General features: G+C 68.2%; 53 protein-coding genes (2 of these 53 running past the window's edge). 20 read left to right on the plus strand and 33 right to left on the minus strand.

Annotated features, from left to right (window positions below):
* Positions 1-2, minus strand: partial view of a gentisate 1,2-dioxygenase gene (gtdA, locus tag ACSQ86_RS27600; protein WP_436305914.1) — a 2-nt sliver only. The gene continues 1,069 nt to the left of window position 1, outside the view; a 2-nt sliver of its 1,071-nt coding sequence is all that appears in the window; only part of the start codon is in view: it crosses the left edge, with 2 bases visible at positions 1-2; its stop codon lies beyond the left edge, outside the window.
* Positions 3-123: 121 nt separating this feature from the next.
* Here gtdA and ACSQ86_RS27605 point away from each other — a divergent pair, with 121 nt between their 5' ends.
* The 4 genes from ACSQ86_RS27605 (at position 124) to ACSQ86_RS27620 (ending at position 8,857) form a co-directional block, all read left to right on the plus strand.
* Positions 124-1,038: a LysR family transcriptional regulator gene (locus ACSQ86_RS27605; RefSeq protein WP_436305915.1), complete on the plus strand. Its 915-nt coding sequence runs from the start codon at positions 124-126 to the stop codon at positions 1,036-1,038.
* A gap of 45 nt (positions 1,039-1,083) precedes the next feature.
* Complete coding sequence (locus ACSQ86_RS27610; RefSeq protein ID WP_093109911.1) at positions 1,084-1,533, plus strand: acyl-CoA thioesterase; 450 nt, start codon at positions 1,084-1,086, stop codon at positions 1,531-1,533.
* A 116-nt stretch (positions 1,534-1,649) separates the two neighbouring features.
* Positions 1,650-6,614, plus strand: a complete 4,965-nt coding sequence (locus tag ACSQ86_RS27615) for a HAMP domain-containing protein (protein ID WP_436310025.1) — start codon at positions 1,650-1,652, stop codon at positions 6,612-6,614.
* Complete coding sequence (locus ACSQ86_RS27620; RefSeq protein ID WP_436310026.1) at positions 6,605-8,857, plus strand: response regulator; 2,253 nt, start codon at positions 6,605-6,607, stop codon at positions 8,855-8,857. Before ACSQ86_RS27615 ends, ACSQ86_RS27620 begins: the two co-directional genes overlap by 10 nt.
* On the opposite strand, the gene ACSQ86_RS27625 is transcribed toward ACSQ86_RS27620, so the two are convergent.
* From ACSQ86_RS27625 to ACSQ86_RS27660, 8 genes are all read right to left on the minus strand, one after another.
* The gene (locus tag ACSQ86_RS27625; RefSeq protein WP_436310027.1) at positions 8,794-9,447 is read right to left on the minus strand and encodes a hypothetical protein; all 654 of its coding nucleotides are present in this window, start codon (positions 9,445-9,447) and stop codon (positions 8,794-8,796) included. The genes ACSQ86_RS27620 and ACSQ86_RS27625 overlap by 64 nt on opposite strands.
* A gap of 26 nt (positions 9,448-9,473) precedes the next feature.
* On the minus strand, positions 9,474-9,836 hold the full coding sequence (locus ACSQ86_RS27630) for a response regulator (protein ID WP_093109907.1): 363 nt from the start codon (positions 9,834-9,836) through the stop codon (positions 9,474-9,476).
* A gap of 93 nt (positions 9,837-9,929) precedes the next feature.
* The gene (fahA, locus tag ACSQ86_RS27635; protein ID WP_436305919.1) at positions 9,930-11,210 is read right to left on the minus strand and encodes a fumarylacetoacetase; all 1,281 of its coding nucleotides are present in this window, start codon (positions 11,208-11,210) and stop codon (positions 9,930-9,932) included.
* The gene (gene hmgA / locus ACSQ86_RS27640; RefSeq protein ID WP_436310028.1) at positions 11,207-12,511 is read right to left on the minus strand and encodes a homogentisate 1,2-dioxygenase; all 1,305 of its coding nucleotides are present in this window, start codon (positions 12,509-12,511) and stop codon (positions 11,207-11,209) included. The genes fahA and hmgA overlap by 4 nt, the downstream gene beginning before the upstream one ends.
* A 10-nt stretch (positions 12,512-12,521) precedes the next feature.
* Positions 12,522-13,478 carry a Bug family tripartite tricarboxylate transporter substrate binding protein gene (locus ACSQ86_RS27645; RefSeq protein ID WP_436310029.1) on the minus strand — a complete coding sequence of 319 codons (957 nt, stop codon included), beginning with the start codon at positions 13,476-13,478 and terminating at the stop codon, positions 12,522-12,524.
* A 49-nt stretch (positions 13,479-13,527) separates the two neighbouring features.
* A complete protein-coding gene (locus ACSQ86_RS27650) occupies positions 13,528-13,722 on the minus strand; it encodes a DUF2783 domain-containing protein (protein WP_214695168.1) in 195 nt (64 codons plus the stop codon).
* Between the two features lie 20 nt (positions 13,723-13,742).
* Positions 13,743-15,410, minus strand: a complete 1,668-nt coding sequence (locus ACSQ86_RS27655; RefSeq protein WP_436310030.1) for an FAD-dependent oxidoreductase — start codon at positions 15,408-15,410, stop codon at positions 13,743-13,745.
* A gap of 37 nt (positions 15,411-15,447) precedes the next feature.
* A complete protein-coding gene (locus ACSQ86_RS27660) occupies positions 15,448-16,407 on the minus strand; it encodes an MBL fold metallo-hydrolase (protein ID WP_093108692.1) in 960 nt (319 codons plus the stop codon).
* 120 nt (positions 16,408-16,527) lie between these two features.
* Here ACSQ86_RS27660 and ACSQ86_RS27665 point away from each other — a divergent pair, with 120 nt between their 5' ends.
* Positions 16,528-17,352 carry an IclR family transcriptional regulator gene (locus ACSQ86_RS27665; protein WP_436305923.1) on the plus strand — a complete coding sequence of 275 codons (825 nt, stop codon included), beginning with the start codon at positions 16,528-16,530 and terminating at the stop codon, positions 17,350-17,352.
* Between the two features lie 347 nt (positions 17,353-17,699).
* On the opposite strand, the gene ACSQ86_RS27670 is transcribed toward ACSQ86_RS27665, so the two are convergent.
* The 12 genes from ACSQ86_RS27670 to ACSQ86_RS27725 form a co-directional block, all read right to left on the minus strand.
* Positions 17,700-18,830 (minus strand): IS110 family transposase, encoded by a 1,131-nt coding sequence (locus ACSQ86_RS27670; protein WP_436305038.1) that lies wholly within the window; start codon positions 18,828-18,830, stop codon positions 17,700-17,702.
* A 129-nt stretch (positions 18,831-18,959) separates the two neighbouring features.
* Positions 18,960-19,205: a GlsB/YeaQ/YmgE family stress response membrane protein gene (locus ACSQ86_RS27675; protein ID WP_093108690.1), complete on the minus strand. Its 246-nt coding sequence runs from the start codon at positions 19,203-19,205 to the stop codon at positions 18,960-18,962.
* Between the two features lie 78 nt (positions 19,206-19,283).
* Positions 19,284-19,799, minus strand: coding sequence for a GFA family protein (locus ACSQ86_RS27680; RefSeq protein WP_436292206.1), 516 nt, complete (start codon positions 19,797-19,799; stop codon positions 19,284-19,286).
* 60 nt (positions 19,800-19,859) lie between these two features.
* On the minus strand, positions 19,860-20,312 hold the full coding sequence (locus ACSQ86_RS27685; protein ID WP_436305924.1) for a thioesterase domain-containing protein: 453 nt from the start codon (positions 20,310-20,312) through the stop codon (positions 19,860-19,862).
* Positions 20,309-20,656 carry a GFA family protein gene (locus tag ACSQ86_RS27690; RefSeq protein WP_093108687.1) on the minus strand — a complete coding sequence of 116 codons (348 nt, stop codon included), beginning with the start codon at positions 20,654-20,656 and terminating at the stop codon, positions 20,309-20,311. Before ACSQ86_RS27690 ends, ACSQ86_RS27685 begins: the two co-directional genes overlap by 4 nt.
* A 76-nt stretch (positions 20,657-20,732) precedes the next feature.
* A complete protein-coding gene (locus ACSQ86_RS27695; RefSeq protein WP_436305925.1) occupies positions 20,733-22,199 on the minus strand; it encodes a DUF1501 domain-containing protein in 1,467 nt (488 codons plus the stop codon).
* An 11-nt stretch (positions 22,200-22,210) separates the two neighbouring features.
* Entirely contained in the window at positions 22,211-24,049 is a 1,839-nt protein-coding gene (locus tag ACSQ86_RS27700; protein ID WP_436310031.1) for a DUF1800 domain-containing protein, read from the minus strand.
* A gap of 186 nt (positions 24,050-24,235) precedes the next feature.
* Positions 24,236-25,060 (minus strand): orotidine-5'-phosphate decarboxylase, encoded by an 825-nt coding sequence (gene pyrF, locus ACSQ86_RS27705; protein ID WP_093108684.1) that lies wholly within the window; start codon positions 25,058-25,060, stop codon positions 24,236-24,238.
* Between the two features lie 32 nt (positions 25,061-25,092).
* On the minus strand, positions 25,093-25,836 hold the full coding sequence (locus ACSQ86_RS27710) for a uracil-DNA glycosylase family protein (protein WP_436310032.1): 744 nt from the start codon (positions 25,834-25,836) through the stop codon (positions 25,093-25,095).
* On the minus strand, positions 25,833-26,420 hold the full coding sequence (gene rimI / locus ACSQ86_RS27715) for a ribosomal protein S18-alanine N-acetyltransferase (RefSeq protein ID WP_436305928.1): 588 nt from the start codon (positions 26,418-26,420) through the stop codon (positions 25,833-25,835). Before rimI ends, ACSQ86_RS27710 begins: the two co-directional genes overlap by 4 nt.
* Positions 26,417-27,127 carry a tRNA (adenosine(37)-N6)-threonylcarbamoyltransferase complex dimerization subunit type 1 TsaB gene (gene tsaB, locus ACSQ86_RS27720; protein WP_436305929.1) on the minus strand — a complete coding sequence of 237 codons (711 nt, stop codon included), beginning with the start codon at positions 27,125-27,127 and terminating at the stop codon, positions 26,417-26,419. Before tsaB ends, rimI begins: the two co-directional genes overlap by 4 nt.
* Before the next feature lie 5 nt (positions 27,128-27,132).
* On the minus strand, positions 27,133-28,128 hold the full coding sequence (locus ACSQ86_RS27725; protein ID WP_436305930.1) for a DMT family transporter: 996 nt from the start codon (positions 28,126-28,128) through the stop codon (positions 27,133-27,135).
* Between the two features lie 117 nt (positions 28,129-28,245).
* On the opposite strand from ACSQ86_RS27725, the gene dacB reads away from it, so the two are divergent.
* Positions 28,246-29,643: a D-alanyl-D-alanine carboxypeptidase/D-alanyl-D-alanine endopeptidase gene (gene dacB / locus ACSQ86_RS27730; protein ID WP_436310033.1), complete on the plus strand. Its 1,398-nt coding sequence runs from the start codon at positions 28,246-28,248 to the stop codon at positions 29,641-29,643.
* A 118-nt stretch (positions 29,644-29,761) separates the two neighbouring features.
* A complete protein-coding gene (locus tag ACSQ86_RS27735; protein ID WP_436310034.1) occupies positions 29,762-31,102 on the plus strand; it encodes a lipase family protein in 1,341 nt (446 codons plus the stop codon).
* A 9-nt stretch (positions 31,103-31,111) separates the two neighbouring features.
* Here the strand turns inward: ACSQ86_RS27735 and ACSQ86_RS27740 are convergent, their stop codons facing one another.
* From ACSQ86_RS27740 to purE, 3 genes are read right to left on the minus strand one after another with little or no spacing between them, the layout of a single operon-like run.
* Positions 31,112-32,113: an L-threonylcarbamoyladenylate synthase gene (locus ACSQ86_RS27740; protein ID WP_436310035.1), complete on the minus strand. Its 1,002-nt coding sequence runs from the start codon at positions 32,111-32,113 to the stop codon at positions 31,112-31,114.
* Between the two features lie 5 nt (positions 32,114-32,118).
* Entirely contained in the window at positions 32,119-33,309 is a 1,191-nt protein-coding gene (locus ACSQ86_RS27745) for a 5-(carboxyamino)imidazole ribonucleotide synthase (protein WP_436310036.1), read from the minus strand.
* Positions 33,306-33,848: a 5-(carboxyamino)imidazole ribonucleotide mutase gene (gene purE, locus ACSQ86_RS27750; protein WP_093108677.1), complete on the minus strand. Its 543-nt coding sequence runs from the start codon at positions 33,846-33,848 to the stop codon at positions 33,306-33,308. Before purE ends, ACSQ86_RS27745 begins: the two co-directional genes overlap by 4 nt.
* A 36-nt stretch (positions 33,849-33,884) precedes the next feature.
* Between purE and ACSQ86_RS27755 the strand changes: the two genes are divergently transcribed.
* The 7 genes from ACSQ86_RS27755 (at position 33,885) to ACSQ86_RS27785 (ending at position 42,180) form a co-directional block, all read left to right on the plus strand.
* Positions 33,885-34,805, plus strand: a complete 921-nt coding sequence (locus ACSQ86_RS27755) for a tetratricopeptide repeat protein (RefSeq protein ID WP_436310037.1) — start codon at positions 33,885-33,887, stop codon at positions 34,803-34,805.
* A 133-nt stretch (positions 34,806-34,938) separates the two neighbouring features.
* Entirely contained in the window at positions 34,939-35,235 is a 297-nt protein-coding gene (locus ACSQ86_RS27760; RefSeq protein WP_436305937.1) for a helix-turn-helix domain-containing protein, read from the plus strand.
* Between the two features lie 41 nt (positions 35,236-35,276).
* Complete coding sequence (locus tag ACSQ86_RS27765; protein WP_436310313.1) at positions 35,277-36,551, plus strand: type II toxin-antitoxin system HipA family toxin; 1,275 nt, start codon at positions 35,277-35,279, stop codon at positions 36,549-36,551.
* Between the two features lie 57 nt (positions 36,552-36,608).
* On the plus strand, positions 36,609-37,052 hold the full coding sequence (locus tag ACSQ86_RS27770) for an META domain-containing protein (protein ID WP_436305938.1): 444 nt from the start codon (positions 36,609-36,611) through the stop codon (positions 37,050-37,052).
* Positions 37,053-37,204: 152 nt separating this feature from the next.
* Entirely contained in the window at positions 37,205-39,007 is a 1,803-nt protein-coding gene (locus ACSQ86_RS27775; RefSeq protein WP_436305939.1) for an adenylate/guanylate cyclase domain-containing protein, read from the plus strand.
* Between the two features lie 95 nt (positions 39,008-39,102).
* The gene (locus tag ACSQ86_RS27780) at positions 39,103-40,224 is read left to right on the plus strand and encodes a phosphatase PAP2 family protein (RefSeq protein ID WP_436305940.1); all 1,122 of its coding nucleotides are present in this window, start codon (positions 39,103-39,105) and stop codon (positions 40,222-40,224) included.
* A gap of 66 nt (positions 40,225-40,290) precedes the next feature.
* Positions 40,291-42,180, plus strand: a complete 1,890-nt coding sequence (locus ACSQ86_RS27785; RefSeq protein WP_436305941.1) for a hypothetical protein — start codon at positions 40,291-40,293, stop codon at positions 42,178-42,180.
* Between the two features lie 9 nt (positions 42,181-42,189).
* On the opposite strand, the gene ACSQ86_RS27790 is transcribed toward ACSQ86_RS27785, so the two are convergent.
* The 7 genes from ACSQ86_RS27790 to ACSQ86_RS27820 form a co-directional block, all read right to left on the minus strand.
* Positions 42,190-42,852 (minus strand): Crp/Fnr family transcriptional regulator, encoded by a 663-nt coding sequence (locus ACSQ86_RS27790; protein WP_436305942.1) that lies wholly within the window; start codon positions 42,850-42,852, stop codon positions 42,190-42,192.
* Positions 42,853-42,893: 41 nt separating this feature from the next.
* Positions 42,894-43,559, minus strand: coding sequence for a helix-turn-helix transcriptional regulator (locus ACSQ86_RS27795; RefSeq protein ID WP_436305943.1), 666 nt, complete (start codon positions 43,557-43,559; stop codon positions 42,894-42,896).
* 110 nt (positions 43,560-43,669) lie between these two features.
* Entirely contained in the window at positions 43,670-44,575 is a 906-nt protein-coding gene (locus ACSQ86_RS27800) for a phosphoribosylaminoimidazolesuccinocarboxamide synthase (protein ID WP_436305944.1), read from the minus strand.
* 96 nt (positions 44,576-44,671) lie between these two features.
* Positions 44,672-45,736 (minus strand): class II fructose-bisphosphate aldolase, encoded by a 1,065-nt coding sequence (gene fba / locus ACSQ86_RS27805; RefSeq protein WP_436292082.1) that lies wholly within the window; start codon positions 45,734-45,736, stop codon positions 44,672-44,674.
* Positions 45,737-45,846: 110 nt separating this feature from the next.
* Positions 45,847-47,295, minus strand: coding sequence for a pyruvate kinase (gene pyk / locus ACSQ86_RS27810; RefSeq protein ID WP_436305945.1), 1,449 nt, complete (start codon positions 47,293-47,295; stop codon positions 45,847-45,849).
* Between the two features lie 61 nt (positions 47,296-47,356).
* Entirely contained in the window at positions 47,357-48,550 is a 1,194-nt protein-coding gene (locus ACSQ86_RS27815) for a phosphoglycerate kinase (RefSeq protein ID WP_436305946.1), read from the minus strand.
* Between the two features lie 96 nt (positions 48,551-48,646).
* Positions 48,647-49,558 (minus strand): LysR family transcriptional regulator, encoded by a 912-nt coding sequence (locus tag ACSQ86_RS27820; protein ID WP_436310038.1) that lies wholly within the window; start codon positions 49,556-49,558, stop codon positions 48,647-48,649.
* A 93-nt stretch (positions 49,559-49,651) separates the two neighbouring features.
* Here ACSQ86_RS27820 and ACSQ86_RS27825 point away from each other — a divergent pair, with 93 nt between their 5' ends.
* From ACSQ86_RS27825 to ACSQ86_RS27850, 6 genes are read left to right on the plus strand one after another with little or no spacing between them, the layout of a single operon-like run.
* Positions 49,652-50,185, plus strand: a complete 534-nt coding sequence (locus ACSQ86_RS27825) for a VOC family protein (RefSeq protein WP_436305948.1) — start codon at positions 49,652-49,654, stop codon at positions 50,183-50,185.
* Positions 50,178-51,299: an alpha/beta hydrolase family protein gene (locus ACSQ86_RS27830; RefSeq protein WP_436310039.1), complete on the plus strand. Its 1,122-nt coding sequence runs from the start codon at positions 50,178-50,180 to the stop codon at positions 51,297-51,299. The genes ACSQ86_RS27825 and ACSQ86_RS27830 overlap by 8 nt, the downstream gene beginning before the upstream one ends.
* 8 nt (positions 51,300-51,307) lie before the next feature.
* The gene (locus tag ACSQ86_RS27835) at positions 51,308-52,951 is read left to right on the plus strand and encodes an FAD-dependent oxidoreductase (RefSeq protein WP_436310040.1); all 1,644 of its coding nucleotides are present in this window, start codon (positions 51,308-51,310) and stop codon (positions 52,949-52,951) included.
* The gene (locus ACSQ86_RS27840) at positions 52,948-53,127 is read left to right on the plus strand and encodes a DUF2783 domain-containing protein (RefSeq protein ID WP_093108660.1); all 180 of its coding nucleotides are present in this window, start codon (positions 52,948-52,950) and stop codon (positions 53,125-53,127) included. Before ACSQ86_RS27835 ends, ACSQ86_RS27840 begins: the two co-directional genes overlap by 4 nt.
* Positions 53,124-54,083, plus strand: coding sequence for an MBL fold metallo-hydrolase (locus tag ACSQ86_RS27845; protein ID WP_436310041.1), 960 nt, complete (start codon positions 53,124-53,126; stop codon positions 54,081-54,083). The genes ACSQ86_RS27840 and ACSQ86_RS27845 overlap by 4 nt, the downstream gene beginning before the upstream one ends.
* 28 nt (positions 54,084-54,111) lie before the next feature.
* On the plus strand, positions 54,112-55,086 hold the full coding sequence (locus ACSQ86_RS27850) for a Bug family tripartite tricarboxylate transporter substrate binding protein (protein ID WP_436310042.1): 975 nt from the start codon (positions 54,112-54,114) through the stop codon (positions 55,084-55,086).
* On the opposite strand, the gene ACSQ86_RS27855 is transcribed toward ACSQ86_RS27850, so the two are convergent.
* Both ACSQ86_RS27855 and ACSQ86_RS27860 read right to left on the minus strand, forming a co-directional pair.
* Positions 55,087-55,437, minus strand: a complete 351-nt coding sequence (locus ACSQ86_RS27855) for an AzlD domain-containing protein (protein WP_436305951.1) — start codon at positions 55,435-55,437, stop codon at positions 55,087-55,089. It lies immediately after the preceding gene.
* A protein-coding gene (locus tag ACSQ86_RS27860; protein ID WP_436310043.1) for an AzlC family ABC transporter permease crosses the window boundary here: on the minus strand, positions 55,434-55,959 show its 3' portion. The gene runs 215 nt beyond the window's last position; the window shows 526 of its 741 coding nt (coding positions 216-741); its start codon lies beyond the right edge, outside the window — the gene reads right to left on this strand; its stop codon occupies positions 55,434-55,436. The genes ACSQ86_RS27855 and ACSQ86_RS27860 overlap by 4 nt, the downstream gene beginning before the upstream one ends.

The following is a 55,959-nucleotide window of genomic DNA, read 5'->3' on the forward strand; positions in this document are numbered from 1 at the left end:
ATCTGGGCATGTCTCCGAGGGGTGACTGCATTGTTTGTCCGCACCACTATTTGTTCAAGACGTGCACTCAATACTCGGAATCTCGATTTTCGATAATGGTGGCTGCATTGCGAAGGAAATTCCATGTCCAAGCTCGATCTCGAATGGCTCGCGGTCTTCGACGAGGTCTACAAGACCGGCAGCGTCTCGAAGGCGGCCGAGCGCCTCGACATGGCGCAGGCCGCGGCCAGCACCATGCTCAACAAGCTGCGCGCGCATTTCGACGACCGGCTGTTCGCGCGCACCGCGCAAGGCATGCAGCCCACGCCCTATGCCCAGCGCATCTACACCCACGTGCGGGAGGCGCTCGCGCAGATCGAGCAGGCGCGCGGCAGCCGCAGCAGCTTCGACCCCGGCGCGGCGAGTCGCAACTTCCGCATCTGCATGACCGACATCAGCGAGGTGGTGATCCTGCCCGGGCTGCTCGACCACCTGCGCCGCACGGCGCCCGGCGTGCACATCGAGACCGAAATCATCTCGACCGAGAGCGGCCGCCGGCTGGAAGACGGCGAGGTCGACCTGGCGGTGGGCTTCATGCCGCAGCTCGATGCCGGCTTCTACCAGCAGACGCTCTTCATGCAGAACTTCGTCTGCCTGGTGGCGCGGAACCATCCGCGCATCGGCGAGCGGCTCACGAAGAAGCGCTTCGAGGCCGAGGCGCATGCGGTGATCTCGTCCTCGGGCACCGGCCATGCGATCGTCGACAAGACCATCGCCCGCCTCGGCCTGGCGCGCAACGTGGTCGTGCGCCTGTCGAGCTTTCTCAGCGTGGCGCGCATCGTCGCCCACACCGAGCTGGTCGTGATCGTGCCGCGCATCCTCGGCGAGGTACTGGCCACGCAGGAGCCGGTGAAGCTGCTGGAGCCGCCTTTCGCGCTGCCGTCCTATGCCGTCAAGCAGCACTGGCACGAGCGCTTCCACGCCGATCCGGGCAATGCGTGGCTCAGGCGCACGGTGGCTCAACTTTTCGGCGCCCAAACCGCTTCGCCGCTCACATAATCGCCGCGGGCGCTCCACGACATCAACTCATCGCCCAGGCACTCCATGAGCTCGATCACCCTGCGTTTCCTGGCCGAACCCAGCACCGTCAACTTCGGCGGCAAGGTCCACGGCGGCACCGTCATGAAATGGATCGACGAGGCCGGTTACGCCTGCGCGACCAGCTGGTCCAAGCGCTACTGCGTGACGGTGTTCATCGGCAGCATCCGCTTCCATCGGCCGATCATGATCGGCGACCTGGTCGAGGTCGAGGCGCGGCTCGCCTACACCGGCAGCAGCAGCATGAACATCTCGGTCGAGGTGCGCAGCGGCGACATGAAGGGCGGCGAGATGCAGAAGACCACCGAGTGCCTGGTCGTCTTCGTCTCGGTCGACTCGCACGGCCGGCCGCTGCCGGTCGACAGCTTCACGCCGGGAACCCCGGGCGAGATGGCGCTGGCGGAGCGGGCACGCACACACCTCGAGGCTTCGCGCGCCGCTTCGGGCGGCGGCTAGCCGCAAACGCTCCGGCTGCCTATGCCGCAGCGGGCGCTCCCTGGCTACACTGCGGCGTGCCGAGGCACGCCGCTTTCGTCTAAGGCACTTTTTCCTCACTCCGAGAGGGGCAAGAGATGAACGTTCTGGACAAATCCGTGGCGACCAGCTCACTGGAGGAGATGGCAACGCTTCTGGATGCGCTGACCCGGTTCCGCAAAGGCGATGCCAAGGTCCGGCTGCCCGTGCACTGGACCGGGCTTTCGGGCAAGGTGGCCGACGTCTTCAATGACCTGGTCGAGCAGAACGCCACGCTGGCCGCCGAGCTGGTGCGCCTGCGCCAGGTGGTCGGCAAGGAAGGCAAGCTCAAGCAGCGTGCGGTGCTTTCCGAAACGCGCGGCTTCTGGGGCGAATCGGTCGAATGCGTGAATGCGCTCATCGACGATCTCGTTCACCCGACCACCGAAGTGGCTCGCGTGATCGGCGCCGTGGCCCAGGGCGACCTGTCGAAGAGCATGGCGCTGGAGGTCGACGGGTGCAAGCTCGAAGGCGAGTTTCTTCGCACGGCCAAGACCATCAACAAGATGGTCGAGCAGCTCGGCAACTTCTCGGCCGAGGTCACGCGCGTGGCGCGCGAGGTCGGCACCGAGGGCAAGCTCGGTGGCCAGGCCAAGGTGAAAGGCGTGGCCGGCACCTGGAAAGACCTGACCGATTCCGTCAACTCCATGGCCGGAAACCTGACCGACCAGGTGCGCAACATCGCCGACGTGACAACCGCGGTGGCCAAGGGCGACCTGTCGAAGAAGATCGATGTCGACGTCAAGGGCGAATTCCTGACCCTGAAGAACACGATCAACACCATGGTCGACCAGTTGCGCTCCTTCGCATCGGAGGTGACGCGGGTGGCGCGCGAGGTCGGAACGGAAGGATCCCTGGGCGGGCAGGCGCGGGTCGAAGGCGTCTCGGGCACTTGGAAGGACCTGACCGATTCGGTGAACTCGATGGCCGGCAACCTGACCAGCCAGGTGCGCAACATCGCCGACGTGACCAAGGCGGTGGCGGCCGGCGACCTCTCCAAGAAGATCACCGTCGACGTGAAGGGCGAGATCCTCGAGCTGAAGAACACGGTCAACACCATGGTCGACCAGCTGCGCTCCTTCGCGGCCGAAGTCACGCGCGTGGCGCGCGAGGTCGGAACGGAAGGGATCCTGGGCGGACAGGCCGACGTGCAGGGCGTGGCCGGCACCTGGAAGGACCTGACCGAGTCGGTCAACTTCATGGCCGGCAACCTGACTTCCCAGGTGCGCAACATCGCCGAGGTGACCACGGCCGTGGCCGCCGGCGACCTGTCCAAGAAGATCACGGTGGACGTGAAGGGCGAAATCTCCGAACTGAAGAACACGGTCAACACGATGGTCGACCAACTGCGCTCCTTCGCCGCCGAGGTGACGCGGGTGGCGCTCGAGGTCGGCACCGAGGGCATCCTGGGCGGGCAGGCCGATGTGCAAGGCGTGGCCGGCACGTGGAAGGACTTGACCGACTCGGTCAACCTGATGGCATCGAACCTCACATCGCAGGTGCGCAACATCGCCGACGTGACCAAGGCAGTGGCGACCGGCGACCTCTCCAAGAAGATCACGGTCGACGTGAAGGGCGAGATCCTGGAGCTGAAGGCCACCATCAATACGATGGTGGACCAGCTCTCGTCCTTCGCCGCCGAAGTGACGCGGGTGGCGCGCGAGGTCGGCACCGAGGGCCGGCTCGGCGGCCAGGCCCAGGTGCGCGATGTCTCGGGGACCTGGAAGGACCTCACGGACAACGTCAACTCCATGGCCGGCAACCTGACCGGCCAGGTGCGCGGCATCGCGAAGGTGGTGACCGCGGTGGCCAACGGCGATCTGCAACAGAAGCTCACGGTCGAGGCCAAGGGCGAGATCGCGGCGCTCGCCGAGACCATCAACAGCATGACCGAGACGCTTGCCACCTTTGCCGACCAGGTGACGACCGTCGCGCGCGAGGTCGGCGTCGAAGGCAAGCTGGGCGGCCAGGCGAAGGTGCCCGGCGCCGCCGGCACCTGGAAGGGCCTGACCGAGAACGTGAACCAGCTGGCGGCCAACCTGACGACCCAGGTGCGCGCCATCGCGGAGGTGGCCACCGCCGTGACGCAGGGCGACCTGACCCGCTCCATCACCGTGAAGGCTCAGGGCGAGGTCGCGGCGCTGAAGGACACGATCAACGAGATGATCCGCAACCTGAAGGACACGACGCAGAAGAACACGGAGCAGGACTGGCTCAAGACCAACCTCGCCAAGTTCAGCCGCATGCTTCAGGGCCAGAAGGATCTGCTCACGGTGGGGCAGCTGATCCTGTCCGAACTGGCGCCGGTGGTGGGTGCGCAGCAGGCGGAGTTCTACGTGCTGAACACCGCCACGGCCACGCCGAAGCTGAAGCTCTTCGCCAGCTACGCCTCCGGCGGCCAGACTTCGCACGGCAAGGAGATCGAGCTGGGCCAGGGCCTTGTCGGCCAGTGCGCGGTCGAGAAGTCCAAGATCCTTCTGACCAACGTGCCGAGCACGGCCTTCCGGATCGTCACGGGCCTCTCCGAAGGCGCGGCCATGGACGTGATCGTGCTCCCGGTGATCTTCGAGGGCGAGGTGCGGGGCGTGCTGGAGCTGGCCTCGCTGGAGCGCTTCAACCCCGCGCACCAGGCCCTCCTGGACCAATTGACCGAATCCATCGGCATCGTGATCAACACCATCGCCGCCAACATGCGCACCGAGGACCTGCTGACCCAGTCGCAGTCGCTGGCCGAGGAGCTGCAGAACCGCCAGCTCGAGCTTCAGCAGACCAACGAGGCGCTGCAGGAGAAGGCCCGGCTGCTGGTGCACCAGAACCAGGAGGTGGAGCGCAAGAACCAGGAGGTGGAGCAGGCGCGCCAGGCGCTGGAGGAAAAGGCGGAGCAGCTCGCGCTCACCTCCAAGTACAAGTCCGAGTTCCTGGCCAACATGTCGCACGAACTGCGCACGCCGCTCAACAGCCTGCTGATCCTGTCGGACCAGCTGTGCAAGAACAGTGAGGGCAACCTGACGGCCAAGCAGGTGGAGTTCGCGAAGACCATTCACCTCTCGGGCAACGATCTGCTGATGCTGATCAACGACATCCTGGACCTGTCGAAGATCGAATCCGGAACGGTCGCGGTGGAGGTCAGCGAACTGCGGCTGGACGACCTGCAGCGCTCGGTCGAGCGCAGCTTCCGCCACGTCGCCGAGGCCAAGCACGTCGGCTTCGACATCCACGCGTCGGGGCCGCTGCCCGAGACGATCGTGACCGACGTCAAACGCCTGCAGCAGGTCATCAAGAACCTGCTGTCGAATGCGTTCAAGTTCACGCACCAGGGTTCGGTCGCGTTGACGGTCGAGGCCGTGGACAGCGGCTGGTCGCGCGACAACGAAGAGCTCAACCGGGCCGGCCAGGTCATGGCCTTCGCCGTGTCCGATACCGGCATCGGGATTTCCGCCGACAAGCAGCAGATCGTGTTCGAGGCCTTCCAGCAGGCGGACGGCTCGACCTCTAGAAAATACGGCGGCACCGGCCTCGGCCTCGCGATCAGCCGTGAACTGGCGCGCCTTCTGGGCGGCGAGATCCGCCTGGTGAGCACGCCCGCGCAGGGCAGCACGTTCACGCTGTACCTGCCGCAAAGCTACAGCTCGCCGCGCAGTGCACGGCTGGGCCGCACGGCGGCGGCGCGGGCGGAAGTTCCTCGCCGCGCCGAACGCAACCGGGTCGCGGAACTGCGGCCCGGTCCCGGTCCGCAGAAGCCGGCCCGGCGCATCGTTGCCGCAGGGGCCAAGGCCGCCGAACGCGGCGATGCAGCCGACATGCTCCCGTCGCTCAACATCGCCGACGACGACCGCGACAGCATTCTTTCCGGGGACAAGGTGCTCCTGATCGTCGAGAACGACCTCGCCTTCGCCAAGATGCTGTTGCATGCCGGGCGCAAGAGCGGCTTCAAGGGCCTGGTCAGCCCCAGCGGCGCCGGCGCATTGGCGCTCGCGCGCGACTACCGCCCGGCACTCATCACGCTCGACATCTTCCTGCCCGACATGGAAGGCTGGCGCATCCTCGAGCGCCTGAAGGCCGACCTTGCCACGCGGCACATTCCGGTCTGCGTGGTCTCGACGGACGACTCGCGGGAGCGGGCCCTGAACTCCGGCGCCGTCGGCTTTCTGGCCAAGCCGCTGCAATCGATCGACGAAATCGATGCGGGGCTCGGGCATCTTTACGGCTTCGTTCAGGCGGACGCCAGGAAGCTGGTGGTCGCCATGCGCCCCTCGTCGCTGCGCGATCGCTATGTCGCGGCCCTGGCCGGCAGCGAGATCGACAGCGTGGTCGTGGAAACCGCCGAGGCGGCCAGGGACGCGCTGGCGCGCAACGACGTGCACTGCCTCGTGACCGACGGCATGGTGGCCGGCTTCGGCCGCGCGGATGCCGCCGAGTTTGTCGAGGCCCGCCCGGCGACGCGGCAACTGCCGGTCGTCCTGTACAGCGCGGTTCCGGGCGGCCGCGTGCCGGGGTGGGAGCACGGCCACGGCGGCTCGGCGATGCGCGTCGCGGATTCGCTGGAGCGGCTGATCGACGCAACGGCCTTCTTCCTGCATCGGGGCCTGGCTTCGATGTCCGAGCAGGAACGGAGAGCGGTCGAAGCGGTCAACGCCGGCGCCGGCACGCTGGCCGGCAGGAAGGTGCTGATCGTCGACGACGACATGCGCAACATCTTTGCGCTGGCGACCATCCTCGACGCACAGGGAATGCTCATCGTGTCGGCGGAGAACGGCCGCGATGCGATCCGGCTGGTGCAGGAGGATGCCGGCATCGACATCGTCCTCATGGACATCATGATGCCGGAGATGGACGGCATGCAGACGATGCGCGAGCTGCGCCGCCTGCCGCGCGGCAAGCAGCTGCCGCTGGTGGCGGTGACGGCGAAGGCCATGAAGGGCGACCGCGAGAAATGCATCGAAGCGGGGGCCTGGGACTACCTGTCGAAGCCGGTGGACACGACCTATCTGCTCGCCGTTCTGCGGGGGTGGCTGTGCAAGTAGAAGAGCCTCCTGCACTGCCCGAGGAACGGGGCCCCGACGGGGGGCCGTTCGACGAGAAGGCCGACATCCTGGTCGTCGACGATCTGCCCGAGAAGCTGCTGGTCTTCCGGACCGTGCTCGAGGACCTCGGCCAGAACCTGGTGCTGGTGCGCTCGGGCACCGATGCGCTGCGGGAGATCCTGCAGCGCGAGTTCGCGGTCATCCTGCTGGACGTCAACATGCCCAGCATGGACGGGTTCGAGACGGCGACGCTGATCCGCCAGCATCGGCGAAGCGCCCATACGCCGATCATCTTCATCACCTCCTACGCCGACGAGATGCAGACCGCGCGCGGCTACTCGCTCGGCGCGGTGGACTACATCCTCTCCCCCGTGGTGCCGGAGGTCCTGCGCAGCAAGGTGAGCGTCTTCGTCTCGCTGTACCTGATGCGGCGCCAGGTCCGGCGCCAGGCCGATGCGCGGGCCGCAATGATGGCGGCGCATGCGGCTCGCCGCGTCGCGGAGGAGAACGACAGGCGCTCCGCATTTCTCGCCCATGCGAGTCGCGCGCTCAGTAGCTCGCTGGAGATCACGGTCGCGATGAACCAGCTGGTCGAACTGCTGGTGCCCAGCCTGGCCCCGCTCGCCGTGCTGCTCCTGATCGACCCCGAGCTCGGCGCGGGCGAGATGCTTGCCGCGGCGGTGCGGCCGGGCCACGCGAGGCTTCAATGGTTCGCAGGCCCCGAAACGGCGCTCGCCCCGGGCATCCGCGCCGCGCTGCACGCCGCGGCGAACCGCGGGCGGCGAACCACCGTGGCGGAAGAAGCGCTGAAGCCGCTCACGGCGGCATCGTTCGGCCTCGCTCCGGCGGACGCCGAGTTCCCGCTGCTGCGCTCGGCCGCGGCCGTGCCGATGGTCTTCGGGGAACGTGTTCTGGGCGCGGTTCTGGTCGCATCCGGCAATCCGGACGACGCGAGCGCCGGCGCCCAAGCCGGGATGGTCGGCGAGTTGGCGGCCCGGGCCGCGACGGCGTTCGAGAACGCGCGCCTCTACCGCATCCTGCAGCGCGAAATCCTCGAGCGGCAGGCGGCGCAGGAAGAGCTGCAGCAGTCCAACCAGCGCAAGGACGAGTTCCTCGCGATGATGTCGCACGAGCTGCGCAATCCGCTGGCGCCCATTCATACCGCCGTCGAGGTGATCCGCCGCGTCGCCGCGCCGCACCCCAGGGTCACGTGGGCGCTCGACATTGCCGATCGGCAACTGCGGCAGATGACGCGTCTGATCGAAGAGCTGCTTGACGTGGCCCGCATCAGCCAGGGCAAGATCGCGCTCAAGCGCGAGACGATGGATCTCAACACGGTGATCGTTCAAGGCGTGGAAACGGTGCAGCCCTTCATCGACAGCCGTCGCCAGGTGTTGAGCGTCGCGCTACCCGAAGAGCCGGCATGGCTTCTGGGCGACGTGGCCAGGCTCACGCAGGTGATCGCCAACCTGCTGCACAACGCTGCCAAGTACAGCCCGGAGGGAACCGACATTGCGCTCGCCTCCTGGTTCGAGGACGACGACATCGTCGTCTCGGTGCGCGACCAGGGCATCGGCATCGACGAGGAACTGTTGACGCGCATCTTCGACCTCTTCGCGCAAGGGCAGCGCGGCCTCGACCGCGCCCAGGGCGGGCTGGGCGTCGGGCTGACGCTGGCACGGCGCCTGACGGAGATGCACGGCGGCCAGATCGAGGTCTTCAGCGAGGGGCGGGACCGGGGCTCCGAGTTCAAGATCCGCTTGCCGCGCGTTGCGGCGGTGCCCGAAGCCGGGCAGATCGCGTCCGCGCTCCCGTCAGCGCCGCGCCTCGAGCCCCAGCGCATCCTGATCGTCGACGACAACCGGGACGCGGCCGCAGGCGTCGCGGCGGTCCTCGAGCTCGAAGGACACCAGGTTCGCACGGCGGGCGATGGCGAGGAGGCGCTCGCGATCGTCGCGGCGTACCGGCCCAGCGTCGTCGTGCTGGACATCGGACTGCCGCTGCTCGACGGCTACGAGGTCGCGCGCCGGATGCGCAAGATGCCCGAGACCGAAGACGCGCTGCTGATCGCGCTGACCGGCTATGGCCAGAACGAAGACCGCCAGGCCGCGCTCGGCGCCGGCTTCGATCACCACTTCGTCAAGCCCGCGGAGCCGAATGCGCTCCTGGCCTGCATCCATCACTGGTTCGAGCGGCGCACCAGCGAGAGGCGCACCGTATCACCGTCCAGCGCCACGAAGTAGCCCAGGTCTTCGGCCAGCAACTGCAGCGCGACGGCATCGATCGCCAGCTTGCGTGGCGCCCGGTGCGGATCCGCCAGCTCCGCGAGCTCGGCTGCCCCGCGTGTCGCGCTGAAGCGCACGATGTCGCGGCCTTCGGGTTCGATGTGCACCGCGCCGAGCTGCGGTGCGCCGTCCTGCAGATAGCTCAGGACGCCGAGACACATGTAGCGCAGCGCGGCGCCGGCCGGAAAGCGCTGCTCGCCCTCTCCGGGCGCCAGCCCCTCGCCGACATGCAGCCGGATGCCGTTCAGTTCGAAGGCGGCGCGCATCAGCCCGGTGCACTGGGCCACCAGCGCGCTGCGGGTCACGCCCTCGTCGCTGACGGCCAGCTCCCAGTCGCGCAGGGAACGCACGCCGGTCGCCAGCGCACCGACCTGGCCTTCCACCAGCGCCACTCTCTCCTGCCAGGCCGCGGTGTCGACGGGCTTCACCGTCGCCTGGCGCTTGAACATCAGCATGGCCATCCGGATCACCGACACCGGAGAAGCCAGGTCGTGGCGCAGCGCCGGGAAGACGCGCGTGAGCAGTTCGTGGCGCACGCCGGCAGCCATCCAACTGCGGGCTCCGGGGGTTGCCTTCATCGTGCGGCAGGTGGCGCCAGGATGCGATCCAGATCTTCGAAGTCGATCGGCTTCTGCAGATGATGGTCGAACAGGCCCGGCGTGGTCGTGCCGCCGGCCTCGTCGGCGCCGAAGCCCGAGATCGCGATCAGCAACAGCGGCTTGTTCCCGGCGCTTGCACGCATGCGCCGCGCAAGCTCGGCGCCGGGGAGATCCGGCAGCACCAGATCGACCAGCGCCGCATCGAAGGCTTTCTCGGCGGCGGCGGCGATCGCCTGTTGCGCGGTGTAGGTGCAATGCGCCTCATGGTCCTGCAGCGCCAGCAGTTCCCGCAGCAGATCGGCCGCGGCCTTGTTGTCGTCGACGATCAGCACGTTCACGGCAATACCCCTGAAACAAGGGTTTGCAGTATCGGGGCCGGTCGCGGAACGCCGCGTAGGAGCGTGCCTCGTCCGAACCGAGGCAGTGAGCGCTCAGGCGCCGGCCGCTTCGACCGTCGCGCTGACTTCGCCCAGCCCGATGCGCACCGCGCCTTCGCGCTCGCAGAAGCCCCGCAGGCTGAGCGTATCGCCGTCTTCGAGAAAGCTGCGGCGCTCGCCGTTGGGAAGCAGGATCGGCTGCTTGCCGCCCAGCGTGAGCTCGAGCAGCGAGCCGGCCTCATCGGGCTTCGGGCCCGAGAGCGTGCCCGAACCGAGCAGGTCGCCCGGCTGCAGATTGCAGCCGTTCACCGTGTGGTGCGTGACGAGCTGCGCGGCCGTCCAGTAGGCGGCGTCGCGGGCGTTGCCGCGCGTGAGGCGCACGGCGCCCTCGCCGGCTTCGCGCATCTTCGCCGTCTGCAACCACACCTCGAGCGTGATGTCGAGCGCGCCGCTTTCGCGGTTGGCGGGTGCATCGAGGTAGGGCAGCGGCTGCGGATCGCCGGCCGGGCGCTCGAAGGCGGCGCGGAAGGGCGCGAGCGCCTCCATCGTCACGATCCAGGGCGAGAGCGTGCTGGCGAAGTTCTTCGACAAGAAGGGCCCGAGCGGCTGGTACTCCCAGGCCTGAATGTCGCGGGCCGACCAGTCGTTGAGCAGGGTGACGCCGAACAGGTGCGCTTCCGCTTCGGCGATGGCGACCGGCTCGCCGAGCGCATTGCCCTGGGCGACCAGGAAGCCGAGTTCGAGCTCGTAGTCGAGCCGCTTCGAAGGGCCGAAGGAAGGCGTTGCGGCATCGGGTGCCTTGGTCTGGCCTTGCGGGCGCTTGAAGCGCTGGCCGCTGACGCCGATCGACGAGGCGCGCCCGTGGTAGCCGATGGGCACCCACTGGTAGTTGGGCAGGAGCGGCTGGTCGGGACGGAACAGGCTGCCGACCGTGCGGGCGTGATGGATGCCGGTGTAGAAGTCGGTGTAGTCGCCGATGCGGCAGGGCACCGTCATCTCGGCGGCCGACTGGGCCAGCAGGGCCTTGGCCCACTCGGGGGCCTGCTCGCTCCCTTCGGCCAGGCCGGCGGAGATCGCGGCACGCAGGGTTTGGCGCTCCGTCGGGCTCTTCGCCATCAACACGTTCATGTCGTCCGTATGGACGAGGCCGGTCGCCTTCAAGTCGAGCACCTGATCGCCGATCGCAACCCCGATGCGAAAGGCCTCGCCGCTGCCGGCAGGCCGGAAGCGGCCGAAAGGAAGGTTCTGGATCGGAAAATCGCAGCCAGCCTCGTTGGCCGAAGCGACCCAGCTGCGCAGCTTCGGATCGTGGGTGGCGTTCAGTTCGTTGTTCATGGCTTGAATTGGTCCTTGAGGCCGGCCCAGCAGTCGGCATAGTCGGTGTCCAGCGCCGGGCTCTGCAGCGCCCAGGCCGTGGGAATGAAGCGGAAGCGGCTCTCGAACATGAAGGCCAGCGTGTTGTCCAGCTTCTGCGGCTTGAGATCGGCACGGCTCGCCTTCTCGAAGGCCTCCTCGTCGGGGCCGTGCGGCACCATCGCGTTGTGCAGGCTGGCGCCGCCGGGCTTGAAGCCGCCGGGCTTGGCGTCGTACTCGCCGTAGACCAGGCCCATGAACTCGCTCATCAGGTTGCGGTGGTACCAGGGCGGACGGAAGGTGTCTTCCATCACCAGCCAGCGCGGCGGGAAGATCACGAAGTCGCAGTTGGCGGTGCCGGGCGTGTCCGAGGGCGAGGTGAGCACGGTGAAGATCGACGGGTCCGGATGGTCGAAGCTGATCGAGCCGATGGTCATGAAGTTGGCGGTGTCGTACTTCACCGGCGCGAGGTTGCCGTGCCAGGCGACGACGTTGAAGGGCGACTGCCTGGTGGGCGCCTTCCAGAAGCGTCCGCCGAACTTCTTCACCAGCTCGTAGCCACCGGCCTCGCTTTCGAAAGCAGCCACCGGCGCCTGAAAGTCGCGCGCATTGGCCAGGCCGTTGGAGCCGATCGGGCCCAGCTCGGGCAGGCGGAACTGGGCGCCGTAGTTCTCGCAGACGTAGCCGCGCGAGGGACCCTGATCCGAATCCGGCACGGCGATCTTGAACGCGATGCCGCGCGGCAGGAGCGCAATTTCGCCGGGCTTGACCTCGAGCACGCCCATCTCAGTGGTGATCACCAGCCGGCCTTGTTGCGGCACCAGCAGCATCTCGCCGTCGGCATTGACAAAGGCGCGGCGCTCCATCGAACGGCTCGCGAGGTAAACGTGCGCAGCGACGCCGCTGTGCGCCTCGGCGTCGCCGTTGGCGGCCAAGGTATGGATGCCGTCGATGAAATCGACATCGGCGTTGTCGAGCGGAAGCGGATGCCAGCGCATCGGCTCGGGCGCGAGCGCGATATCGCGGTCGGCGCCGGTCTGCCAGTGCGGCTGCGCATAGGCCTGGTAGCGGCCGGAGACCACCGAGGGCTGGCGCCGGTACATCCAGCTGCGCCGGTTCTCGTGGCGCGGCGCGGTGAAGGCAGTGCCCGAGATCAGCTCGGGGTAGAGGTTGAAGGGCGCGCGCTGCGGGCTGTTGCGGCCCTGCGGCAGGGCGCCGGCCACGGCCTCGCTCGCGTATTCGTTGCCGAAGCCGCTCTGGTAGCGCAATGCGTCGGTACTCATGGGGATCCTTTCAATCCACGCGGATGTTGTTGGCCTTGATCAGGCGCCCCCAGCGTTCGCGCTCGGCCTTCACGTAGCTTGCCATGTCGCCCGGCGAGCCGGGGAGGCCTTCCACGCCGAGTGCGTCGAAGCGCGCCTTGACGGCCGGCGAGGCCAGCGCCTCCTGCAAGGCCTTGGCATAGCGCGCCACCGTGGGCTCGGGCGTGCCGGAGGGCACGGTGAGCCCCTGCCAGGCATAGGCCTCGTAGCCGGCCAGGCCCTGCTCCATCAGCGTCGGCACGTTGGGCAGCGAGGCGATGCGCTTGGCGCTCGCCACGCCGATGGCCTTGACCTTGCCCGCCTGCACGAACTGGTTGCCGCTGGCGGTGTCGACCAGCATGAACGGCACCTGCCCGCCCAGCACGTCCTGCATGGCCGGTGCCGCGCCGCGGTAGGCCACGTGGGTGAGCTTGAGCTCGGCCTTCTCGCGCAGCAGCTCGGTGGCCAGGTGATGCGGGCTGCCGACGCCGGCCGAACCGTAGTTGACGCCGCCCGGCTGGGCCTTGGCCCAGGCCACGAACTCCTTCCAGTTGCTCGCCGGCACCTGCGGGCCGACCACCAGCACGAGCGGGAAGCGCGCCAGCAGGCCGACCGGCTTGAGATTCTTCTCGGCGTCGTAGCTCAGCTTGGAAAAGAGGAAGGGATTGGCCGCCAGCGTCGCGAAGTCGGCGGTCAGCAGGGTGTGCTCCACGTCCCTGGCGCGCGCCACGTACTCGGCCGCGATGTTGGTGGCGGCGCCCGGCTTGTTGTTGATGACGATGGGCGCGCCCAGGCTCTTGCTCATGGTCTCGGCGGTCGCACGCGCCACCGAATCGGAGCCGCCGCCGGCGGCGTAGCCGACCACCCATTCGATGGGCTTGCTGTCCTGGGCGATGGCAGCGAGGGACAGGGCAACCAGGCCGAGGGCGGCGAGGGTCTTGCGGATCATGGGTTTGTCTCCAGTAGATTGAAACTTCGTGTGATGCATTGCCGGATCGTCAGGCGCGCGCCGCCTCCAGGGCTTTGCGCAGCACCGGCAGCGAGCCAATGTGATTGGCCAGCACCAGCACCAGGCGGGCATTGAAGGCGTGGCTCTCCTCGGTGGACAGGCCCTGGTGCGCGTCGAGCAGGGCCTCGTAGAAGTCGTCCGGAGCATCCAGGTGGGGCGTCAGGATCAGGTGGTCGTTCGGCATGGTCGTGGTCTCCTGGGGTCTCAGGTTTTGCCGAGCGCACGCGCGTGGGCGGCGCGGATGGCGGCGGCCGTGGGGCTGCGCCAGCGTGCGCACACGTGCTGGTCGGGCCGCAGCAGGTAGGTGGTGCCGGGCCGGGCGTCGTAGCGCTGCGCGGCCAGGGCATGGGCGTCGTCGAGCGGAATGCGTACGACGCTGACCGGTGCTTCGGCCTCGGCCAGCGCGCGCAGGCTGGCCTCGGCGGCGGCGCCGTCGCCAAACACCAGCGCGGCAAAGCGGCCGTCGGCGCCAAGCGAGCGCAACAGCCAGTTGCGCTGGCCGCCGCTCGCAGTGAAGGGTGCATCGGCCGCCACCGCGCCGGGCACCATGCGCCCTTCGAAGTCCCCGCTATCCGGCGTGTTGAGCGTCGAGCCATGCAGCGTGGCCGGCACCGACAACCGCCCGCTGTTGACCAGCGTACGGGCGAAGGGGTGGCGGCTCGCCAGCTGCAGCACCGCGTCGCGGAACAGCCGGCTCAGCTCGCTCTTGGGCGTGATGAAGTCGGTGGCGCGGGTCGAGTTGCGGATGTTCTCGTCGGCCGCGTACTCGCGCTCGCGGGCGTAGCTGTCGAGCAGCGCCTGCGGCGCCTCGCCGCGCAGCACCGCGGCCAGCTTCCAGGCCAGGTTGTCGGCGTCCTGCACGCCCGAGTTGGCGCCGCGCGCACCGAAGGGCGAGACGCCGTGCGCCGAATCGCCCGCGAACAGCACGCGGCCGTGGCGGAAGGCCTCCATGCGCAGGCAGGCGAAGGTGTAGACGCTGGCCCATTCGAGCTCGAACTCCGCGTCCCTGAAGGGCGAGGCCGCCAGCAACGCCTTGACGCGCGGAATGATGTTCTCGGGTTTCTTCTCGGCCTCCGGATCGGCCTCCCAGCCGAGCTGGAAGTCGATGCGCCACACGTTGTCGGGCTGCATGTGCAGCAGCACGCTCTGGTGACGGTGGAAATGCGGATCGAACCAAAACCAGCGCTCGGCCGGGAAGTCGACCTTCATCTTCACGTCCGCGATCAGGAAGCGGTCCTTGAAGATGCGGCCCTTGCTTTCCTGGCCGATCAGCTGCCGCACCGTCGAGCGCGAGCCGTCGCACGCGGGCAGCCAGTCGGCCTGCAGCCGGTAGCTCCCGTCCGGCGTCTCGACGGTCAGGAGCGCGTGGTCCTCGTGCTGCTCGACGCCGACCACCTTGTGGTTCCAGCGGATGTCCAAAAGCGGCAGCTCGGCTGCGCGCTCGGCCAGGTAGCCCTCGACGTAGTACTGCTGCAGGTTGACGAAGGCCGGGCGCTGATGGCCCTCTTCGGGCAGCAGGTCGAACTCGTAGATCTGCGCGCCCTGCAGGAACACGCGGCCCAGCTTCCAGGACACGCCTTTCGCCGCCATGCGCTCGCCGCAACCGAGCCGGTCGAAGATCTCCAGCGAGCGCTTGGCAAAGCAGATGGCGCGCGAGCCGGTAGACAGCTTGTTGTCGTTGTCCAGCAGCACCACGGGCACCTGGCGTTGCGCCAGGTCGATGGCCAGCGCCAGGCCGACCGGGCCGGCGCCGACCACGACGACGGGGTGCCGGGCGGGCGTGGCGGCGTCCTGGTCGGGGTGGTGCCTGTAGTCGTAGCGCAGGTTCTGGTAGTCGATGGGCGCGGCGGCTGAAGCAGCAATGGCGTTCACGTTCCTGTCTCCGTATCTTTGTCTTGCTCCTCCCGGCTCAGCCTTCGAGGGTCTTCCACATCTCGACGTCGCGCTCGGCGGTCCACACGCGCGGGTCGGCGTACTGCGTGGCCTCGTCGTAGCAGCGCGTGATGTCGAAGGGCATGCAGTGGTCGAAGATGACCCAGTGGCCGTACTTGGGCTTGAGCTTCGCGTAGGTCTCCTTGTAGACCGCGTTCAGGTCCTTGCCGGACTTGGCGCCTTCCGAAACGCTGGCGTACACGTCGGCAATGAAGTCGCGCGTGCCGGCGAGACCCTTGGCCACTTCTTCCGGCGTGGTGAGCGCGGCGCCGCGGCCGGGCACCAGGGCCTTCGGCTTGAGCGCGGCGATGTTGTCCAGGGTCTTGGGCCAGTCCTTGAAGTAGGCGTCGCCGGCATAGGGCGTGGCGTCGAACTCGACCAGGTCGCCCGACAGCAGGGTCTTCTCGCCCGGCAGCCAGACCACGGTGTCGCCCTTGGTGTGGCCGCGGCCGAGCTGCAGCAGCTGGACTTCGAGCTTGCCCAGCCACAAGGTCATCTTGCCGGTGAAGGTCATGGTCGGCCAGGTCAGGCCCGGCGGCACGGTCTCGACGTTCTGGAACAGGCGCGGGAAGCGGCCGATCTCGCTCGCCTTGTCTTCCTCGCCGCGCTCGACGATCAGGTCGCGCGTATCCTGGCTGGCGATGATGTGCTCGGGCTTGTAGCCGGTCGCGCCCAGCACGCGCACCGCGTGGTAGTGCGTGAGCACCACGTACTTGATGGGCTTGTCGGTCACTTCGCGGATGCGTCGCACCACGTCGGCCGCCATCGCGGGCGTGGCCTGGGTGTCGGCCACCAGCACGCAGTCGTCGCCGATCACGATGCCGGTGTTGGGGTCGCCCTCGGCCGTGTAGGCCCAGGCATGCTCGGAAATCTGGCTGAAGGTGATCTTCTTTTCTTCGAGATCGGCCTGGCTGGCGAAAACCTTGGTCTGGCTCATCGGGGTCTCCTGGTGATTTGTCTAACACGAACGAATTCGCAGGGAACGAATTAAGCGGAGTGTAAACCGGAGATCAGTTAATGTCTAATGTCTTCTGCATGAACGAACAAAGAGACGGAAATGGCCGCTGACGGCAACGATCGCGCGCAGCGCGGCATCCAGAGCATCGAAGTGGGCGGCCAGCTGCTGCGCGCCCTGGTGCACCACGGCCGGCCGATGGCATTGAAGGACCTCGCGCGCGAGGCCGACATGTCGGCCGCCAAGGCGCATCCCTACATGGTCAGCTTCGGTCGCCTCGGATTGATCGAACAGGACCGCAGCAGCGGTCACTATCTGCTCGGCCCGCTGGCTTTGCAACTGGGATTGATCAGCCTGCAGCAGGCCGATCCGGTCCACATCGCGACACCGCTGGTTGCCGAGCTCGCGCAGCAAATCGGGCACACCGCGGCCATCGCGGTGTGGGGCGACCGCGGCGCCACCATCGTGCGCGTGGCCGAGTCGCCGGCGGCCTTGCACGTGAGCATGCGGCACGGCACGGTGTTTTCGCTGACCAGCACCGCCTCGGGCCGCCTCTTCGCCGCCTACCTCGATGGCGCGATCGTCAAGCGCCTGCTAGACAAGGAGCGCCAGCGCGAGAAGAGCAGTACGGCGCCGGCGCCGCACGTGGGCATGCCGCCGCCCCCGCCGCTGCCGGACTGGAAGGCTTTCGAGGAGCAACTGCACGAGGTGCGCGCGCGCGGCATCAGCCGCTCCGAAGGGGAGATCGTGCCGGGCGTGAGCGCGATGTCCGCGCCGGTGTTCGACCACACCGGCGCGATCGCGCTGGCGATCACCGCGATCGGGCCCGCGGGCGTTTTCGATGCGAAATGGGACGGGCCCGTCGCCCGCGCACTGAAGCAATGCGCCGGCGAGGTGTCGCAGCGGCTCGGCGCCGCACGCGCCTGAGAGATCCGGGCGGCTGATATGGCTTGATCCTGTCAAGAGCGCAAGCCCATCTCTCCGGGTTCCGGATTGCAGAATTCGTTCGCGAATGCCGGATGGGGAACGCGACGGAGCCGGGTGCGTGAGCGACGGTTGATCATGCTGATATGCGTGGATTGGCTACCGACAGTTCATGTATTCGTCGCGGGGCTGCCTGCTTTCTAGGGTCTGCGGTTGGTCACTTGCGTGGCTGCGCAATAGCCGCGCCGAGGATTCCCCTGTGGCCGTGGCTGCGCCGCGTTCCCGATCCGGCCTCAAAGAGGTTGTTCGATAGGCGCCTCCTTCGCGTTGCTTGCCATGTCATCGCGGGTTCACGTCGAGGCAGGCGGCGTCACCTCGCGCGCAATGGCCCACACGAAGCCCGAGAGTTCGCGCGCGATGGCCACCACGATCTTGTTGTGCGGCATGCGCCGCGCGGCCAGCCGCTTGAAGCGCGCGCACAGCCGCAACTGCGCCGTCCAGGCGATGTCGGTCACGGCCTTGGGCAACTCCGACTGGCGCCTGGCGATGACCGCACTGACCCGCGCCGGGTAGCGGTACTGGTGCGCCACTTCCACCAGCATGCGCCGCGCCGCCGAGTTGCCGGCCTTGGTGATGGCACCCTGTCGGCGGCGCTGGCCGCTGGAACTCTCGCTGGGCACCAGGCCCAGGTAGGCCATCAACAGGCGCGGGTTGGCGAAGCGGTGGAAGTCCTGGATCTCGGCCACCAGCGTGATCGCGGCGATGAGCTGCACACCGCGCAGCGCCTGCAGCGCGGCCACCACCGGCGCCAGCGACCAGCCCGCCAGCGCATCGCGCAGCGACTGCTCCAGGCGTGCGATGCGCGCCCCCGACTCGCTCACCGCGTGCAGGTACTCCTGGAAGGCGATCTGCTGCGCGGCGTGCGGCAGCGCCATGCTGGCCAGCCAGCGCAGATGCGCCGCCGTCCAGGCGCTCTTGCCCGCGTACACCACGCCGCTGCGCAACAGCAGCGCCTTCAGGCGGTGGCGCGCGTTGCGCTGTTCCCGCACCGCGTCCTCGCGGGCGCGCACCAGATCGCGCAGCGCCTCGTCCACGGCGTCCGGCACGCGCACGGCACTGAGTTCACCTGCGCGTGCCAGGCGCGCCAGCATCAAGGCGTCGCGGCGGTCGGTCTTCACCCGATCACCCGAGCGCTTGGGGATGGACGAGGGCGCCACCACCTCGCAGTGGTAGCCCAGTGCGGCGAGGTGGCGCTGCAGCACGAAGCCGCAGGGGCCCGCTTCGTAGACGACATGTAGGCAATGGCCCCGGCTGACCAGGCGGCGCAGGGCCTTGGTGACGGCACCGACGCCGCCGGCGACCGCGCCCAAATGGCGCACTTCGCCGTCACGGCCGGCCTCGGCCAGGGCGATGTCGATACTGTCCTTGTGGACGTCTAGGCCAACGTAAACGGTGGCCGCAGTGGTGGTAGATTGACTCATGGCCCGTCTCCTTGCTCGTTGACACGCTGTCCGCCCCTCGGGGTGCAGCGTTGTGGCTCGGCGCACCCACGGTGCGCAACCCACGGTAGTCCTGGAGACGGGCCACCTCAACGGCTCAAGCCATTCTGTCTAGGCCCGCTTGAGGAGGCGGACGATCAGCAGAAGCACGATCGCCCCGATGGTGGCGACGACGATGCTGCCCAACAGGCCGCCGCCCAGCGAAACGCCGGCCGAGCTGAAAAGAAGGCCGCCGAGAAAGGCGCCGATCACGCCGACGACCAGGTCGCCGACGAGGCCGAAGCCACCTCCTTTGACCAGCACGCCGGCCAGCCAGCCCGCCACGAGACCCACGACAAGAAACAACAAAAGGCTCATTTTTTACTCCCTGATTGAACATGAACGGGCGGCGGCGCCGCCCGGGCGCAGGGTATCAGCGGCCGTCGGAGCTGGCAATCAACCGGCCGTCGGCCCGGCGGGCGGGCGCGAGGCCTTCAGCGCCCTGGCGCGTTCCAGACTCTCGGCCGGCCAGTGCTCGGCGCGGCTGTAGTACTCGGCCACGGCCGGCGTGCCCGGCGGCAACAGCACCCATGGCTGCTTCGACATCGTGAAGATGTGGATGTCGGGGGGCAGGTGGTCCGGCGCGTCGAGCGTGCCCACGCGCACGAAGCACACGGCATCGCCGGCACCCGCATAGTGGCTCCACAGCGCGACGCGGCAGTGCGGACAGCGCGCGATCTTCTGCCCTTTGCCGCTTTCCGACGGCGTCACGACGAGCTCGATCTCGCCCTGGAGCAGTTGCACGCGCTCGGCCTCGACCATCGCGTTGAGCGCGAAGGCCGAGCCCGTCTCGCGCTGGCACCAGCGGCAATGGCAGCAGTGCACGAAGAGCGGTCGCGTCGTCATGCGGTAGCGAACCGCGCGGCAGGTGCAGCCGCCCTCAAGCGGGAAGGGGTCGGGGTCGGTCGGGATGGCGCTCATGGTGCGCCGAACTTTGGCGCGGCCGCGCCCGAAACGCAAACGCGGGCGTTCTCAGGCCGCGGCCGCCCCCAGCGCCACGAACTCGCCCTCGAGGCGGCCCACCGTCCGGCCCCCTTGTTCGAGTATGGCGGCGACGGCGATGCGGGCCCGGCCCTTGCGATCGAGCATGCGCAGGAAGGCCGGCCATGCCTGCGGCTGGGCAATGAGCGAGCGCGCAGTGAATTCCCCGGTGATCGGCAGGTCGTAGTCCATGGTATTGCGCTGAATGACCAGCCGGCTCGAGATCCCGGCGCGCTGCAGCCGCGTATGCACCAGCGACCAGGCCGCCAGAATGGCGACGGCCGAGGCGCTGCCGCCGAACACGGTCTCGCGATGGTTGATGTTGGGCGCCAGCGGCGCGCTCAGCAGGACCTCGTCTTCATGCAGCGCGAGCACCGCGACCTGCATCGCCTTCGACAGGGGAATGTGCGCGTGCAAATAGTCCTGCAGTTCGCCGGGGCTCACCGCGAACGCCCGTCGAAATGCGTCACCGGCACCGATTCGAGCTCGATGCCCTCGATGCAGCGGATGTTGACTGCCGACATCTTGTTGCCCTTGGGGTCGCTGCCCTCGGCAAAGGGATGGATGCCGCAGGTGGGGCAGAAGTGGTGCTCGAGCACATGCTTGTTGAACAGGTAGGTGCCCATGTCCTCGCGCGGGGTGAGCAGCGTGAAGCTGTCGCGCGGCACGAACCAGAGCAGCGAACCCTTGCGCTGGCACATCGAACAATTGCATGCCATCGCACCCTTGATCTCGCCCTCGACCTCGAAGGCGATCCGGCCGCAATGGCAGCTGCCTCTGTACTTCATCGGAGTCTCCTGAAAAGAAAAGCGCGGACTGCAGAGTATGCAGACCGCGCCCCGCTTCCGATGTAGGCAGGCGCCCTCAGGCCATGAAGCCCACGTTCTTCGGGTAGTCGATGCCGTTGACGTTGCCGCCGAAGTTCTTGAGGTTCGGCAGGATGCTTTCCAGATTGCCCGCCGGCACGCCGAACCAGCTCGCGAGCGTGGCGCCGTACTGGTCGACCGAGGTGGTCGGAATCAGCCGGCCCTGCCCCACATGGCCTTCGTAGCCGGCCAGCTTCGAGTCGTTGTTGATGCTGACCACCTGCGGCGTGCCGTAGATCTGCTTGCCCTTCACCGCGCCGCCGACGATGAAATGGTGGCCGCCCCAGCCGTGGTCGGAGCCGTCGCCGTTGGAAGCGAGCGTGCGGCCGAAGTCGGAGGCGGTGAAGGCTGTGACCTTGTCGGCCAGACCTTGCGCAACCATCTGCCGGTGGAACGCGGCCATCGCATCGCTCAGCTGCTTCATCAGGCCGGGCTGGTTGGCGATCAGGTTGTCGTGCAGGTCGAAGCCGCCCATCGAGACGAAGAACACCTGCCGCTTGGTGCCCAGCGTGCTGCGGCCGCGGATGAGCCGCGCGACCATCTTGAGCTGGTTGCCCAGGCCGGTGGCCGGAAAGGTACCGGCCGCGAAGTCAGTTCCGATGGCCGAAGTGACCGAGCCCTCGGCCTCGACCGCGCGCTTGGTGACCTTGTTGTATTCGTTCTCCAGCACATGGCCGCGCGCCTGCTGCACGAGCTGCGCCATCGCGGCCTTGACCGAACTGGAGCCGTACACGTTGGCGTTCTTCACGCTGTTGATGCCGACCGCGCCGCCCGTGCTCACCTGGTATTGCAGCGCGGTATCGCCCGAGAGGAACACCGCGTTGCCCGCAACCGACATGCAGGTGAAGAGCGAGTTGGTGTTCTGCGTGAGCATCAGGTCACCGATGTTGCCGCCCCAGCCGACGGTCGAGCCCTCGGGCGAGGACGACTGCCAGGTCGACTGCTGGTCGTTGTGCGAGAACAGCTTCGGCGGCTGCGGATAGAGCTTCTTGTTGCTGTTGTTGTACTGGGCGCGCGTGAGCGGCACCACCAGCGGGCCGACATTGAGCTGCACCGCCATCTTGGCATCGGTATTGAACAGCGTGGCCAGCTCGGTCATCGCCGGGTGCAGCGCGTACTGGCGTCCGTCGGACAGCGCCGTGGTCGGGACGAGCAGCGTCGGCGTCAGTTCGGCCTTGCCGATCGCCACGCCGCCAGCGGCCTGGCCGGCGGCCCCGCCGCGAATCGTGCTGTAGGCGTTGTAGCTCGGATCGTCGTAAGTGACGACAGTGTTGGCATAGTCGTTGCCGCCGAACAGGAAGACGCAGACCAGCGCCTTGTAATCGTCGCCGGCCGCCTGCGCGGCGGCCTCGCCCATCGCGGCCAGGTTGAGCGCAAAGGGCAGTGCGGTGCCCGCCATGGCGAGCTGGCCGGAGCGGCGCAGAAAGGCGCGGCGGGTGTGGGCTGCGGGATTGATCAGGTACATCGCGCGCTTCCTTATTTCTGGATCAGGTATTCCGGCGACGCCATCACCATCAGCACCGCGGCATAGACGCGGTTGTTCTTGACGCCGTCGCTGCTGGTCGAAGTGACCGCCGGCGTGGCGAGCGCATTGACGACCAGCGCCTGCGTGGCGGCGGTGAGTTGGTTGCCGGTGAAAAGCAGGTTCAGCCGCCGCACCAGCGCGGCCGGATCGAGCACCAGCGCCTTCTCGGCCGCATAGCTCGGGATCACATCCTTGCTGTTGAAACCGTTGGGCACCACGTTCTGCATGAAGTTCAGGTAGCCGCCGACGCTGGTCTCGTTGACCATCTGGAACTCGGGTGCCACCAGCTTGGCGCTGGCTATCGCGGTCGAGGGCGGCACGTAGCCGGGCCGGAAGAAGTTGAAGACCGAGGGCGAGCGCAGCGGGCTCTGGCCCAGCTGGTCGTTGGGGCGGGAGAGGTTGCCGATCTTCCAAGTGTCCAGCGTGGAGCCGATGCCGCAGGTGCGGCCCCACTGCACGAGACGCAGCATCGGCTCGCGCAGGCGGCCGAAGTTCGGGTCCGTGAGGCCGGCCGGGCTGCGCGCCTCGTTGTCGAGCAGCACGGCGGCGAACACGCTCTTCATGTCGCCGCGCACGCCGGCGCCGTTGTTGGCGAACACGTCCGCCACGCGCTTCACGTAGGCCGCGCTCGGGTTGCTGGTCACGAGGCGCTGGATCAGCTGCTTGCTGATGAAGGGACCGACGTTCGAGTGATTGAACAGCGTATCGAGCGCGATCTTGAGCGCCGCCTTGCCCTCGGTGTTGGCCGGCACGGTGGCGCCGAGGAACTTGGCTTCGAGCATCGAGTGGCGGGAGGCCGTGAGCGCCATCGGCCGCTTGGTCCAGGCGTTGCTCTCGATGGTGTAGCTGGCGCCGGGCGGCGTGAAGGTGTTGCGCTCGGCGGCGGGGATGTCGAGGTCGTAGCCGGTGAACACGCGCGCCAGGTTGGTCACGTCGTCCTGCGTGTAGCTGTCCAGCGGCGCGCCGTCGGCACCGGTCCTGACCGTGCCGTCGGCATTGAGCTGGTAGAGCCCGATGGTCATGAGCTGCATGACCTCGCGCGCGTAGTTCTCGTCCGGCTGGCGGCCCTGCGCGTTTTCCTTCTGGTTGCCCCGGGTGTTGAGGTAGTAGCCCATCGCCGGGTTGAGCGTCACGTCTTCCAGCAGCTTGCGGAAGTTGCCGGTGACGCCAGCGACCAGCATGTCCCAGTACTGGGCCATCATGTGGTCGTTCCAGTTGGAACTGAGGTCGTTGGCCGAGACCACGAAGATCTCGGTGAACGCCAGCGCCATGCGCTTGCGCATCCCGTCCGGCGCGGTCATGAGCTGGTTCCAGATCATGTCGTCGGTGTAGACGGTGTTGTAGGGCTTGCTCGCGATCCAGTCCCAGCCGGTCTGCGTGGGCGCCCGATCGACCTGCTCGCCGAGCCAGGGCAGGTAGCCCTTGGCGCGCACCGCGGCGATCTCGGCCTCGGAGGCCGAGAACTGCGACTGCAGCAGGAAGCGCGCGGCCTCGTCGTCGGTCTTGGCCTGCGTGTAGATGTAGGTCTGGCCGGTCGGCGTACTGGCCAGGGGCGTCAGGGAGCCGGCCTGGACGTCGCCGCCGCCCATGCCGGCGAAACTGCTGCCGCCGCCTCCGCCGCCGCCACCGCCGCAGGCAGCGAGCGCCGCTGCGGCAGCCAGCGCGGCAGCCAGGGGCAGGGGCAGGGGATTGTTGTGCGCCGCCGGCGCCTCGGAAGCTGCGTGCGTTTCGGACACGCGCAGCACTTCGTCGGTCGCCTCGGAGCGACCGGTCGCAATATCTTCCACCATGAGTTCCTCGCTCCTCGGCGCCCTCGCGCCGTTCTTCTCAAGGCAAGTGCCATGCCGGACGCAGGCCGGGCTGCGAGGACTCTAAAGGCGGTGTAAAGGCGGTGACTACGACAACAATTGTTCTGAAATGTGACTTTTTCCGTCACTCCGATACAACCGCGCCCTTGCGGCGACGCGAAAAGTCGCTCAGGGCTTGGCTTTTTCGAGGCTGTCGCGGGTGCGGATCGCCTCGCGCCGAGCGGCTTCGGCGAAGTCGGCGCCGGCCGAGGCGTAGCAGATGGCGCGCGACGAACTGACCACGATCGGCGCATCGGCGCGCCAGCCCGCACGCACGGTGGCGACCGCATCCCCGCCCTGGGCGCCGACGCCGGGAATCAGGAGCGGAACGGTGGGCGCCAGCGCGCGCACGCGCTCGATCTCAGCCGGGTAGGTGGCACCGACCACGAGGCCGAGCTGGCCGTTCAGGTTCCAAGGCCCCTGGACGAGTCTTGCAACGTGTTCATACAAAAAAGGTTCTCCTTCCAGGCCCGCGAGCCGCTGGCCCTGCAGGTCGGCACCGCCCGGGTTGCTGGTGCGGCACAACAGGAAGGCGCCCTTGCCGTAGTGGCGCAGGTAGGGCTCGACCGAATCGAAGCCCATGAAAGGCGACAGCGTGACGGCGTCGGCGCCGTAGCGCTCGAAGGCCTCGCGCGCGTACTGCTCGGCCGTGGACCCGATGTCGCCGCGCTTGGCATCGAGGATCACCGGCACATGCGGCGCGTTGCGCCGCATGTGCTCCATGAGCTGTTCGAGCTGGGCTTCGGCGCGGTGGGCGGAGAAGTAGGCGATCTGCGGCTTGAAGGCGATCGCCAGGTCGGCGGTGGCATCGACGATGCGCGCGCAGAAGTCGTAGATCTTGCCGGCATCGCCCTTCAGATGGGCGGGGAATTTCGCGGGCTCGGGGTCGAGGCCCACGCACAGCAGCGAGCCGTTTTGGCGCTCGGCGGCGCGCAGCTTGTCCAGGAAGGTCATGGGGCGGAATTTTAGGCCGCCACCGGCAGCGCTCAGCCCGAGCGCAGCAGTTGCTCGGCCGCCAGGCACAGGTCGGCCCAGGCACGCGCCTTGTCGGCCGGATTGCGCAGCAAGTAGGCCGGGTGGTAGGTCGCGACGACCGCGACGCCCTCCAGATCCGGGATGGCCAGCCGCACCGCGCGGCCGCGCAGCTTGCCGAGCGGCTCGCTGCTTTGCAGCAGGCTCTGCGCCGCCAGCGGGCCCATCGCGAGCACGACGCGCGGCGCCAGGGCGGCGGCGGGCGCCGCAAAGGCCTCGGCGATCGGGCGCGGGCTGCCCGGCTGGCCCGAGGCCACGCCGCGGTGCGTGCGCATCAGATGCACGGGCGTCGCTGCGCCATGCAACTGCAGCGCGCGCAGCATGTTGTCGAAAAGCCGGCCGGCATCGCCCGCGAAGGGTTCGCCGTGGCGCCCGTCGAGCTCGGGCGGCATGTCGGCGACGATCAGCCACCCGCCTTGCACGGCCTTCTCTTCATCGCCGTAGAGACGACGCGGCGCATCGATCAGCACGGTCGCACCGTGGGACGGCGCGGCGGACGGACGGACAGGAGGAGCGGACACAGGCACCGGCGCACGCGGCGCCGCCGGCACGGCTTCGGCTTCGACGCGCGGCACCGCGACCACCACCTCGACCGCCGGCGCCTCGGCAGGCTCCGCCACCGGCCACCAGACCTTGACGCCCATCTCGTCGAGCATCGCGCGCTGCCGCGCGTCGAGATTCAGCGTGCCGGCGCTCATTTCAACGCACCCCATGCGCTGGTCGATTCGTTGAGCCGCAGGCTCATCACCACCGCGTCTTCGCGTGCGTTGCCCTCCGCCGGGTAGTAGCCCTTGCGCACCCCCACGCGGCGAAAGCCCTGGCGCTCGTAGATGGCAAGCGCGCGCAGGTTGCTCGCGCGCACTTCGAGCCACAGCCACTGGGCGTTCTGGCCGCGCGACCAGCCGGCCAGCGCCTCGAGCATCAGCGGCGCCCAGCCCTGGCCCTGGAAGGCCGGCGCGACCGTGAGGTTGAGCAGATGGACTTCGTCGACGCCTTTCATGGCCACGAAGTAGCCGATGATGGTTTCGTCGCCGGTCCGGGCCGCAGGCCGCCCCCAGAGCGCGCGCGGTCCGCCCGCGGGCGGGGGCGAGGGCTCGGTGCCGAGTGCGGAAGGAACGACCAGGCACTGGCAGTGGTAGCCGGCGGCCAGCGAGTCGCTGAAGTTGGCCGGCGTCCAAGGGTGGGTGAAGGCGGTTTTCTCGATCGCGCAGACAGCCGGAATCCGCTCGATCGTGATCGGCTCGAGACGGGCTTCACGCGGCTGTTGCAGGACTGCGCTCATGATGATGATGATGAATCGGTCATTGCCGCCTTGAGGGCGGCACGCTCTTCGGTGGTCTGCGCCACTTTATCGCGAACATAGAGCGGCCAGGCCTCGGCGGGTGCGACCGTTCGGCCGGCTGCAAGCAATTCGGGGGCCAGGCGCAGCATCGCGGCCGCGGTGGGCAGCACCTCGTGGCGCGCCACGGCTGCGGGAAGGCGCTCGCCATAGGCCGCGAAGGCATTGCCGGCGAGCGCCCAACCGGACGGCACCTCGACCTGCTCGGGCGCCAGCAATTCCGCTTCGCCGGCGAGCGCCGCTGCGCTCCCGAACTCGTAGCGCGCGGCATAGACCTGGTCCATGCGGGCATCGAGCACGGCGACCACGTGCATGGCACCGAAACGGTGATGCGCCTCCTCGGCCACCGCCTGCAGCGTGTCGATGGGCAGCAGGCGCAGGCCGGCGCCGAAGCCCAGGCCCTGCGCCACCGAGCAGGCGGTGCGCAGGCCGGTGAAGGAACCGGGCCCGCGCCCGAACGCGATCGCATCGAGTTCGGCCAGCGCGAGGCCGGCTTCGGCCAGCAGTTGCTGGATCAGCGGGATCAGCGTGGTCGAGGATTGCGCGCCGCCGGCGCCGCTGTGTTCGAACAGCCGGTCGCCGTGGCGCACCGCGACCGAAAGCGCTTCGGTGCTGGTGTCGAAGGCCAGGAGCTTGAGCGCCGTCGCCATGGCCGTCATCCGCGCGCCGGCGCGGCGGCCGGCCTTGCTGCTGCCGCGGCGCGAACGCGCTGCACGCCGAACAGGATGCCGGCCGTAACCAGCAGCAGCCCGGCGATCAGGTTCCAGTGCAGCGGCTCGCCGAGGAAGACCACGGCAGCGAGGGCCGAGAGGCCCGGCACCACGGCCGTGATCATGGTCGAACGCACCGGCCCGAAGTACTGGATCATGCGCGTGAAGGTAATGCCGGAGATGACGACCGAGCCGACGCCCTGGAACAGCATCTGGAACACGATCTCGCCCACCGGCGCGCTGTCGAGCCGGCTCGCGACCACGCCGGCGGCGGCCAGCAGGGCATAGACCGGCACGTAGGTCACGAAGGCGAACACGGTGATGGCGATGGTGGCGCGCACCGCGTCGAGCCCGTGGCGCCGCACCACCACGCTGTAGCAGGCCCAGCAGAAAGCCGCGCTCATGAAGAGCAGGTCGCCCTTCCAGATCTGGCCGCCCTCGAGGGCATGCAGCAGGCTGGCGCCGCCGACCAGCAGGTCGCCGACGACGATCAGCGCGAGGCCGAGCGCGCGGGCTGTAGTGATGCGGTCGTGCAGCACGATGGCCGCGAGCACCGCCGTCCAGAGCGGCAGGCTGCCCGGCATCAGCACGGCGGCATGGGTGGCCGGCGCGTAGAAGAAGCCGGTGTAGGCGAGCAGGGCATAGGCCAGGCCGCCGAAAGCGCCTGCGGTCGCGGTGATGCGCAGTGAAGCGGGCGACAGGCCGAAGAGCGAGCCCGCCGACGGATCGCTCCGGCGCGCCTGTTGCATCACCAGCCAGGCGCCCCAGGGCATGAGCACCAGGCTCGCGCCGCAGATGCGCGCGAAGGCAATGTCGAAGGGGGTCAGCGAGCGCCCGGCCGAGGCCCGCGCGATCACGATGAAGGCGGTCCAGACCAGGACGGTGACGACGGCCGCGCCGATGCCGATGGTGCGAGCGGAGAAGCGGGGTGCGGCGGGCATCACGCGATTATCGAGGGACGGCCATGCACCGCGCTGCGATGGGCCCATGACGCTGCCGGCCGGGATAATCGCGCGATGCCTTTTGCCCTGCCCCTTACCGCGCGCCGCGCCGTTCGCATGCTGTCCCTGGTTCTGGCGCTGGCGGCGCTGGGTTCGGTCCCCGCCATCGCCCAGAACCTTCCGCCCGAGGTCGAGGCCGCACTGGCCCGCGCCAAGGTGCCGCGCGATGCGGTGACGATGCTGGTGGCCGACGCCGACGCCACCCACGCCCCGCGGCTCGCGTGGCGGGCGCAGGTGCCGGTCAACCCGGCCTCGGTCATGAAGCTGGTCACCACCTACGCCGCGCTCGACCTGCTCGGCCCGGCCTTCACCTGGACCACGCCCGTGTACGTCGACGGTCCGATCCAGAACGGCGTGCTGGCCGGCAACCTCTACATCAAGGGCCAGGGCGATCCGAAGCTGGTGCTCGAGCGCCTGTGGCTGCTGCTGCGCCGCGTGCAGGGGCTGGGCATCCACACCATCAACGGCGACATCGTGCTGGACCGCAGCGCCTTCGAGGTTCCCGATGCCGATCCGGCCGCCTTCGACGGCGAAGGCCTGCGCCCCTACAACGTCGCGCCCGATGCGCTCCTGATCAACTTCAAGTCGGTGGTGATGACCTTCGTGCCGAACCGCGACAGCCAGACGGCGCAGGTCAACTTCGAGCCCTACCTGGCCGGCGTGGCGACGCAGGCCACGGTGCCGTTGTCGGCCGGTGAATGCGGCGACTGGCGCGCCGCGCTGGCGCCGGCCTTCACCGATCCGGCGCGCGTGAGCTTTGCCGGCAGCTACCCCGCCGCCTGCGGCGAGAAGGTGTGGCCGGTGGCGTATGCGGACCCGCGCAGCTACGCAGTGCGCGCGGTCGGCGGGCTGTGGGCCGAGATGGGCGCCAAGCTCCGGGGCCAGGTGCGCGAGGGGCAGGTGCCGGCGGGTCTCAAGCCCGCATTCGAAGCCGTCTCGCCGCCGCTGGCCGAAGTGATCCGCGACATCAACAAGTACAGCAACAACGTGATGGCGCAGCAGCTGTTCCTCACGCTCGGCCTGCAACAAAACAAGCGCGGCACGCTCGAGGGTGCGCGCGCCGCAATGCGCCAGTGGTGGAACGAGCGCATAGGCACCGGCGAAGGCCAGCCGGTGTTCGACAACGGCTCGGGGCTCTCGCGCGAGGAGCGCATCAGCGCAGCCGCGCTCGCGAGGATGCTGCAGGTGGCCTGGCGCTCGCCGGTGATGCCCGAGCTGGTGTCCTCGCTGCCCGCCACGGGCGTCGACGGCACGTTGCGCAAGCGCGCTCTGCGCTCGGGCGGCGCGGCGCATCTCAAGACCGGCACGCTGCGCGATGCGGCCGGCGTTGCGGGCTACGTGCACGGCGCCAGCGGCCGGCGCTGGGTGGTGGTCGCGATCGCCAACAACGGCAATGCCGGGGCGGCGCGCCCGGCCTTCGATGCGCTCGTGGACTGGGCCGCGCAGGACAACTGACCGAGCGTCGCCAACGCGACTTCCACGCCGTTCCGGCTCCGGGTTTCCCTTGTCTTGCTTTGCAGATCGCAAGCCTAGGATCGGTGCGCCCTTCACAACAAGACTCCCGGAGACATCCATGAAGCGTCTGCATCTTCTGAGCGCCGTCGCCATGGCCAGCCTGCTGGCCGCCTGCGGCGGCGGCGGCGACGGCCCCGGTTTCAACTTCGGAGCCGGCGGCGGCGGGACCGGCACCGGCGCGCTCCAGGAACCGGCCGTGACCGTGATGACGCTGTCGGCCGCGCAGATCGATGCCGGCACCGCGCAGAACGGCCTGCAGCCGATCAGCGGCAAGGCCAAGTGCGACGTGAACGTGGTGGCGCTCAACTACAGCACGGTGGGGCCGAAGGGCGAGGCCACCAACGCCTCCGGCGTGCTGCTGATGCCCGCGGGCAGCTGCGCCAACAACGCGCCGCTGGTGGCCTACGCCAAGGGCACCGATGTGCAGAAGCCGCGCACGCTGGCCAATCCGCAGGATCCGGAGACCTTCTTGCTGACCGCGATGTACGCGGCCCAGGGCTACGCCGTGGTCGCCACCGACTACCTGGGCTATGCCAAGTCGAGCTTCTCGTACCACCCCTACCTGCATGCCGATTCGGAGGCCCGCTCGGTGCTGGATTCGATCCGCGCCGCGCGCACGGCGCTGGTGGCGACGGGCGGCTCCTTCTCGGGCAAAGTGATGTTCACCGGCTACTCGCAGGGCGGGCACTCGTCGATGGCGGCACACCGGGCCGCCGAGCGCGACAGCCCGCTCGAATTCAACGTGGTGGCCGGGGCTCATCTGGCAGGTCCGTACAACATGTCGGGATCGTTCAAGCTCACGACGGCGATCGCGGGCTACCAGTTCTTCGTTCCCTTCACCGTCACCTCCTATCAAAAGATCTACGGCGACGTCTACACGGACGTCAACACGGTCTTCAAGGCGCCCTACGCAGCGACCATCGAAAACCTGCTGCCGAGCCCGACGCTGAACTTCACCACGCTGGTGACGAGCGGCGCGCTGCCCGGTGCCAACGGCGAGACGCCGGCCCAGGCACGCGACGCGCTGTTCCACAGCGCGTTCCTGACGGACGTGCAGACCAACCCCAACAACACGCTCTTCCTCGACGCGAAGAAGAACGACCTGTTCGGCTGGAGCCCGCGCGCCAAGACGCTGCTGTGCGCCGGCGCCGGCGATCCGACGGTGCCGCCGGCCGTGCATATGGTGCCCATGAAGGCGGACTTCGATGCGCGCGGCGTGACCACCGTGTCGACGGTGGATGTCGACGCGCAGATTCAGGCGACCTATGGGCCGGGCGGCACGGCGCCGACCGATCCGACGACGGCTGCCTACGCCACCTACTTTGCCGCCTATCACGGCACTTACGAGCCGCCGTTCTGCCACGCGCGGGCGCGGGCCTTGTTCGACACAGTCAAGTAACGGAGGCGATCAGGCCGCAGCGGCCCGTTGCAGGCGGTCGCGCACCCCTTCCCATTCGGGACCGGCCGGCGGCGTCTCGACCCAGATCAGCTTGACGCCCTCGGCGTCGAAGGCGCGCAGCACCGCGAAGAGCTGCTGCGCGGCGGTGGCGGCGTCGTCGGGCATGCGGCGCTGCAGGATGTGCTGCGAGCGGCTCTTGAGCGCGCTGCGCGACCAGACCGCGATGTGCGCCGCGTTGGCGCCGAGCACGTCGAGGCCGGTCTGCATGGCCTTCGCATCCATCAGCCGCAGCTTGGCGCTCGGCGCGTAGTGCGCCTCGAGCGTGCCCGAGGCGCGCGGATCGGGGGCGGCCAGCTCGTGCTTGTCGCGCAAGGCCTCGCCGCAGGCCGCCTCGATCTGGGTGCGCGTGATAGCGCCCGGCCGCAGCAGCACCGGCGCGCCGCGGCTGCAGTCGACGATGGTCGATTCGATGCCCACCTCGCAGGGACCGCCGTCGATCACCAGCAGCTCGTCGCCGAACTCCTGCTGCACGTGCTGCGCGGTGGTGGGGCTCACGCGGCCGAAGCGGTTCGCGCTCGGCCCCGCCACGCCCGGCACGCCCTGCTCGGCGCAGGCCGCGAGCAGCGCCTGCGCCACCGGGTGCGCGGGGCAGCGCAGGCCGATGGTGTCCTCGCCGCCGGCCGCCGCCGCGGCCACGCCGGGCTGGCGCGTGACTATCAGCGTCAGCGGGCCGGGCCAGAAGGCAAGCACGAGTTTCTGGGCGAAGGCCGGCAGCGGCTGGGCAAAGCGGGACAACGCTTCGGTCCCCTTGACACCGGCCGCCACGTGCACGATCAGCGGATGGTTGCTGGGCCGGCCCTTGGCCTTGAAGATGCCGGCCACGGCCGCGTCGCTGGTCGCATCGGCGCCCAGACCGTAGACCGTTTCGGTCGGGAAGGCGACCAGGCCGCCGGCGCGCAGCACGCGCACGGCCTCGTCGATGGCAGCGGGCGACTGGCCGTCGCGAATCATGGCGCTCACTCCGAGAGAGGGATCGGCAGTCCGAGCAGCGCAGCCGCGAAGTCGGCGGTGCTGCGAACCGTGTCGATGTTCTCGCCCGTGATCGTGAGATGGCCCATCTTGCGGCCGCGGCGCGCCTCGGTCTTGCCGTAGAGATGGAGATGCGTTCCAGGCAGCGCGAGCACATCGGCCCAGCGGGGCTCGACCGCCGTCTCCGACGATCTGGGTCCGCCCGAGGCCTCGGCATCGGCAAACCACAGATCGCCCAGCAGGTTCAGCATGAGCGCGGGACTGTGCTGGCGCGGCGCGTTCAGCGGCAGGCCGGCGAGGGTGCGCACCTGCAGCTCGAACTGCGAGATGTCGCAGGCCTCGATGGTCCAGTGGCCGCTGTTGTGCGGGCGTGGCGCCATCTCGTTGACCACCAGCGATCCGTCGGCCAGGACGAAGAACTCGACGCACAGCACGCCGACATAGTCCAGGCCCTCCGCGATGGCGACGGCCGAATCGACGGCGCGCCGCGCCTGCGCTTCGCCCATGTTGCCGGCATGCACCTCGGTCACCGCGAGGATGCCGTCGCGGTGCAGGTTGCGCTGCGGCGGGAAGTGCACGACCTGGCCATCTTCGCCGCGGGCGACGATCACCGAACATTCGAAATCCAGCGGCAGCAGCTTTTCGAGCACGCAGGGCACGCCGCCCATCGCGCTCCAGGCGGCTGCGAGTTCCTCGCGCGTGCCGACGCGCTGCTGCCCCTTGCCGTCGTAGCCGAGCCGCGCGGTCTTGAGGATGCCGGGCAGCAGGTTCGGCGGCACGGCCATGTGGTCGGCCGACTCGATGATCGCGTAGGGCGCACAGTCCACGCCGCAGCCGACGAAGTGGCTCTTCTCGCGGATGCGGTCCTGCGCGATCGCCACCGAGGTCGCCGCCGGCCATACCGGACGCGCGACCGAGAGATGTTCCAGCGAGGGCGCCGGCACGTTCTCGAATTCGGTCGTGATGGCATCGGCCAGGCCCGCGAGCCGCGCGAGGCCGTCGACATCGGTGTAGTCGGTGTGGATGTGGTGGTGACTCACGCGCCCTGCGGGGCTGTCGGCATCGGGGTCGAGCACCGCCGTGAAGTAGCCCATGCGCTGCGCCGCATGCACGAACATGCGGCCGAGTTGACCGCCCCCGAGCACGCCGAGCGTGGCACCCGGCAGGATCGCGCTCACAGCGCGCCTCCGCCCTGGGGCGAGAAAGGCGATATCGCCGGCGGATCGACCGGCGGCAGGGCCATCGATCGGGCCGCCTCGGTTTGCTGCGCGCGGAAGGCGTCGAGCCGGGCGCGCAGCGCCGGATCGGCCACGGCCAGCATCGCGACCGCGAACAGCGCCGCATTGGCCGCCCCGGCGTTGCCGATGGCAAAGGTCGCGACCGGCACGCCCTTGGGCATCTGCACGATGCTATAGAGCGAATCCACGCCCTGCAGGTGCCGGCTCGCGACCGGCACGCCGAGCACCGGCACGGTGGTCTTGGCCGCCAGCATGCCCGGCAGGTGGGCCGCCCCGCCCGCGCCGGCGATGATGGCCGCGAGGCCGCGCGGCGCCGCGCTTTCGGCATAAGCGAACAATTCGTCGGGCATGCGGTGGGCCGAGACCACCCGCGCCTCGTGGGCGATGCCGAATTGCTGGAGAATCTCGACCGCGTTGCGCATCGTCTCCCAGTCGGAGTTCGAGCCCATCACCACGCCGACCTGAATTGCTTGCTTCATGGTTTCAATTTTACGTTTCACCCCCAGGTTCCCGCGATGATCGACATCACCCTCGAAAACTTCCAGACCGAGCTGATCGACGGCTCGATGACCACGCCGGTGCTGCTCGACATCTGGGCCGAGTGGTGCGGCCCCTGCAAACAGCTCGGCCCGGTGCTCGAAAAGCTCGAGCTCGAGTATGCCGGCCGCTTCACGCTGGCCAAGCTCGATGCCGACAAGGTGCCGCAGATTTCGCAGCAGCTGAGCCAGATGTTCGGCGTGCGCAGCATTCCCTTCTGCGTGATGTTCAAGGACGGCCAGCCGGTCGACGGCTTCGTCGGCGCGATTCCCGCCGACCAGATCCGCAGCTTCCTCGACAAACATGTGCCGGGCGCCGACGAGGCCGCGGCCACCGAGCAGGAAGAAGCTGCCCAGGAAGCGCTGGCCGAGGGCGACACCGAAGGTGCGCTCGAGCGGCTGCAGCACGCGGTCGCGACCGACCCGGCCAACGACGACGCGCGCTTCGACTACATCAAGCTGCTGCTGCAAGAGGGCCGCGTCGACGATGCCAAGGTCGCCTTCGCGCCGGTGATCGCCAAGACCTCGCTGGTGCGCCGTTTCGACGCACTGCAGCGCTGGATGGACGCGATCGACTTCGCAACGCCGGCCACCGGCGCGGCACCCACGCTTGCCGGCGCCGAAGCCCGCATCGCGGCCAACAAGCGCGATTTCGAAGCCCGCTTCGACCGTGCGCGCCTCTTGATGAGCGCGCAGCGATGGACCGAGGCCATGGACGAGCTGCTCGACATCCTGATGCGCGACAAGGGCTGGAACGACGAACTGGCCCGCAAGACCTACATCGCGATCCTCGACATCATCGAGCCGCCCAAGCCCAAGGTGGCGGACGGCCAGATTCCGCCGGACGATCCGACCGTGGCAAGCTACCGGCGCCGCCTGAGCAGCGTGGTGCTGAGCTGAGGACCAAGCGCCTCAAGAGATCATCAAACTACTCATATTCATGAAAAAGCTACTTCTGAGTGGCTTTTTTGTTGCCTACCAAACCCTGAGGTAGCTACTATCACTACTCAATTTCTAGGTTTTGAGTAGTTTGATGCTCATCGACGAACTGGAAAAAGCCCGCAAAGCGGCCGGCTGGAGCCAGGAAACCCTGGCGGAACGCGCCGGCCTTTCCCGCATGACCGTGCAGCGCACCGAAAGCGGCCAGATCGATCCCCGGCTTTCGACGCTGCTCGAAATGGCACGCGCGCTGGGCCTCGAGCTCATGCCTGTGCCGGCCGCTCTGCGCCCGCAACTCGAGGACTTCGTGCGCTCGGGTGGCCGCGTGCTGGGCCAGCCGGCGGGTGTCGGGGCGCCGCCCTCCATCACACAGACTCTTGAAGCCAAGTGAGCACAAGCTCAACCTTCACCACCAGGATCCGCTACCTGCGGATGTCGCTGCACCTGCCCGGCGGCGGGAGGCGAACAATCGGCTACCTGTCCCAGTACGGCGACATCCTGCGCGTCTCCTTCGACGCCGACTACGTGGCCGATCCGGCGCGGCCGGCCCTGTCGCTGGCCTACCGCGGGGCGGACGAGGCGGCGACCCGGGCCATTCTCTCGTCGGCACGCGACGTCCGGCTGTCGCGCAGCGACGGCCACTGGCCCACCTACTTCCAGAATCTGCTGCCCGAAGGCCACAACCGCGAGCGCCTCGCGCAACATCGCGGCTGTAGCGCAGACGACGAATTCGAGCTGCTGGCTGCCGCTGGCCACGATCTGGTGGGCGCGATCGAGGTCGAGCCAGTACCGCCGGCCGAAGGCATTCCCGACACCGTGCGCCACTGGCACACCGCGCTCGGGCTCGACGTGCTGCAGCCCGGCTTCGTCGAGGCGCCGGTCGAGGACGCGGCCTCGATCCCCGGTGTGGTCGTCAAGTTCTCCGCCGTGCAGGAGGGCCGGCGCTACGCGGTGCGGCGCCATGGCGCGGCCGGTTCCTTCATCCTCAAGCTGCCGACGGTGCACCATCCCGATCTGGTGGCCAACGAGTTCGCGGGCTACCGTCTCTGCGGCGCGCTGGGCCTCAACTGCGCCGAGGCAAGCGTGATTTCGCGCGCCGACGCGGAGCTGCCCGAGCAGATACCCTTCGAGCAGATCCTCGCGGTGCGTCGCTTCGACCGCACGACCGAGGGCGGTCGTGTGCACATGGAGGAGTTCGCGCAGGTGCTCCAGTACGAGCCGCGCCAGAAGTACGGCCGCGGCCTTGAGGTCGACTGGCCGCAGATGCTGCGCGTGCTCGACCGCCTGTCGCCCGAGCCCGTGGCCGACGTGCGCGAGTGCGTGCGCCGCATCGTCGCTTTCATCCTGCTCGGCAACAGCGACGCGCACCTGAAGAACTGGGCGCTGCGCTATCCCGACGGCGTGACGCCCACCCTGGCGCCGCTCTACGACCCGGTGTGCGTGGCTGCCTTCTTCGAGGGCGTACCGGCCACCGACTACGGCGTGAACCGCGCCATCGATGCCAAGCTTGCCGCCTTCGACTGGCCGGCCTTCGACGCGCTGCTGCGCAACGCCGGCCTGCTGCGGCCGGCGCGGCTCGTCGCGATCGCGAAGAACACCGTGCGCCAGGCGCAGGCCGACTGGCCGGCGCTCCTGCGCGACGCGCCGGGCAGCGTGCAGCGCTGCATCCAATCCCGGCTCGCGGGCGGGGTCGCGTTGGCGCGCTGAACGCGCTCGCATACGATTGGCGCGTATTTCAATTTGTTGCCAAAGGAAAGTCCGGCCATGCGTTCCTTGTTCTTCACGACTGCATTGCTCGCATCCGCTCTCGCGGCCGGTTGCGGCAGCGGCATCAGTCTCGACGAGCCGATCGAAGGACCGGTCTGGCAGCTCGAGCAGCTCGGCAGCGAGCTGATAGAGCCGAGCAGCGATCCGCGGCGCAACGCACAGATCCAGTTCGACCGCAACAGCGGCCGGGTCAGCGGTTCGGGCGGCTGCAACCGCGTGTCGGGCACCTATGAGCGCAGCGGCAGCACGCTCAGGCTGCGCCAATTGGGTGCGACGCGCATGGCTTGCCCGAGCGAGGCGGTGAACATCAACGAGACCCAGTTCTTCGCCGCGCTGCAGGCCACGGCCAGCTACCGGCTGCAGGGGAGCTCGCGGCTCTCGCTGCTGGACGCGGCCGGACGGACCGTGGCGACGTTGAGCAGCGGCAGCGCAGCGCGCTAGCTGCGAGCTTTGCCAGTTTCGGCAGCGCGCGCCGAAAACATGTAGTGCTTATAGCTTCCTCGCCGTAACATCGAGCGCCGACGCTTCGTTTTTAGTACGCCGGTCCGCCTGGGGCTCGCTCCAGCAGGTTCTGTACCCCATCGAGGATGAACTTGAGCGCGAATCCACCCACGACCGCCGCGCCGGACGCAGACCTTGGACTGCCGCACCACTCAACAGTGGTGCTGGTGGTGGATTTGGTCGAATCGGTGAGCCTGATGCAAAACGATGAAGCCGGTGCCATTTCGCGCTGGCTGGCGTTCGTGGCGCACGTCGACCACATCATCGTTCCCGAGACCAAGGGGCGCATGGTGAAGAGCCTGGGCGACGGCCTGATGCTGGAGTTCGACAGTGCGCAACGGGGTGTAGCCGCGGCGTTGGCCATGCACGCGTGGATGAAGGCAGAGTGCAGCGCAATGCAGACCTCCATGTCCCTGCGCATAGGTCTGCACAGCGCCGAGGTCTATGCCGATGAGCACGACATCTATGGCACGGGCGTCAACCTCGCGGCGCGCATCGCGACCCTGGCGGGCCCGGCAGAAACGGTGGTGACCACGCAGATTCGAGACAGCTTGACCGACGGTCTGGATGGCACCCTCGAGGATCTCGGGGAGTGCTATCTCAAACACCTTGACGCCCCTGTGCGCGTTTGGCGGATTGGCGCCGCCGGGCAACAGCCCGTCGTGATCGCGCAGCGGGACTACGCCACACCACTGCAGCCGACCATCGCGGTGATTCCTTTTGAATGCAGAAATGTCGATCCCGGTCAGTTCGCACTCGGCGAACTGCTGGCCGACGGCGTGATCGGCCAGCTCAGCCGCACGCGCGAATTGAAGGTGATCTCACGCCTCTCCACCTCGCTCTTTCGCGGGCGGCTTACCGACATCAGCGATGCCCACACGCATCTGGGCGCTCACTACGTTCTTTCCGGAAGCTATGCGGTCAGCCAGGGAAAGATGCTGGTGAGCGTGGAGTTGGCCGACACGCGGAAAAACACCATCGTATGGGCTGACAGGATCACAGGCGATGTGGTCGATCTTTTTCAGACACGCAGCGAGCTGTGCGACGGCATCGCGTGCGGCTGTCACCGCGCGCTTCTCGAAAAGGAAGCGCAAGTCGCGCTCACCCAGCCTCTTCCGACGCTGCAAAGCTACAGCCTGCTGCTCGGAGGAATCGGACTCATGCATCGCAGCGCCGCGGCGCAGTTTCTCAAGACGCGCGAGGTTCTGGACGCGCTGATCGAACGTCACAGCCGGTGTGCCCTGCCTCGCGTCTGGCTGGCCAAGTGGTATGTGCTCTGCACGACGCGCGGGCTGGTAAGCGACCCCCGATCGCAAGCGCAGATCGCCCTGAACGAGACGCGGCGCGCACTGGATGCGGAGCCCGGCAATGCGCTTGCGTGGGCCATGCAAGGCTTCGTGTACTGCCATCTGGCCAAGGACATCGACAGCGCCGTTCATAGCTGCGACCAGGCGCTCGAATGGAATGCGAACGAATCGCTGGCCTGGCTTTTCAAAGCCATGGTGCACGCGTTTGACGGCGACGGCGAAGTGGCATTTCCGGCAGGCCAAAGGGCGCTCGAGCTGTCCCCCCTGGATCCGCTGAAGTACTACTACGACTCACTGATGGCCTCGATTGCCATTTCCGCCGGCGAGTATGCACTGGCCGTCTCCTATGCCGAACAGTCGTTGCGCGTCAATGCCGCGCATCTGTCGAGCTACCGCGCCTTGATCCTGGCACAGGCCTTTTCAGGACAGATCGATGCCGCGCGCAAGAACATGGCGCTCCTGATGCAGCGGGATCCCGAGTTCAGCATTGCGCGCTTCGAACGCGGCTATCCCTCGCGCGAGCGGGTGCCGGCCTATCTGGAGCGGCTCAAGGACGCGCTGCGCGCTGCAGGCGCGAAAGAACGCTGAGAGTGCATGCGATTCAACCCATCAAAGGGGGATGAATTCGCGCATCTCGGCGGCTATCGTGGTCAGGGCGGGTCAATCCAACCTAGGAGGATGAAATGGCACAACTCGGCGGATACGGCGGATACGGGGGATACGGGGGATACGGGGGATACGGCGGCTACGGCGGCTACGGCGGGTCAGGCGGCACGACGCTCGCCGACGCTTTCGCCAACCCCCTGGTGACCACCGCGCTGGTTGCGAGTCGCGACGCCACGTCGAATCCGACCGATCCCCCCCGGGCCCGGCCGGAGCCTCCGTTCAATGATTCCGTCAACTTCACGCGATGGGAGACGTGGGTGCGCTCGCATGTGCTGCAGTGGGAGCTTTGCCAGGAGATCTCGATCTCCGCCCCGCCCGGGACCCCTCATGTCTGCGAGCTCAAGATCAACAACACCCCCGTCGCAACCCTGGCAAGACCCGCCGTTTCATTCTTCAAGGACCAGATGGGTCTCGTGCAGGCGTGGGGCGAGTTGCGGCTCGACCGCACCGCGGAGATCCTCGCGCAGATCGACAACCAGTCCCCGTTCGTCGCGGCCGTGATCGGGCTGCATCCCGAACGACACCGCTTCACCATCGAGCTGTTGGTGAATGCCATCCAGTTCACGGTGCTGGTCGAGATGCAGTTCAAGCACGCGCTCGCCTGCTGGAGGCCACACCAGTTTTCACCGCAGGTGCAACCGATGATCACGACGCCGGGCCACGGGGCTTTTCCCAGCGGTCACGCCACGCAGGCCTTCATGCTCGCCCGGCTGCTCGATGGCTTGCTGGACCTGTCATCGAGGGTCCCAGCAACAGCGCTGCAGCTCTACCGGCAAGCCGCGCGCATCGCCACCAATCGCGTGGTGGCCGGCGTGCATTTTCCGGCCGACAGCATTGCCGGACGCCTGCTCGGGCACGTCATCGCCGAGTACGTGCTTGCCCGGCTCGGCGTCCGCAGCGATGTGTGCGTGCGCGGCTTCGACACGACGAGCGTCAACGGCAAGACCCTGGACCTGGACCTCACCGGGCAGATCATTGACCGACCAAAGACGGCTCTTCCCACGGACCCTCCCACGGTTCTTTCGATGGGCTACACGATCGGGGGCGTGGTGCCCGTTTCCGCGGCGGCGGCGCCCTCCTCGATGCTGGTCGAGCTTTTCAAGCTGGGCGCAGGGGAGCGCGCCGCGCTCAGCGTGTAGTCTGCGCCGCTCCTCGAATTCAAGAAAGGCGCCTCGATGCTGCTCTCTCATTCGTCCGAATTGAAGATGGACGCCTACCTGCTGTGGGCCCTCTACACCGGCTTCCGCTATTTCGATATCGGCGAGTCGCGAAAGACGGTCCTGCTCGTGAAGTTCGACAAGCGCCTCGACGCGACAACGCTCAGGGCGCTGCGAAACGCCGGGCTTTGGCTCTGCGACTTCTACGTCGGGTACAGCTGCGCGACGGTGACCGCGAGCATTCCCAACCTCGATCAGCAACTGGGCGACTTGAAGCGCCTCGGTGCCGAATACTGCGAGCTCGCGGCGCCCGTCGCGCCACCCACCCAGGATGAAGGTCCTGCCCCCCGAATCGCCCAGAACGGCCCCGCCACGGTGATCGGCATCATCGACGACGGTTGCCCGTTTGCCCATCGGCATTACCGGCGGCCGGACGACCCCTCCCTGCGCGTGCGCTACATATGGGACCAGGGCGGCAGCGCCCCATCCGGTGCCGTGCCGCCGTCCACGACGCCCTTTGCCTATGGGGCGACCTACGGCCACGACCAGCTGGAGGAAATCCTGTCTCGCGCAACCTTGCAGGGGGTTGTCGATGAAGACGCAGCCTACGGCCTGACCGAATTGCCCAGCCTTCGCGGCGCAACGAGCCACGGTGCACAGGTGATGAGCCATGCCGCCGGGTTCGCACGCAAGATCGATGGCCGCCAGCAACCCAAGCCTCTGATCGGCAGGACGGATCTGGCTTTCGTGCAACTGCCTCCGGACGCGCTCGACGATCCCTCGGGCGGATGGCTGGAGCACTATGGTCTGGACGCCTTGCAGGCGATCCGGTTCTACGCACGCCACACCCACAAGACCTCCGCGAAGAAAGTCATCGTGAACCTGAGCTACGGCCCCCAGACAGGTCCGCATGACGGGACGTCGGTCCTGGAACGCGCGATCGACGAGATGACGTCAACGGCGATAGAGGAGAACTACCAGTTCCTCGTCGTGGTCCCCACGGGCAACAACCATCAGCTGCGAGCGCACGCCGAATTCGACCTGGCGCGTCGTGGAGGAACCATCGACTGGTTCGTCTCGCCGGACTCCCAGGTGCCCTCGCTCCTGGAGATCTGGCTACCGGACGGCGTCACGCTGGACGATGTCGAAGTCGCCGTCGAAACGCCGGCGGACGAGCACATTGTGGCCAGCGACATCCTTCCCGAGCCTCCCAAACCTCTCACGGTTCCCGACGACACGCAGGTGCTCATCGTGGCGATCGAAGGCCCTCCGCCGGGCAACCGCATCGAGGTGATCATCGGGATCGCGCCGACCGCGCGGCCCTCCGCCGGGAGCGGCGCAGCTGCGTTCGCCTTGGCCACACCCGGCATATGGCGCGTCACCGTCGAACCGAAAGCCGGGAAGACGGTCCCGGGTGTTGCGCATGCCTACCTGGGTCGCAGCGACGCCAACATGGGTCGCGCTCGCCGGGGCCGCAGCGGCTACCTCTACAGCCCCGGCTACGATCCGAAGCGGTTCTCGCGTGCGGACGAACAACTGGATGTCGGGCGCGAGAATGCACCGGCGGAAGTGGTCGCGAGCGGCGCCATGAATGGCATCGGCACGGGCACCCACAGCCTGGTGGCGGCCGGCTACCGCCTTTCCGATGGCCAACCGGCGCCCTACAGCGCCGGTGGCCCGACCCGCGGTAATCGCAAGGGGCCCGACTGGGCCTACCCCACGGAAGAAAGCCGCGTGCTGGCCGGACTGCTCGCGGCCGGCAATCGAAGCGCGACGGTACTGCGGCTGACGGGCACCAGCATCGCCGCGCCGCAGTACGTCCGGGAACTGGCGGCCATGCCCGGTTCCAACGCCCTCCCGCCGCCGACTCCGACGCCTCCTTCGCCGCCGGCGCCACCCCCGTGGCTCAAGGCAAGGGCGGGCGCGGGCTTGCGTTGACGCAACGCTTCACCAGCGTGCCGGAAGCTCTCGCTGGAGGGCCAGCTGCCGTCTCGCGACCGACAGGTACCCGCCGGTTTCAAGATCCTTCAGCAGGCGGCTCACCATCTCTCGCGAACACCCGATCTCGCTGGCAATGGCCTGGTGCGTGAGACGCTCGGCGACAACGCGCGTGCCGTCGGCCTGCGTCTCGGCCCGTTCTTCGAGCAGGCGCCGCAACCGGCTGTAGACATCGAGCAACGCCATGCTGCGCGCACTTTCCGTCGCCAGCCGCGCCCGCCGTATCAATCGCACGATGAGCGCCAGCGCGAATTCCGGCTCGTCCGCGATGTGCCGCAGCATCGTCTCGCGCGCGACCACGGCGCAGACGGTGGGTTCCACCGCCTGCACGCTCGCCGAGCGCAGACCGCCATCGAGCGACATTTCGCCGACGTACTCGCCCGGCCCATGCAGACCCAAGGTGACCTCGCGCCCGCGCGCATCGGACACAAAGGCGCGCAGCCGGCCCGAGAGCACGATGTAGATCGAGTCACCCTGATCACCCTCTTCGATCAGCACGGTGTGAGTACGGTAGCGGCGCTGCACCCCCAGCGCCGCGAGCTTGCGCAGCTCTGCCGGCAGCGCATCGGCAGGCGAGTCTTCGGCGCGGGCTGCAGCGGGCTTGGGCGGCATGCGCGGACTATACGGTCCGCGCGGTGCCGCCCCAAGGTCTTTCAGTCTTGCGCCGTCAGCCGCAGCGCCGACACGATCTGCGGCATGCGCGAAACGTCGTTGACGACCTGCCGGATGCTGCCGCGACCGGTCTTCTGCCGCACGTTCTTGATGTGGGTGCGCACCGTGGACAGGCAGATGCCCTGCAGGCAGGCGATCTCTTCGGCCCTGCGCCCGGCGCACAACTGCGCCAGCACGTTCTGCTCCGTGCGGGTCAGGCGCTTGGCGCGAGCGAACATCTGCATCGTGAGCATTTCGCAGCCGGAGCGGCGGCCGCACATGATCAGCACGGTGTCGACCGACGCGGCGCCGTGCAGCATGGCCAAGGGGATAAAAGCCAGCGACAAGGGCTCGCCCGCATGCTCGAGCTCGACGATGCTGCGGCAGTCGTGCTCCGCATCCTTGAGCGCGCGCCGGATCTTCGACTGCGAGGCGATCTCGCCGGTGCACAGCATCCCCTCGACGCTGCGCAGCATGCGCCCGGCGGCGAGTTCGCGCCGCGCCGGATGGTTGGCATGCAGGATGCGGCCGGTCAGGTCGACCAGTAGCAGACCGTGGTCGATCTCGTCGAGCACGCGTGCCAGCATGGCGGCCTGCAGAGCGTCGGGCACGGGCGCGGCGATCTGGCTTCGGACCTTCTGAATGTCCGGGTCGGCTTCGGGGGTCATGGTGCTTTCCTCATCCGTTTTGGTGAGGAAAGTGTCCTAAATCGCGCCCCCGGCGGGTGGGGACTATTGCCGCCGGATTTGTGAACTATTCACCTCAGGCGCGCTGCCGCTCAGCCCGTCAACCGCTCCAGCGCCTCGCGGTACTTGGCTGCCGTCTTCTCGATCACCTCGGCCGGCAGGCGCGGCGACGGCGGCGTCTTGTCCCAGGGCTTGCCGTTGATCTTGGTGGCCTCGAGCCAGTCGCGCACGAACTGCTTGTCGTAGCTCGGCGGATTCGTGCCGGCTGCGAGTGCGGCTTCGTAGCCTTCGATCGGCCAGTAGCGCGAGCTGTCGGGCGTCAGCACCTCGTCCATCAGCACCAGCGTGCCGGCGTCGTCGAGGCCGAACTCGAACTTGGTGTCGGCAATGATCATGCCCTTGGCCAGCGCGATGGCCGCGGCCGCCTCGTAGATCGCGATGCTGGTCTCGCGGATCTGTTGCGCGAGCGCCGGGCCGACGACTTCGACCACCTTGTCGTAGCTGATGTTCTCGTCGTGCGCGCCCGCCGCTGCCTTGGCCGCGGGCGTGAAGATCGGCCGCGGCAGCTTGCTCGCGTTGCTGAGGCCCTCGGGCAGCGGCACGCCGCAGACGGCGCGGTTCTCCTGGTATTCCTTCCAGCCGCTGCCGGCGAGGTAGCCACGCACCACGGCCTCGACCGGGATCGGTTTGAGGCGCTTGACCAGCATGGAGCGGTCCTTGACCTGGGGCACCTCTTCCGGCGTCACCACGCTTTCGGGCGCATCGCCGGTCAGGTGGTTGGGGCACAGGTGGCCCAGCCGGTCGAACCACCACAGCGCCATCTGCGTGAGGATCACGCCCTTGCCGGGGATCGGCTCGCCCATGATGACGTCGAAGGCCGAGAGGCGGTCGCTCGCGACCATCAGGATGCGGTCCTCGCCGACCGCGTAGTTGTCGCGCACCTTGCCGCGCGCGAGCAGCGGAAGGCTCTGGATGGAGGAGGTGTGGACGGTGGTCATGACGGGGTGACTGTGTCGGATAGGCGAAGGACGACGGAGATTGTGCGCGCAGAAAAAAGCCACCGCGAGGGTGGCTTCTGCGCGCCAGCGGAAATATCAGACCACTTCTTGCGCGAGCTCGCCCTTGGCGTACTTGGCGGCGACGACCTGCAGGGTCTCGCCCTTGATCTTCGGGCCCTGGCCTTCGCAGCCGAACTGGACGTAGCGCTGCTTGGCGATCTGCTTTGCGGCCTCGCGCGCGGGCTTCAGGTATTCGCGCGGATCGAACTTCTCGGGGTTCTCGGTGAAGAACTTGCGGATCGCGGCCGTCATCGCGAGGCGGATGTCGGTGTCGATGTTGATCTTGCGCACGCCGTGCTTGATGGCTTCCTGGATCTCCTCGACCGGCACGCCGTAGGTTTCCTTCATGTTGCCGCCGTACTTGCGGATCTCGGCCAGGAGGTCTTGCGGCACGCTCGAGGAGCCGTGCATCACGAGGTGGGTGTTGGGGATGCGGCGGTGGATTTCCTTGATGCGGTTGATCGCCAGGATGTCGCCGGTGGGCTTGCGCGTGAACTTGTAGGCGCCGTGGCTGGTGCCGATGGCGATGGCCAGCGCGTCGATCTGGGTGCGCTTGACGAAATCGGCGGCCTGCTCCGGGTCGGTCAGCAGCTGCTCCATGGTCATCGTGGCGTCGGTGCCGTGGCCGTCTTCCTTATCGCCCTTCATGGTTTCGAGCGAGCCGAGACAACCCAGCTCGCCTTCGACGGTGACGCCCACGCGGTGCGCCATGTCCGCCACCTTCTTGGTGACCTCGATGTTGTAGTCGTAGCTCGCGATGGTCTTGCCGTCGGCCTGCAGCGAGCCGTCCATCATGACCGAGCTGAAGCCGAGGTCGATGGCACCCTTGCAGACGTCCGGGCTCTGGCCGTGGTCCTGGTGCATCACCAGCGGCACCTTGGGCCAGCTTTCGATCGCGGCTTCGATCAGGTGCTTGATGAAGGGCTCGCCCGCATACTTGCGCGCGCCTGCGCTCGCCTGGAGGATGACCGGCGCACCGACTTCGTCGGCCGCCGACATGACGGCCTGCACCTGCTCGAGGTTGTTGACGTTGAAGGCCGGAATGCCGTAGCCGTTGGCGGCGGCGTGGTCGAGCAGTTCGCGCATCGAAACGAGAGCCATGGGTGTACCTCGCGGGAATGTTGGGATGGAAGAAGAAAAAAGACTGCGTCAATTCTACCGAGCACCCCTGTCGGACAGGACCGACGCCCGCGCCGGGACGGCGCCGCCCCTCAGCCCACCCTGCAGATCTTGAGCATGTTGGTGCCGCCGGGCGCACCCATGGGCTCGCCGCAGGTGATCGCGTAGACGTCGCCGGTCTGCACGATGCCGCGCTTCTTAAGGTGCGCCTCGGCCTGCAGCAGTGCCGTGTCGCGGTCGCTTTCCGGGTCCATGAGCAGCGGCCGCACGTTGCGGTAGAGCGCCATGCGGCGCTGCGTGGCGAGGCGCGAGGTCAGCGCATACATCGGGATGTGGGCGCGGTGGCGGCTCATCCACAGCGGGGTCGAGCCCGATTCGGTCAGCGCGACGATCGCCTTGGCGCCCAAATGGTGCGCGGTGAACAGCGCGCCCATCGCGATCGACTGGTCGATGCGGGCGTAGGACTGGCCGCTGAAGTCGGCGTCGAGTTGCAGGTCTTCGGCGGCTTCGGCCGCCTCGCAGATGCGGCTCATCTCCTGCACCGTCTCGAGTGGGTAGCGGCCCGAAGCGGTCTCGGCCGAGAGCATCACGGCGTCGGTGCCGTCGAGCACGGCATTGGCCACGTCGCTGACCTCGGCGCGCGTCGGCACCGGGTTGGTGATCATCGACTCCATCATCTGCGTGGCGGTGATGACGACCTTGTCCATCTCGCGCGCCATGCGGATCATCTTTTTTTGCAGCGCCGGCACGGCCGCGTTGCCGACCTCGACCGCCAGGTCGCCGCGCGCGACCATGATGCCGTCGCTGGCGCGCAGGATCTCCTCCAGCTTGGGGATCGCCTCGGCGCGCTCGATCTTGGCGATCAGGCCCGGCTTGTGGCCGAACTCGGCGGCCGCCACGTTGCACAGCTGGCGCGCCATTTCCATGTCGGTCGCGTTCTTCGGGAAGCTCACCGCCACGTAGTCGGCCTGGAAGCTCATCGCGGTCTTGATGTCCTCCATGTCCTTGGCCGTCAGCGCCGGCGCCGTGAGGCCACCGCCCTGCTTGTTGATGCCCTTGTTGTTGGAGAGCTCGCCGCCCAGGCGCACCGTGGTGTGGACCGCGTCGCCCTTGACGGCTTCGACCGTGAGCACGATGAGCCCGTCGTTCAGCAGCAGACTGTCGCCGGGTTTGACGTCGCGCGGCAGGTCCTTGTAGTCCAGCCCCACTTCGCTGACATCGCCCAGCTCGGTGCGCGAGGCGTCGAGCACGAACTTCGCACCGGCCTCCAGCCAGACCTTGCCTTCGGCGAACTTGCCGACCCGGATTTTCGGGCCCTGCAGGTCGGCCATGATCGCCACCTCGCGCCCCGTGCGGCGGGCCGCCTCGCGCACCATGACGGCGCGGTTGATGTGGTCTTGCGCCGTGCCGTGGCTGAAGTTGAGCCGGACCACGCTGACCTTGTGATGGATCATCTGCTCGAGCAGCTCGGGCGAACTCGATGCCGGGCCGAGCGTGGCGACGATCTTGGTGGCGTGGCGGGGAAGGCGGGGCGTGCTCATTCAGGTCTCCGGTTTGTATTCCATACTGTATACACTTTCTCGGCCGACCGATAGAGGGTATTCAGCCGGCTGCGCGTTTGGCCAGGATCTCGAAGGCCGGCAGGGTCTTGCCTTCCAGGACTTCGAGGAAGGCGCCGCCGCCGGTCGAGATGTAGCCGACCTTGTCCTCGATGCCGTACTTCGCGATGGCGGCCAGCGTGTCGCCGCCGCCCGCGATCGAGAAGGCGCTGCTCTCGGCAATGGCGCGCGCGATCGCCTCGGTGCCCTTGGCGAAGGCGTCGAACTCGAACACGCCTACCGGGCCGTTCCACACGATGGTGCCGGCTTCGCGCAGCTGCGCGGCCAGGATCTCGGCGGTCTTCGGGCCGATGTCGAGGATCAGGTCGTCGTCGGCAACCTGGTCGGCGGCCTTGACCGTGGCGGCGGCATCGGCCGCGAAGGTCTTGGCCGTGACCACGTCGACCGGGATCGGCACCGCGGCGCCGCGCGCGCGCATCGCTTCGATCACGGCCTTGGCTTCATCGAGCAAGTCGGGTTCGGCCAGCGACTTGCCGATCCGGAGGCCGGCCGCGAGCATGAAGGTGTTGGCGATGCCGCCGCCGACGATCAGCTGGTCGACCTTGTCGGCCAGGCTCTTCAGGATGGTGAGCTTGGTGCTGACCTTGGAGCCCGCAACGATTGCGACCAGCGGGCGCTTGGGCTGTGCCAGTGCCTTGGTGATGGCGTCGATCTCGGCCGCCAGCAGCGGGCCGGCGCAGGCCACCTTGGCGTACTGGGCGATGCCGTAGGTCGTGGCCTCGGCGCGGTGCGCGGTGCCGAAGGCGTCGTTGACGTAGATGTCGGTCAGCGCGGCGAGCTTGCGTGCGAGCGTCTCGTCGTTCTTCTTCTCGCCCTTGTTGAGACGACAGTTCTCCAGCAGCACGACTTGACCGGGCGCCACCTGGACGCTGTCGACCCAGTCGGTCACCAGCGGCACCTCGCGGCCCAGCAGCTCGCCCAGGCGCTTGGCGACCGGCGCCAGCGAATCCTCGGGCTTGAATGCGCCCTCGGTCGGACGGCCGAGATGGGAGGTGACCATCACCGCGCCCCCCGCGTCGAGCGCCAGCTTGATGCAGGGCACCGAGGCGCGGATGCGCGTGTCCTCGGTGATGCGGCCGGCATCGTCCTGCGGCACGTTGAGATCGGCTCGGATGAACACGCGCTGGCCGGCGACTTTGCCTTGCGCACACAGGTCGGTGAATCGAAGAACGTTCATGGGATGGGCGTGATGAGAAGCGGAGGGGACTGCCTTGAAAAAAGGCGAGAGGCCATTGTAGGTTTGTAGGTTTCGCCGGTGACGCCCTGGTGTCGATCAACCGCCAAGGCCCGGCTTCGCCACGAACTGCTCCAGCATCTCGACGAAACCGGCGGCCGCCGGCGACAGCGAGCGCCGCGATGCGGCGTAGACGCAGACCTCGCGATGGAAATCGGGCCGGTCGAGCTTGACCATCTGCAGCCCGTGGGCCTTGACCAGCGAGGCCGAGTAGGTCGGGCAGACCGTGAGCCCCAGGCCCGAAGCGACCATGCCCAACGCGGTCGTCATGTACGAGACCTCCTGCGTCGTGGCGCGCAGCATCAGCTCGCGCGCGTCGGCGTCCAGCTCGGGCAGCACGCGCTGGCGGAAATCGCGCGTCGGCGCGATGAAGGTGTAGGGCCCGAGCTCGCTCCAGCGCACCTGGCGCCGGCGCGCGAAGGCATGGTCGGGCGGGCAGATCAGCCAGTGGCGGTCGCGAAAGAGCGTGCGGCGTTCGATTGCCGCGGGATCTACCGCCACGTCCTGCCCCACCGCCAACTCCACCTCGCCCGAGAGCACGCCGGCCAGCAGGTGCTCGGGCAGCGTGTCGGCCAGGCGCACGTCGATGTCCGGGTAGCGCGCGCTGTAGGCCGCGATCACGCGCGGCATCAGCGTGCAGGCCATGAGCTGCGGCGCGGCGAGCCGCAGCACGCCCTTCTTCTGGTCGCGCAGCTCGGTCACGCCGGCCACCGCGCCCGCGAGATCGGCCAAGAGGCGCTGCACCGAGGGCTGGAATTCGCGTCCGGCCTCCGAGAGCAGCACCCGCCGCGTGTGGCGGTCGAAGAGCTGCACGCCCATTTCGCGCTCCAGTTCGCGCACCAGCACGCTGAGCGCCGACTGGGTCAGGTGCAGCCGGGCGGCCGCGGCGGTGAAGCTGCCGGTGTCGGCCACGGCGTCGAAGGCGCGCAATTGGCGCAGGGTCAGATTCATGGCCTCAGTTCATCAATCAATGAATTTATTTCGATTGAATCATAAGAAGAACGGCGGCCCAATTCGTTTCCGAGCCTTCACCGGAGACAAGCCATGACCCCCTCGCCCGTGCCAGTGCGCGGACTGCACCACTTCGCCTGGCGCTGCCGCGACAGCGAGGAGACGCGCCGCTTCTACGAGGACCTGCTGGGCCTGCCGCTGGTGCACGTGATCAAGAGCGACCATGTGCCGAGCACCGGCGAGTTCTGCCCCTACGTCCACATCTTTTTCCAGATGCGCGACGGCTCCTACATCGCCTTCTTCGACCTCGGCGACGACGTGGCCGCGCTGCCTTCGCCCAACACGCCGGCCTGGGTCAACCACATCGCGCTGCGCGTCGATTCGGTGGCCGACCTGCTGGCCGCCAAGGCACGGCTCGAGGCGGCCGGCGTCGAGGTTCTGGGCCTGACCGACCACCACATCATCGAATCGATCTACTTCTTCGACCCCAACGGCATCCGCGTCGAGCTGACCACGCCCACCGTGCCGCAGGGCGAGATGGACGCGCATGCGAAGCGCGCCCATGCCGACCTCGATGCCTGGACCGAGCGCAAGGCCGAACTGCGGAGGAAAGCGGCGCATGCCTGAGCTCCAACTCGCCGTCATCGACGTCAAGCCCGGCGCCGCGATGGAGAGCCAGTCGGGCCTCCAGATGCTGCGCCCGCGCATCTACGGCGCGTACCGCGCGCCGGCCGGCCCGAAGAAGATCGCGGCCATCGTGATGCACCCCACGAGCAACTTCATGGGGCACTACCTGATCGCGCCGCTGGCCGAGCGCGGCATCTGCTGCATGGGCCTCAACTCGCGCTACATGGGCAACGACACGGTGCTGCTGATGGAGCGCGCGATCCAGGACCTGGGTGCCGGCGTGCAATTCCTGCGCGCCGCGGGCTACGAGAAGGTGCTGCTCATCGGCAACTCGGGCGGCGCCGCGCTGGCGAGCTTCTACCAGGCGCAGGCCGAGAAGCTCACGGCACATCACTTCCCGGACGGCGACCCGACTCACCTGCATCCCGACGACCTGCCGCCAGCGGATGGCATTGCCCTGTGCGCGGCGCACCAGGGCCGCTCGAAGCTGATGCGCGACTGGATCGACCCCTCCGTCACCGATGAGCACGATCCGCTGTCGGTGGACCCGGAGCTCGACATGTACGACGCGCGCCACGGCTTGCCCTACAGCGCCCAATTCCTCGCGCGCTTCAGCGCCGCCCAGAAGGCCAGGCTCGACCGGCTCGAGAACTGGGCCGTGGAGCGCCTGCGCCTGCTGCGCAGCACGCCGGGCGCGCCGCGCGACCAGGCCTTCATCGTCTACCGCACGCACGCCGATCCGCGCTGCGTGGACCTTTCGATCGACCGCAACGACCGCGCGCCCGGCAGCGTCTGGGGCGATGCGCGGCAGGTGAACTACTCGGCCAACGCGATGGGCCGCACCACCTCGCTGACCGCCTTTCTCTCGCAGTGGTCCTCGCGCTCGCAGGCCGATGGGCCCTCGAACCTGGCGCGCACCACCTGCCCCAAGCTGCTGCTGACCTACACGGCCGACCAGTCCACCTTCCCGAGCACGCGCGATGCCTGGCTCCAGGCCGGCGGCGCGCGCATCCGCAACGTCGACATCGTCGGCGGCAACCACTACCTGGCGGGCCAGTCCGAGCTGGTACCGCGCGCGGCCGATGCCATCGCCGAGTGGGCCCACGCGCTGTGAGCGCCGCGATGGAAAGCTTCCACTTCGCGCCCGACTACGAGCTGCCGCGCTGGCCCTTCCGGCCGCCGCCCGAGCTGGGTAGCGATACGCTCGCGCGTCATCCGATCGTCATCGTCGGCGCCGGTCCGGCCGGCCTCACGCTGGCCTGCGACCTCGCGCAGCGCGGCGTGCGCGCCGTGCTGCTGGACGAGGACGACACGGTAGGCGTGCGCGGCGCCTCCTCGCGCGGCATCTGCTACGCGCAGAAGAGCCTGGAGATCTTCGAGCGGCTCGGCATCTACCGGCGCATCGCCGACAAGGGCGTCACCTGGTCCTTTGGCCGCACCTTCTCGGGCGAGGAGGAGGTCTACAACTTCAACCTGAAGACCGACAGCGTCTCCGCACAGCCGCCCTTCATCAACCTGCAGCAGTTCTACCTCGAGTGGTTCCTGGTCGACCGCATCCTCGAACTCGGCTTCACGGACCTGCGATGGAAGAACCGCGTGACGCGCATCGTGCCCGGCGGCGACGGCGTTCGCGTCGAGGTCGAGACGCCCGCCGGCCCCTACGCGATGGAGGCCGGCTACCTGATCGACGCGAGTGGCGCCAACAGCGCGATCCGCACCCAGCTCGGGCTCGACGCCCACAGCTCGCGCAGCACCGACCGCTGGTGCATCAGCGACGTGCGCTTCAAGAAGCCGCTGCCTGTCGAGCGCTGGACCTGGGTCGACGCGCCCTTCAACGAGGGCCGCGCGGTCTGGCAGCACCTGATGGCCGACGGCGTCTGGCGCATCGACTACCAGATGCCCGAGGACTGCGACACCGCCCACATCAGCAAGCCCGAGGTGGCCGGCGCGCGGCTGCGCGAGCAGCTCGGGCCGGGCGTGGAGTTCGAATTCGTCTGGATCGGCCCTTACGGCTACCGCGACCATCTGCTCGACCGCTTCCGCCACGGCCGCGTGTTCTTCATCGGCGATTCGGCCCACGTCGTGAGCCCCTTCGGCGCGCGCGGCGGCAACAGCGGCATCCAGGACGCTGCCAATCTCGGCTGGAAGCTGGCGCTGGTCATGCAGGGCCAGGCCGGCGACGCGCTGCTCGATACCTACGACGCGGAGCGCCGCCCCGCCGCCGCGCAGAACCTCCAGGTCACGAGCCGCACCGCCCGCTTCCTGGCGCCGCGTTCGCCGGCCGAACACACGCTGCGGCGCGCGGTGGTGGCGCTGGCCGCGCGCTACCCCTTTGCGCGCGCGCTCGTCAACACGGGCCGCATGTCGGTGGCCAACGACTACCCGGCGGCACGCCACCTGCCCGAAGGCGGGCGCACGCTGCAGAACCTGCCGCTTCGCTGGAGCGACGGCCGGCCGACCACGCCGATGCAGTTGCTGGCCGAGGGAACGAAGTGCCTCGGGATCTGGTTCGCACCCACGCGCGCGCAGGCCGAGGCTGCAGCCGAGGTGGCGGTATCGCTGCCGCTGCAGCTCGTCGCCGTAGGTGGCGAGAGCAGCCTGCCCACGCTGCAGCCCGATGACGCGCTCGCGCGGCAACTCGGTGTCGGCTCGCCCGGCAGCTTCCGCCTCGTGCGACCCGACGCCTACCGCGCCGCGCTGCTCACCGATCCCACGCCGGCGGCGATCGCGACCGCCCTCCACACCGCACTGGCGCAAGACGCATGATCACCGACCCCCACATCCCCGACCCCGATGGCTTCTACACCGAGTGGCTCGCCGCCCACGAGGGATTGAGCGAGGCCCAGAGCGCGGACCTCAACGCCCGCCTCGTGCTGCTGCTGGCCAACCAGTGCGGCGACCAGGCCGCGCTGCTGGAATGCATCAAGGCGGCACGCGAATGAACACGACCGTCTCTTTCGCCTCGGCCTCCGACACGCGCGAGCAGAAGCCGCAAGTGCGAGAGCTCGCGCCCAACGTCTACGGCTACATCAGCGACTTCGACCCCAACTGCGGCTTCATCGTCGGCGACGAGCACGTGGTGCTGGTCGACACGCGCCCGACGCCGCGCATGGCGCGCGACTTCCTGGCCGACATCCGCCGCGTGACCGGCAAGCCGATCAAGTACATCGTGCTCACGCATTTCCACGCGGTGCGGGTGATGGGTGCCAGCGCCTTCGACGAGGTGCAGGCCATCATCGCCAGCCGGGGCACGCTCGACTGGGTGCGCGAGCGCGGCCAGGCCGACTTCGACTCCGAGGTGGGGCGCTTCCCGCGTCTCTTCGCCGGCGTGGAAGAGATTCCCGGCCTCACCGTGCCGAGCATGAGCTTCGAGGGCGAGATGAGCCTGTGGCTGGGCGCGCGCGAGGTGCGGCTCATGTGCCTGGGCCGCGGCCACTCGGGCGGCGACACCGTCGCCTGGCTGCCCGACTGCGGCGTGCTGTTCTCGGGCGACGTGGTGGAAAACCGCTGCGGCGTGTACGCCGGCGACGCCTATATCCAGGACTGGGCCGGCACGCTGGACGCCGTGGCCGCACTCGAGCCCGCGGTGCTGGTGCCGGGACGCGGCGCGGTGCTGCAGGGCGCCGCCGCCTGCGCCGAGGCGATCGGGCTCACCAAGGCCTTCTTGTCGACGCTGCTCGCGAGCGTGCGCTCGGGCGTCGAAGCGGGCGAGAGCCTGCGCGGCTGCTTCGAGCGCGCCGAAGAAGCGATGAAGCCGCGCTTCGGCGACTGGCCCGTGTTCCAGCACGTGCTGCCCTTCGACGTGTCGCGTGCCTATGACGAGCTGCGCGGCATCGAGCACCCGGTCGTGTGGACCGGGGAACGCGACCGCGAGTTGTGGCAAGCCTTGCGCGGCTGATTTCTTTTCTAACCCGGAGACAAAAGCGATGAAACGATTCCTGCAACTGCTGGCCGCCGCCGGCCTCGCGCTGGCCGCAACCAGCCATGCGCCGGCCCAGAGCGCCTACCCCAGCCAGCCGCTGCGCTGGATCGTGCCGTACCCCGCGGGCGGCGGCACCGACAACCTCGCGCGGGCATTGGCCGACGCGATGCAGCCTTCGCTCGGCCAGCCCATCGTCATCGACAACCGCCCGGGCGCCTCCACCAACATCGGCGTGTCGGTGCTGATGCAGGCCAAGCCCGACGGCTACACGATCATGCAGGCCGAGAACGCGGCGCTGCTGTTCAACGAGCACATGTTCGCCAAGCTGCCCTACAAGCCGGCGAGCGACTTCACTTACATCGGCACCATCGGCCGCTTCCCGGTCGCGCTGGTGGTGCATCCGGACTTTCCGGCCAAGACGGTCGCCGAGTTCGTGAGCTACGTGAAGGCCAATCCCGACAAGGTGAGCTATGCCTCGCCCGGCAACGGCACGCCGCACCACATGGCGATGGAGCTCTTCAAGCAGAAGGCCGGCCTCGGCATCGTCCACGTGCCCTACAAGGGCGCCGCGCCGGCCATGACCGACATCATGGGCGGCCAGGTGCCGACCATGATGCTGGACCTCGCCTCGGGCCTGCCGATCATCCGGTCGGGCAAGGTGCGCGTGCTCGCGATCGCGCTGCCGCAGCGCGCGAGCGCATTGCCGGATGTGCCGACCTTCTCGGAAGTCGGCTTCAAGGACATCAATGCTTATGCCTTCCACGGCCTGATCGGCCCGGCCGGCATGCCGCAGGAAGCGGTGAACCGGATCAACGGCGAGCTGCACAAGGCGATGAAGGCGCCGAAGGTGGTCAAGCTGTTCGCGGACTTCGGCTTCGAGGCGTTGCCGGGCACGCCACAGGACTTCTACAAGCTGTCGCGCGCCGAGAGCGAGCGCTGGGGCAAGGTCATCAAGTCGGCCGGCGTACAACTCGACTAGCTACCAGCCGAGCCCCAAGTGAAGCGGCAGGTAGACCACCATGCCTGCCAGCATCGTGCCCAACACGCCGCGGCGCCAGAAGTAATAAGCGGCGCCGGCCGCTGCGGCATAGAGCCGCGCGTCCTTCCAAGTCGAAATCAGGTGCCCCTGCGACATCACGATCTCGGGCACGATCACGGCGGCGAGCGCGGCCGCCGGCGCATAGTGCAGCGCGCGGTGCGCCCAGTCCGGCAAGCCCCAGGGCCGGTCGAGGATGAAGAAGAAGCAGCGCGTCAGCACCGTAACGCCGGCCAGGCCGACGATCACCGCCAGGGTCCAGAAGTCGGTGGCGCCGCCGTTGCCGATGCTCACTTATCGTCCTCCGCGTCGGGGTCCAGCCCGAACTGCTTTTCGAGCCAGAAACACAGCAGCACCGCGACGCCGATGCCGGCCACGATGTTGAGCTTGAGCGGCAGCGCGTAGGCCGCCACCGCCGTGGCGCCGGCGACCAGCGCGGCCAGGATGCGCAAGCGCGTCGTCGCCATCGAGCAGACGATGGCCACCAGGCTCAGCACGCCGGCGAAGCCCAGCCCCCAGCTCTGCGGAATCAGGTTGGCCAGCACGATGCCGAGCAGGCTCATGCCCATCCATGAGGACCAGGTCACGAAGTAGTTGCCGGTCAGGTAGGCCTCCTGCGCCCGCTTCTCGGGTTCGGTCGCGGGCGGCTCGGGGTAGCGGCCAGTGAACATCGCGTAGCTCATGTCGGCCGTGAGGTAGCCGTGCGTCAGGCGGCGCCAGCGCGGCATGTGCATGAGGTAGGGCCGCAGATGCAGGCTGAAGACCACGAAGCGCAGGTTGACGCAGAAGCCCGTGGCCAGCACCACCCAGGCCGGC

It is taken from the genome of Variovorax sp. LjRoot130 (genome assembly GCF_964253755.1).
Taxonomy (GTDB): domain Bacteria; phylum Pseudomonadota; class Gammaproteobacteria; order Burkholderiales; family Burkholderiaceae_C; genus Variovorax.

Coding starts and splice junctions, on each gene's coding strand:
- ACSQ86_RS27660 (WP_093108692.1), bottom strand. CDS start 16,407: ATGAGCCAGACCAAGGTTTTCGCCAGCCAGGCCGATCTCGAAGAAAAG.
- ACSQ86_RS27700 (WP_436310031.1), bottom strand. CDS start 24,049: ATGGTGGAAGATATTGCGACCGGTCGCTCCGAGGCGACCGACGAAGTG.
- ACSQ86_RS27770 (WP_436305938.1), top strand. CDS start 36,609: ATGCGTTCCTTGTTCTTCACGACTGCATTGCTCGCATCCGCTCTCGCG.
- ACSQ86_RS27625 (WP_436310027.1), bottom strand. CDS start 9,447: ATGGCTGCCGGCGTGCGCCACGAACTGCTCACGCGCGTCTTCCCGGCG.
- ACSQ86_RS27675 (WP_093108690.1), bottom strand. CDS start 19,205: ATGAGCCTTTTGTTGTTTCTTGTCGTGGGTCTCGTGGCGGGCTGGCTG.
- ACSQ86_RS27840 (WP_093108660.1), top strand. CDS start 52,948: ATGATCACCGACCCCCACATCCCCGACCCCGATGGCTTCTACACCGAG.
- ACSQ86_RS27615 (WP_436310025.1), top strand. CDS start 1,650: ATGAACGTTCTGGACAAATCCGTGGCGACCAGCTCACTGGAGGAGATG.
- ACSQ86_RS27790 (WP_436305942.1), bottom strand. CDS start 42,852: ATGCCGCCCAAGCCCGCTGCAGCCCGCGCCGAAGACTCGCCTGCCGAT.
- ACSQ86_RS27710 (WP_436310032.1), bottom strand. CDS start 25,836: ATGAGCGCCGGCACGCTGAATCTCGACGCGCGGCAGCGCGCGATGCTC.
- rimI (WP_436305928.1), bottom strand. CDS start 26,420: ATGAGCGCAGTCCTGCAACAGCCGCGTGAAGCCCGTCTCGAGCCGATC.
- ACSQ86_RS27695 (WP_436305925.1), bottom strand. CDS start 22,199: ATGTACCTGATCAATCCCGCAGCCCACACCCGCCGCGCCTTTCTGCGC.
- ACSQ86_RS27820 (WP_436310038.1), bottom strand. CDS start 49,558: ATGAATCTGACCCTGCGCCAATTGCGCGCCTTCGACGCCGTGGCCGAC.
- tsaB (WP_436305929.1), bottom strand. CDS start 27,127: ATGGCGACGGCGCTCAAGCTCCTGGCCTTCGACACCAGCACCGAAGCG.
- ACSQ86_RS27645 (WP_436310029.1), bottom strand. CDS start 13,478: ATGATCCGCAAGACCCTCGCCGCCCTCGGCCTGGTTGCCCTGTCCCTC.
- ACSQ86_RS27670 (WP_436305038.1), bottom strand. CDS start 18,830: ATGAGTCAATCTACCACCACTGCGGCCACCGTTTACGTTGGCCTAGAC.
- ACSQ86_RS27795 (WP_436305943.1), bottom strand. CDS start 43,559: ATGACCCCCGAAGCCGACCCGGACATTCAGAAGGTCCGAAGCCAGATC.
- pyk (WP_436305945.1), bottom strand. CDS start 47,295: ATGAGCACGCCCCGCCTTCCCCGCCACGCCACCAAGATCGTCGCCACG.
- ACSQ86_RS27610 (WP_093109911.1), top strand. CDS start 1,084: ATGAGCTCGATCACCCTGCGTTTCCTGGCCGAACCCAGCACCGTCAAC.
- ACSQ86_RS27800 (WP_436305944.1), bottom strand. CDS start 44,575: ATGACCACCGTCCACACCTCCTCCATCCAGAGCCTTCCGCTGCTCGCG.
- ACSQ86_RS27830 (WP_436310039.1), top strand. CDS start 50,178: ATGCCTGAGCTCCAACTCGCCGTCATCGACGTCAAGCCCGGCGCCGCG.
- fahA (WP_436305919.1), bottom strand. CDS start 11,210: ATGAACAACGAACTGAACGCCACCCACGATCCGAAGCTGCGCAGCTGG.
- ACSQ86_RS27690 (WP_093108687.1), bottom strand. CDS start 20,656: ATGAAGTACAGAGGCAGCTGCCATTGCGGCCGGATCGCCTTCGAGGTC.
- ACSQ86_RS27740 (WP_436310035.1), bottom strand. CDS start 32,113: ATGATTCGCGACGGCCAGTCGCCCGCTGCCATCGACGAGGCCGTGCGC.
- hmgA (WP_436310028.1), bottom strand. CDS start 12,511: ATGAGTACCGACGCATTGCGCTACCAGAGCGGCTTCGGCAACGAATAC.
- ACSQ86_RS27850 (WP_436310042.1), top strand. CDS start 54,112: ATGAAACGATTCCTGCAACTGCTGGCCGCCGCCGGCCTCGCGCTGGCC.
- ACSQ86_RS27755 (WP_436310037.1), top strand. CDS start 33,885: ATGATCGACATCACCCTCGAAAACTTCCAGACCGAGCTGATCGACGGC.
- ACSQ86_RS27760 (WP_436305937.1), top strand. CDS start 34,939: ATGCTCATCGACGAACTGGAAAAAGCCCGCAAAGCGGCCGGCTGGAGC.
- ACSQ86_RS27650 (WP_214695168.1), bottom strand. CDS start 13,722: ATGCCGAACGACCACCTGATCCTGACGCCCCACCTGGATGCTCCGGAC.
- ACSQ86_RS27780 (WP_436305940.1), top strand. CDS start 39,103: ATGGCACAACTCGGCGGATACGGCGGATACGGGGGATACGGGGGATAC.
- pyrF (WP_093108684.1), bottom strand. CDS start 25,060: ATGACCTTCCTGGACAAGCTGCGCGCCGCCGAGCGCCAAAACGGCTCG.
- ACSQ86_RS27835 (WP_436310040.1), top strand. CDS start 51,308: ATGGAAAGCTTCCACTTCGCGCCCGACTACGAGCTGCCGCGCTGGCCC.
- dacB (WP_436310033.1), top strand. CDS start 28,246: ATGCTGTCCCTGGTTCTGGCGCTGGCGGCGCTGGGTTCGGTCCCCGCC.
- ACSQ86_RS27725 (WP_436305930.1), bottom strand. CDS start 28,128: ATGCCCGCCGCACCCCGCTTCTCCGCTCGCACCATCGGCATCGGCGCG.
- ACSQ86_RS27825 (WP_436305948.1), top strand. CDS start 49,652: ATGACCCCCTCGCCCGTGCCAGTGCGCGGACTGCACCACTTCGCCTGG.
- ACSQ86_RS27605 (WP_436305915.1), top strand. CDS start 124: ATGTCCAAGCTCGATCTCGAATGGCTCGCGGTCTTCGACGAGGTCTAC.
- ACSQ86_RS27735 (WP_436310034.1), top strand. CDS start 29,762: ATGAAGCGTCTGCATCTTCTGAGCGCCGTCGCCATGGCCAGCCTGCTG.
- ACSQ86_RS27785 (WP_436305941.1), top strand. CDS start 40,291: ATGGACGCCTACCTGCTGTGGGCCCTCTACACCGGCTTCCGCTATTTC.
- purE (WP_093108677.1), bottom strand. CDS start 33,848: ATGAAGCAAGCAATTCAGGTCGGCGTGGTGATGGGCTCGAACTCCGAC.
- ACSQ86_RS27665 (WP_436305923.1), top strand. CDS start 16,528: ATGGCCGCTGACGGCAACGATCGCGCGCAGCGCGGCATCCAGAGCATC.
- fba (WP_436292082.1), bottom strand. CDS start 45,736: ATGGCTCTCGTTTCGATGCGCGAACTGCTCGACCACGCCGCCGCCAAC.
- ACSQ86_RS27765 (WP_436310313.1), top strand. CDS start 35,277: ATGTCGCTGCACCTGCCCGGCGGCGGGAGGCGAACAATCGGCTACCTG.
- ACSQ86_RS27845 (WP_436310041.1), top strand. CDS start 53,124: ATGAACACGACCGTCTCTTTCGCCTCGGCCTCCGACACGCGCGAGCAG.
- ACSQ86_RS27815 (WP_436305946.1), bottom strand. CDS start 48,550: ATGAACGTTCTTCGATTCACCGACCTGTGTGCGCAAGGCAAAGTCGCC.